Raw genomic sequence first — 57671 nt, forward strand, 5'->3', positions numbered from 1 at the left:
GCGACTAATGAAAATATATTTGCTTTTCACAAAGTCACACTAGGGTACTCTATACAATACTAAAGGCGCTAAATTTAGTGTATAAACACTAAATGTGTAATTTAGCGCCTTTACACTAGTTTCGGAAGCATATCATAGCTACAATTCTGACGGCTCCTCCTAAAGTCATCACTTACTTTAGCAGTGTAGATAGTTAATTGTTATAAAATTCACAGGCAATTGGCGGTATTCCGCAAAGTTTTGGAAATTTTTAACTTTACGATTTGTGTAAATGATAATGTCATTAAAATTTAGGAGAAAGACAAAACTGTGTCTCAACCGCGCAATCGTTGGATAGTTCAAGTCGTCTTGGCGCTGGCAATTCTTGCTTTTGTGGGTGTTTCGGTGATTCCCATAATTGGAGCATTTAATAATACGCCACCCTCAAGCCAGAATGCAGCTAGCAGCAGAGGCACTTTGCCCTCCGCTGACCAAAAATCAAAACTGGAAGACGAAGTCCGGGGTTATGAACAGGTTTTGCAAAGGGAACCAGAAAATCAGACTGCGCTTAAGGGGTTATTGCAGGCGCGGCTACAACTACTGAGTCAAAAAGAAAAAAGTGAGGTTAAACCAGCTGATATCCAAGTTGTCATTGAACCTTTAGAAAAGCTAGCCAAGCTGAATCCCGAACAGTCAGAATATTCAGTGCTACTGGCTCAAGCCAAACAGCAAATTGGCGATCGCGAAGGAGCCGCTCAAGCTTATCGCTCGGTTTTGTCCACGAAACCAGGCGATTTGAAGGCTTTGCAAGGAATGGTAGCTCTGTTGATCAGTCAGCAACGCCCAGAAGCGGCTATTGGTTTGCTGCAAGAAACCCTCTCTAACGCAGCCCAAGCAAATACAATTCAGTCTGGAAGTGTAGATACAGTAGCCGTACAAGTACTGTTAGGTTCTGTTCACGCTTCCCAGAAACGCTACGCTCAAGCTAGCTCTGTATATGACCAAGCAATTAAGAAAGATCCCAAGGATTTTCGCCCCGTTGTGGCAAAAGCGATGCTCCTAAAACAACAGGGCAAAGACGCAGATGCAAAACTTTTGTTTAATAGTGCCGCAGCTTTAGCACCTGCTCAGTACAAAGATGAAATTAAAAACGCCGCAACGGCTTCCCCTATCCCAAATCCTGCTGCATCTCCCGCACCATCATTGGAGAGTACTCCCAAGTAATGGGCAATTCAATTTTGGATAATGGAATTGATGATAGCGCAGCGTAAAGCCTGCGGCATGGCTTCGCTTAGAGCGAGTCCGCGTTCGCGCAGCGTCTCGTAAGAGAGCGTCTTTTAGATTAAATTTCAATTACTTTAATCCAAAATCGTTCGACTGAGCGACTTGCCTTGAGCGTACTCCTACGGGGAAGCAAGCTACGCGTAGCGTCTCTAAGAGTTGCCGAAAGGAGCCGAATTCTAAAATCTAAAATTCTTACTCCCCAGTCCCCTTGTCCCCCTCATCCCCTCACGCTCCTTCAATGGCAGCAACAACACCAAAGACCAAAAACAGGCATCCGCCAATCAGGGTGAGTTGACGCTCAGAAATGCGTCCGGCAATCATTTTTCCGCCGATAACTGCGATCACAGCACAAATGGCATGTCCTAAAATTGCACCTATTGTCACTCCAATTGGATTATTTCCGGCTGCTAGGGCAATGGTGGCAATTTGGGTGCGATCGCCCCACTCTGCCATAAATGTCAATATAAAGGCTTCTATTACAATTGCCAAGGAAGTCTTTTGCTTTGGTCGCTGCAAGTCTGCTTTTTTCACCGCAGCTTCGGCCTCTTGTACAACTTCTGTATCACAAGCCGCTGCGGACATCTTACTAGCGTCGTATAACAGTTTGATACCAAAGGCAATAAACAAAGCTATTTCGGCGTAATGAATATAATTTTTTGGTAACAAAGATACCACTTGTCCAAATAGCACCGAAAGGATTGTCATCGCGGCTAAAGCAGCTGTTACACCTGTAAATACTAGTCGCCGCGAGTGGTGCATTGCCAAAATCACAGCAATAAAAAATGTTTTATCGCCTAATTCTGAAACTGTAATTAGTAATAAAGCTGCGGTAAAAGCTGTTAACACTCTCTCAAGCTCCTGAAGAATCGTTTACCGATGTGAAGCTTGATGAGAACCAAAAGACCTCACCAAGTTTACACTTTTCGGTGTGAACTTAGTGAAGGTCTCGCTTTCAAATATTTATTACTTGCCACCTGAACCAGGCTCATCGCCAGTATGTTGATTCAGATGTACTGGCTTTAAAGTTTTTTTGCCAGCAGCTACTCCCCTTCTATGCAATTTTAATTATACATCTGTTACAGATAGAAGTCAAGATTAGGGAATGGAGAGTAAAGCGGCACAATACAGCCCGATTCAGTGCTTACTGAGGTAAAAACTCATCATCTTTTTATTCCTGTTAGCACTAATACCAACTTTTTTCAAAATTGTATTGACTGTATAGCGTAATTTAAATAAAACTATCAATAAAGTCAGAGGTGACCTAGAATCACCTCAACCATTCGTTACCTACACGCATAGTAATGCCAAGTCCTATGCCATCATGCAAGTCCAACCAACTTGGCGCTTAGTTGCCACATGCGATCGCCTTTGTCGTCATCGCGGGCTTGAGGAGAAACCTTTTGAACAAAGGACTTCCCATCTTCCTTCTGGCGATTTCCCCAACTCCAATAAGCACCAGATTGATTGTACTCAGGATCGGCAACCACCGCCGCAACCCTTTCTCCCGCCAACTCCTGAGACACATATCCCCCAGTGATGTACTTCTGGAATAATGGGAAGATTTTCTGAAACAGGGGATAGTGGTTTCGGAATAGCGGCGTTTCTGCAACACATCCCGGATAGAGCGAATTGAAGACGATACCAGTTGACTCGTGATAGCGCTGATGCAGTTCCCGCATAGTCAGCACGTTGCAAACCTTGCTGTCCTTGTAAGCTTTGACTGGTTCAAATTTCTTGCCGTCAATCATCGAGATTGGCTCTTTAAATCCTTCTGCAAAGCCTTGCAAATCGCCCAAGTCTGGACGCGGCGGAATTTTCCCACCCAGTTCGTCAGGATTGTGGGTGACAGTTCCTAAAATTACCAGCCTTGGCTCTGAAGATGATGACTTCTTCAGATCCTCTAGCATTAGGTTGCACAAAAGGAAATGTCCGAGGTGATTTGTAGCAACACTTAATTCAAATCCTTCTGGGCTTCGCAGTGGCTCCTTTAACAAAGGCATATAAATTGCGGCGTTGCATACCAAAGCGTCCAGGGAGTTGCCGCTTGCTCGGAAGTTCTTCACAAATTGGCGAACACTATCCATTGAGCCAAGGTCGATATGCATGATAGTGTAGCTGCCCTGGTAGGGGATTCCCACAGATTGGGCTGCAAGTTGAGCTTTCGCTATATCCCTACAGGCCATCACTACGTACCATCCCCTTTGAGCAAGAGCCTTGGCAGCGGACAAACCGACCCCTGAAGAGGCACCTGTGATTACAACTGTTGACTTCCTATCCTGTACCATTCTATTCAGACTCTGTTAATCACCTTTTACTATCTTCAGGATTTTACATCACTGAGTTACCACCTCTGATTGTTCGAGGTGTTGCGTTTGTTGAGATCCCGGCTGAAATCGCCACAGTTCGGCCAATGCGTGTACTGAAAGACACATTTGCCGATGGAGTGCATCTTCGCAACGACCTGTTCTCCTACCAGAGAGAAGTTGAGGATGAAGGCGAGAACAAACTTTACTTTTTTTAGCTTTCCCTGATTGTTTCCTGAGTCCTTTTAATGGATTTTTAATTAGAAGCACTAGGGAGCAGGTTGGCTGTCCCTCTGCTTCATAGAAGGAAGCCGCGTTCATACCATTTGAGTGGTTTCTACACTTTCGCTGCTTAACTATCGGAAGTATGACGAAATACATGCAAAATTACCCACATTGTAAAGTTTTATAACAGAGATTCTCAAAACCCTTTATTTTCTGAGATTTCAACGTTCAGCTTCAGTATTATCTTCAGACTAAAACATTCCCAAAAAAACTGTTTATGGGCAAGTTTGATGAACTGACAAGGGAGAAAAGTCGATTCTACGATACTGAATTTGAAAATCTTTTGTATCATTTTTGGGCAAGTTAGTAAATCGAGAAAGTGTTTAATGTAATTCTTCTTTACAATGTGTACTATTTTGCACTTACTTCGTCACGCCTCCTATCCTGTGTGGGTTTGAAAAATTGCTACGTCAAAATCAAAAAAGCCGTTATTTACAATACCCCATTAGTTAAAATCGGTCTATTAGTTTTTGGAACTCAAAGTCATAGTTTGGCAACCCGGAACAACGTTGAACAATGCTCGATATATCATTAAATGAATATCAGGAGATGGTGGCTTTGGAATCACTTACTTAGCTACAGATACACGCAATTACAATAAAGATGTTGCTATTAAAACTTTGAAAGATGAGTTTAAAAATAGTCCTGATTTTCTGAAATTACAAGACAATTTTCAGAAAGAGGCAGAACGGCTAAAGGGGTGTACTCACCCTCATATTGTAAAAATATATGATTTGTTTTTAGAAGAAAATTTATGGTCTATCATCTCTTTAGGAATCATTCGGAGAAATTTAAAATTATGCATGGTCATGGAATATGTCTCCGGAGAAGATTTAGACAGTGTTATAAGTAGGCGAGGTACTTTGCCAGAAGCTGAAGCATTAAAATATATTCAGCAAGTTGGTAATGCATTAAAAACTGTTCATGAACAAGGCTTGCTACATAGAGATATCAAACCGAAGAATATAATGTTACGAGAAGATAAATCTGCTATTTTGATTGATTTTGGAATTGCTCATGAATTTATACATGACAGAACATTGACACATACAGTGATGTTTACTCCATTCTATGCACCACCTGAGCAGCTTAATCCAAAAGCAAAACGAGGCACTTATACAGATATTTATGCTTTAGCAGCAACACTATACGTTTTGTTGATAGGCGGAGTACCTAAAGATTGGACTTATGGTGGTAAGTTAGAACCTCCGAAATATTTTAACTCTAATATTAGTGATAGAGTAAATCAAGCAGTCGTAAAAGGTCTGAAATGCAAACCAGAAGACCGACCTCAATCGGTGCAAGAATGGTTGCAAATGCTGGTTCCTAAACTCCAAGTGAAACCAACAGACGTGAATCCCTAGGTATGTTTGCAAGTATATTTTGTTTTTTGGCTAGCTACAAGCTCGGTGTATACGAGTTTACTTTTAATTAGTAACAATGTACTACCGTTTTTTGGTGCTGACACTGTAAGGGAAGGTTATTCTACTCTAGTTTACTTGGCTTTTATATGTGCAGTCTTTTCACCTTCTTCTAACATTAAGAATAATTTTATAAGATCACCAATAATTTTCGGTTTTTTCGGAATAATCGAAGGATTAGTAACTTCTATCTCCAACAATTTTAATGATATTTGGTTTCTAACTTTGAGGCATACAATTTCAACTTGTTTTGAAGGTCTTATTGTATTAGGAGTATCGTTTGCAATTTCAGGCAGTGCCAAAACAGGTTTGCAAATACATTTCAACGGATTTATGATATTTATCATTGTGATGGGAGTTTCTCTGTTAGGTATAGTATCTAGTTGGATAATCCATGTTTGGAGTTAAAGCTATATCTGAGGGAATTATCCGGAATCGATCCTAAATATTGCTGCATCAGTAACCCTGATTCGCTAGTAAGACATAATTGTTAAGTCGTCTTATTATTGCGGTAACGTCTTACTCAGAACTGGGTGATTGCCCTTCCCTAATTTCATAATGAGTATTTTAACTGGTTGACAAAAGTGCAATTATCTTAACCTCTCACGGATGGCATCAACCTACGTAGAGACGCGAAATTCGCGTCTAAAATTTTCACTGATAATTCCTAACTGACGACAGTTGAAAGATAAATAAGGGTATAAACAAGTTGTTAAGTTGCTTATACCCTCAGATAAACATGTTAGATGTTTTGTAGTAACGTATTAGTCTAAGTTAGTGCCGGAGCAACTACTGCCGAAAGTGACTCGTTTGCTGCTTGCTTCAACAATTCGGCTTTATCGGTCTGTTCCCAAGGCAAGTCTAAATCAGCCCGCCCAAAGTGACCGTAAGCCGCGACGTCCTGATAAAAACGTCCGCCTCGTTCACTTGGTAAGTTGCGTAAGTTGAAGGTATGGATAATTCCTGCTGGACGCAGTTCAAAGTGTTGGTTGATTAATTCCAGTAAGGTTTCTTCATCTACTTTGCCAGTGCCAAAGGTATCCACCAGAATGCTTGTTGGTCGTGCTACGCCAATAGCATAGGATAGCTGGATTTCAACTTTGTCTGCTAACCCAGCGGCAACAATATTTTTCGCCACATAGCGAGCCGCATAGGCAGCAGAGCGGTCTACCTTGGTGGGGTCTTTACCGGAAAAAGCGCCGCCACCATGCCGTGAATAACCACCGTAGGTGTCAACGATTATTTTCCGTCCTGTCAAACCAGAGTCTCCCTGAGGGCCACCAACGACAAATTTGCCAGTGGGGTTAACTAAAAAACGTGTTTCCTGATTAGGCTTAATGTCAATGTCGCCAAAAACAGGTTCGACCACTGCTGACCAGAGGTCTTGTTTAATCTTGGCTTGTACCGCCGCCTCATCTGTAATTTCCCCAATAGTGGCTGTATGCTGGGTGGAAATCAGGATAGTATCAATGCCTACAGGGCGCCCGTCTTCGTAAGCCACAGTTACTTGGGTTTTGCCGTCAGGACGCAGGTATGGTAGTTCACCCGTTTTCCGGACTGCTGCTAATCGGCGAGCAATGCGGTGGGCAAGACTGATGGGTAAGGGCATCAGTTCTGGTGTTTCGTTGCTGGCAAAACCGAACATTATACCTTGATCGCCCGCGCCAATTTTGTCGAATTGTTCATCACTATCTTGCTGGCGGGTTTCTTGGGCGGTGTTAACGCCTTGGGCAATGTCAGGTGATTGTTCGTCTAAAGCTACCAGAACGCTGGTGCTGTTAGCAGAAAAGCCATTATCGGCATTGGTATAGCCAATCTCGGCAATTTTTTTGCGGGCAAGATTGACGAAATTTACATTGGCTTTGGTGGTTATTTCACCAGTGATTAGCACCAAACCAGTATTAACTACTACTTCAGCAGCGACACGGCTGCTGGGGTCTTGTGTCAGTAGTGCATCCAGAATGGTATCAGAAATCTGATCGCAGATTTTATCGGGATGACCTTCGGTGACTGACTCGGAAGTAAATAGATATCGACGAGACAAAGGAAATTCCTCCTTTATTGAGTTTTTTTCGCTGACTAAATGTGGGTATTTAGTTCAACTATCTAATTTATGAAATCATAACAATATTTATACTTCAGTAGTTAGTATCTTCTGAATATTGATAAAAACCACTAGCTATAAAGTAAGTATCTGTAAATAAGATAAATTTATGCTAATTATTTTGTGGATAAAATGTATTTAATAACACAAAAAAACGGGGACACCCAGAAGCGCCCCCACAAACTTTGACACAAACACTGCTGCTTTTAAACCTGAACCGCTAACTTTGCTTCCTTAGCTGTCAACCGCTCATAGGCAGCACGCATTTTCAAACCTGTAAGTACTTGGAAGAAACCAGTACCATTATTGGAACCTGGATACTCACGATGCTGGAGTAACAAATGAGTCAATTCACCCTGATATTTTGTGGATGTATTGCTGAGATGGGTTTCGATATAAATTACTTCTTCCAAGTTGTCAAATTGACCATCCACCTCTAGTACTGAGACATAGCGGCCGTAGTAAACATCTGAACCATAGTACAGTTGCATACCAGGGTAGGAACAGGTCAGCTTGCGTCCACAGGGAGTCCAATTAATTGTTGACCCTTCATCAAACAGGTAGGTTGGATCAAAGCCTTCCTTACCTTCCCGCTGGAGCATACGTACCCTTAAGACTCTGCGCTCGGTGTCGTTTTTGATCAAGTTCGTGGGTAATACCTGAAGAACTACATCGGCAAATTCTCTTTGTGGTTCGATAAACTTATCAAAGTCAGGTTTGCGAGAATTGATTTGCGCTAACACATCTTCGTAACGATGACCACGTTCAGCCATATCTCGCTGAATTTTCCAGGCAATTTTGACTTCATCGCTAATGTCAAAATAAACACTAAAGTCGATTAGCGATCGCACCCGCTCATCATATAAAGGATGCAGTCCTTCAACAACTATAATGCGATTCGGCTCGATCCGCTCTGGCGGATCAAGCAAGCCGGTTTCATGGTTGTAAATCGGCTTATCAATCCCTTGACCATTTTTGAGCGCTTTAATTTGCTCATACATCAGGTCAAAATTGTTCGCCCTGGGGTCTAGTGCAGTTATCCCAGTTTCTTTACGCTGTTTGCGATCCAGGGAGTGATAGTCATCCAAGCAGATGACTGTCATTAAATCTTCACCAAACAAATCTATCAAACGACGCAAAAACGTAGATTTCCCACACCCAGAGTCTCCGGCTACTCCAATCAGTACCACGCGTTCCGACTTACTTGTCATAAATTTCCTCTAAAATACTAAAGTTGTGTCAATAATTTTTCACACAGCAGATTCTGAAGCCAGGAGTTTACCCTTTTGGTTTATCCTGCGTTCTTGCTACCTAGCACATCTATAAGACACCAAGCGGGTAGGCAACAAAGTAATTAAGTTGCTACTCGTCGGACTAGCCTGAATGTTGGTGCCGGTAAGTATTTAATCCTAGTGGTGTATTCGATTTTAACAGAAGGGGGTATTCCATACAAGATTGCTATCTAGAAGAATTAGCGTGGTTCATCAATCATTTTGTTAATTTAGCTGTTAATTTAAAAATGGGGATCAGCACCGCCCATCAGTGTTGTACCTCTGTCAAGCTGCTACTTGTGATATATAATCAAGTCTATAAGGTATAATTTATTATTGCCACGAATTTGTTGATCTTCTTAAATTGTAATTCCGGCTCGACAATGCCTAAGATATTCAAAGCAAAAATCTATCCAACGAATGAGCAAAAAAATTGCATTAGTCAAATTATTGGCTGTAAACTACCTACACTGACCAGACTTGGGGCAAAATCCCTTGTTAAAGGTAGGCAAACTGACGCCACAATGTACTAGTCATCTAATTGTTTATAGACAGGTGATGAATATAGCTAACAACATTCCGGGAAAGTAGTAGATTTAAACAAGTAAAACTAATCGGAAGAAAACCTTCCTCTCCTTGGCGTTCTCCGATTTAAACTCTTGGAGTAGGCAAGCACAACGGCAATTTTTGGAGGTAAACCGAGTGGTAACTTCCACCAATCAAAGCAGCCCTCCGACAATATCTGCCATTGGAAGTTACTCGTTAGGTAGTAAGGTAAAAAGCTATCTCCCTGATGGGGGTGGTAGTTAACGAAAAAAAGATTAAATTGACTCATTATTAACATTCTCCACAAGACTTATCCTTTACCTTAGAAGGTGAACAGGTGTGTTTTTTGCTATGCCTGCATGTCTTTGGTGAGTATACTTAGCAAGGCATTAATTTAATGATGCCGTTTTTCCTTCTTTCTCCAGTTTTGTGAAACGAAAATCCGCTAAACTAAAGCTGGCATGGGATGGGAATAGTTTTTTTTTGAAAAACGGTTAAGTAAATTATCGGAGTGGTAGAGCGAATGTACAATCAAGGTGCTGTTGAGGGTGCTGCCAACACAGAATTAGGTAGCCGCGTCTTCGTATATGAAGTAGTGGGTTTGCGTCAGAGGGAAGAAACTGATCAAACTAACTACCCAATTCGTAAAAGTGGCAGTGTGTTCATCAGAGTGCCTTACAACCGCATGAATCAAGAAATGCGACGTATCACTCGTCTAGGCGGCACAATTGTTAGCATCCAGCCCATAACTGCTCTAGAGCAAGTTAATGGTAAAGCCTCACTTGGGAATGCTAACAGCGAAGTCAGCGAGTTAGCTACAACTGGGGAAACTGCTAACAGTGAAGGGAATGGTAAAGCCACACCTGTAAATGCTGATAGTGAAGCTAAAGACTTAGCTAAACCACCAGCACAAGAACAGCTCAAGAACAAGGACAAGAAAGGCAACACCATGACTCAAGCGAAAGCCAAAAAAGACCAAGGTGACATTCCTGTCAACACTTACCGTCCCAATGCTCCATTTATTGGCAAGGTAATATCTAATGAACCGCTAGTCAAAGAAGGTGGGATTGGTATTGTTCAACACCTCAAATTTGACATTTCTGCCGGGGATTTGAAGTATATAGAAGGTCAAAGTATTGGGATTATTCCACCAGGATTAGACAAGAACGGCAAGCCGGAAAAACTTAGACTATATTCCATCGCCTCAACTCGTCATGGCGATGATGTCGATGATAAGACAGTCTCACTGTGCGTCCGTCAGTTGGAGTACAAGCACCCAGAAACTGGCGAAACAGTCTACGGTGTTTGCTCTACACACCTGTGTTTCCTGGAACCAGGGGCAGATGTAAAAATTACAGGGCCTGTGGGTAAGGAAATGTTGTTACCCAATGACCTTGATGCTAATGTGATCATGTTGGCAACCGGAACAGGTATTGCCCCGATGCGGGCTTATCTGTGGCGTCAGTTTAAAGATGCCGAAAGAGCTGCTAACCCAGAATACGAATTTAAAGGATTCTCTTGGTTAATATTTGGTGTGCCGACAACTCCAAACCTCTTATATAAGGAAGAACTGGAAGAAATTCAACAAAAATATCCTGATAACTTCCGCCTCACTGGTGCCATTAGCCGCGAACAGAAAAATCCCCAAGGCGGTAGAATGTACATCCAAGACCGCGTAGCGGAACATGCTGATGAATTGTGGCAGTTGATTAAAAATGAAAAAACTCAAACCTACATCTGCGGTTTGCGGGGTATGGAAGAAGGTATTGATGCAGCCTTAACTACTGCTGCTGCTAAGGAAGGCGTAACCTGGAGTGATTACCAGAAGGAACTCAAAAAAGCTCATCGCTGGCACGTAGAAACCTACTAAGTGCTGAGTTCCATTAGCGGATAGCTATGGTTTAGCCCGTTCTTAGTTACGAATGAGTAGGGTGGGCAATGCTCACCCTACAATTGTTTTGTTATGAATATTATAAATAGTTGAGGAAAGAGTTCTCGGTTCTGAGTGGTAAAGTACTAAATACTTCTAACTACTTGGTACTTAGCACTCAGCACTCAGTACTTAAAAAATAAATTGGGTGCAAAATTTGTGGGTGTGAAACTAGGAATACTGGGATTAGGCACCGTGGGAACGGGGACAGTGCAGTTGTTGCAAGATAAGGCTGGGCGTCACCCGTTGTTGCAAGAGATAGAAATCTATCGGGTGGGAGTCCGATCGCTAGATAAACCCCGGGCAGTAGAATTGTCTACGGAAGTTTTAACTATAGATATAGAAGCTATTGTCAACGATCCAGCGGTAGATATAGTTGTCGAGGTGATGGGCGGACTAGAACCGGCGCGATCGCTGATCCTCAAAGCCTTAAGTAATGGTAAGCACGTAGTCACCGCCAACAAAGCAGCGATCGCCCGCTTTGGAGCGGAAATTTTCACAACTGCCAATCAAGCTGGCGTATACGTCATGCTAGAAGCCGCTGTGGGTGGTGGTATTCCTGTGATTCAACCCCTAAAGCAGTCTTTAAGTGTTAACCGCATTCATACTGTAACAGGCATCGTTAACGGTACAACTAACTACATCCTGACGCGGATGCAAACAGAAGGCAGCAACTTCAACGATGTTTTGGCTGATGCCCAACGTCTGGGTTATGCTGAGGCTGACCCCACAGCTGATATCGATGGCTTAGACGCAGCAGATAAAATTGCTATCCTGGCATCATTAGGCTTTGGTGGACGCATCAACTTAGAAGATGTTTATACTGAGGGGATTCGGCAAGTCAGCAAAACAGATATTGCCTACGCCGAAAAATTGGGATTTGTGATTAAATTGTTAGCGATCGCCAAACGTAATCCTCCCTCATCCGCTCTCTCTGTCAGAGTTCATCCTACCTTAGTGCCTCAAGCCCACCCTTTGGCTAGCATCAACGGCGTTTACAATGCCATTCTTGTTGAAGGAGAACCCATCGGGCAAGTTATGTTTTTCGGCCCCGGTGCTGGTGCTGGTGCAACCGCCAGTGCTGTCACATCAGATATCTTAAATCTAGTTGCTGTCCTCAAAACCAATACAGCAGTACCAAATCCATTATTAGCTTGTGGGCATCAGGAATACTGCCAAATTGCGCCGATGGCAGAACTGATAACTCGGTTTTACGCCCGTTTTCTCACGAATGACCAACCTGGAGTTATCGGGAAATTGGGGACTTGCTTTGGTAATTACGGCGTTAGCTTAGAGTCAATTGTCCAAACTGGCTTTCAAGGGGAACTTGCAGAGATTGTGGTTGTTACCCATGATGTGCGAGAAGGCAACTTTCGGCAAGCTTTGGCAGAAATTCGGAATTTGTCAGCGATCGAAAGCATTCCCAGTTTACTACGTGTACTTTGAGATTATCGTTTAGCGATCGGTCTTGAACCAGAAGCCTAGCTCAAGAGCAAAGTCTTGGCAGCCTTAGCCTAATGGCAAGCTAAACTAAAAAACAACCCTTACTCCTGCAAAGGTAGTCTTATGACCTCTGCAACCGACCCATCCACCGCCCTCACTCCTTTCCCTGACCATACGCAGCTACCAGAGTCCGACGGCACATTTGTGAAAAATTGGCAAGAGCATCCCCAAAGCATCTTACTCACTGACTCGATTACACCTGTTCTCAAACAATTACATCCTGAAGGTCAATATTGTATAGGTCAGGACTTAGGTATTTACTGGCGCTTGACAGACCCCCTAGAAAAAGGCGCAGAAGCACCAGATTGGTTTTATGTAGGAAATGTACCGCCCTTACTCGATGGACAAACGCGGAGGTCTTATGTACTGTGGCGAGAATTTATTGCCCCCTTGATTGCCTTAGAATTTGTTTCTGGGGATGGTAGTGAAGAACGAGATAAAACCCCTTGGCAAGGCAAATTTTGGATTTATGAGCAAGTAATTCATCCGGCTTATTATGGCATTTATGAAGTGAATAAAGCCAGTGTAGAAGTTTATGAATTAATTGGTGGACAATATCAGTTATTAACAGCAAATGAGCGCGGACATTATCTGATTACACCCTTGGGTGTTGAGTTAGGTATTTGGCAAGGAGAATATCAAAATGCCCAATTGCCCTGGTTGCGTTGGTGGGATTTGCAGGGTAATTTGTTGTTGACTGGTGAGGAAAGAACTGAACAGGAATCTCAACGGGCTGAACAGGAAAAACAAAGAGCCGATCGCTTAACTGCCCAATTGCGATCGCTTGGTGTTGAACCAGAAGCGTAGATTTTGGATGAAGGGCTATGGCAAGAGTTACTGACACAAGATGCCAATCGCTTAAACAAGTTAGTCCGAGCTTTGCCGCTTAACATTTTCCGGTGGTCCCACATTTGCAATTTCATAGCCAGTGGGATAGCTGGGGATAGAAGAGTCAAGATGAAAACTAGGGTGATTCCGAGGTGGGAATAACCGGATTAATCTGGCTCGGATTTTTAGTAGACTTACCATAGCTGATCGCAGCAATGGCGAGGCATGGGGAAAACCAAAGGCATCGAGCATTGTCTCATCCAGTAAAGCGTAGATACCAGGTTTGATGAAAGAACGCATCCACGAAGGAAACCAACTCAAAAATAAATCGCGTGTAGCTTCCCCAACTCGACAATTTGTATCTGAATAGCGAAAGTTTTGGTGTTCGTAGGCAAGGTTATAGCGCTCCAATTCTTCGTAGGTTTCAGGGATATTCTGAATCTGCATTTGCTTACCTACTTCTCGCCAGAAGTAAAAAGCCGCTAATTTTTCTTGTTCGCACATCAGCCGCCAACCAAACCGCACATTCCAGCGGATGGGATCGAAAATGAAAGTTGAAAGTACATACAGGAAATCGTCGTTGTCAATCTTGAAGCGTCCGTGGATTGCATTCATGCGTTGCAGGGCTTGTTTGCCGCGATCGCTATCATAACCCCACTGAATCATCTCTCCAACAATTATTGACGTATCATCGTAGCGTTTTTGCGGACGATGGGTAAATTCTCCGGTCTGATTCAGCAATTTAGAAATACTAGGAACGCAATAAGTTCGCATCAAAGCAATTTCGAGCGATCGCGTCATATCCCAAGGAAACTCATAGCCATTCATCAAGTAATAAATCCGGCAATGATCTTGCACTGGGTCAAGTTGCTGAATTAGATGAAGATTTTTATAACGATTGAGAAGCATCTGAAATTTCTCTGTATTCAATTCAGTTATTTATTAACATCCAACAACCGCGAAGTTTGTAACCGATCCATCCACTTCTCTAAATAAACTCGATTACCTTTTTCCTCATTTGGATCTTTAGTATCCAAAGGATAAGGCATCAGTCCCAAAATCGTTGCTGTCGTCACGCAAAACATCGATTTTTGGAAACTTATGCAAATTTGTACCCGCAAATCATCTTCACCTCGGAGACTGCGACGATAAATTTCGTGTAAATACTCTGGAAGATAATGACGCATATCCTGCATCAACATGGTGGGAGGAATACCGGCACCGCCGATGGGCAAAGGATCGGCATACAATGCGCCATATTGAAATCGGGTTTGATCTGGGGGAATTTGAGATCCTTGGGCGTTGTATGAAACTGTACCGTGGAAAGGAGTTCCCCGGAAGAATACTGCTTCTACATAAGGTATTGCTGTATCTGCTAAGAAGGTCAAACCAACGCTTTTGGGAATGATTTCATAGACTTCATTCCGAATTTTGACGGCGTAGGTAATTGGGTTTGATGCATTTGCCACTAAGGCTGTTTTAATGTGGTCTACAACTTGGGGAATCGATTTGATTTCACCTTGGTCGTAGCGGTCTGATAATTTGAGGAACATATCAGCCATTACTCGCCAGAATTGACCTAAACCAGTGTAGTAAGCAGAGACGCGCAAGTATTCTGTTAAAAAATCTGGAAACAGTTGGTTAATAACCGAAACTAAGGGATTATTTTTAAATTTTGCGGCGATAACGGCTTGCGCTCTTTCTTTAAATTCTATTGTATCTAAATATGTATCTAGTCCGCCCCCACCGTGCCACATCATGCCTTTCATGCAATACTCGGCATATTCAAAATTAATCCGGTCATGCCACCAGTGACGGAATAATTTCTGAAAAGAAATCTCTCCATTAAAATATTTAAAAAATGGGAAAAAGACTAAAAACTGATGCTCGGCAATATAGTTAAGATTTTTTGAGTAGGCATCTAAAACTACGCCATAGCTTTTAAGAATACCAACAACTTCCAGCACATTCTCTGGGCTATCGGGGAGTAATGCTTGTCCTTTTTGCAGACGTTCAATATACTCAGCTAAGGGATTGTGAGTCGCTTTCTTTTTAATAGTTACCATTGCCATCTCTCCAAAAAGTATAAGGATTAGGGATTTGGTACTGGGGATTGGACATTGAAAAGAGGCAGAGGGGCAAGGGGCAGAGGGGAAAACTCTTTCTTCTCCCTTGCTCTCTGCTCCCTGCTCCCCTGCTTCTTCCCCAGTCCCTAATCCTCAGCCCTCATTGCTTTATCCAAGGACACTGTTGCTACTACGTTTTGGGTATTTACCATTGCTGTAATTGTTGGTTCAGTCCAGCGCACTAACCAACCAGGTTGAATGCCGAAAATCACAATCAGCACAGCTAAAATTGCAGCTGGGGCGCGATCGCTCCAATACACCCGTGGTAAGTTGATAACTTGTGCAGACAGGCGTCCAAAAAAGGCGCGGTTGAGAAGTATTAGAAAGTAAACCGCAGTTAAACCTGTACCAATCATGCATAGCAAGGTTTGCACTGGAAAAACTGGGAAACTCCCCCGAAAAACGATGAATTCAGAAATAAACCCGACCATTCCCGGTATACCAGCGCTGGCCATGACTCCCACAACAATCAAGCTACCAATTACGGGCATACCCCGTTCTGGGTTCAGTAGTCCTTGCAAGACTTCTAAATCCCGGCTTCCGGCTTTTTTATACACAACCCCTACCAATAAAAACAGCATGGCAGAAATCAAGCCGTGGCTAATCATCTGCATAACAGCACCCAACACGCTTAATGGTGTAGCCGCAGCCGCCGCTAAAAGTATGTAGCCCATGTGTCCAATAGAACTGTATGCTACCATTTTTTTCATATCGGTTTGGGCGATCGCGCAGGATGCACCATACAGTACACTCACTACTGCCCAAGTCGCTAACCAAGGAGCCACATAAGCCCAAGCTTCTGGTAACAAATTCATGCCAAATCGCAGTAAGCCGTAAGTTCCCAACTTCAACAACACCCCAGCCAACAGCACAGAAATTGGTGTGGAAGCTTCAACGTGAGCATCTGGCAACCAAGTATGGAAGGGTACTAGGGGAATTTTAATCCCGAAACCTACCAAAATCCCTGCTAGCAGCAAAAGCTGTGTTGCTAGAGGTAAAGTCGTAGTGTTCAAGGTTGCTAGTGCAAAGTTAGAGGAACCACTCAGCCAAACCATGCCGAGGAAACTTGCCAAAATCAAGATTCCAGAAACGGCGGTATAAATGAGAAATTTTGTTGCCGCATAACCCCGCTTGGCTCCACCCCAAATAGCTATCAACAGATATAGCGGGATTAGTTCCAATTCGTAAAACAGGAAAAATAGCAGTAAATCCTGTGCCAGAAAGGCTCCAGTCACCCCAGCGCTTAATAATAGGATCAAAGAGTAATAAAATTTAGGACGCTGTAAAGATTCATCGCTGCTATAGATGGCAATGCAAGTTAACAATCCATTCAAAACCAGCAACGGCAAAGATAAACCATCTATCCCAAGATTATAGTTCAAGCCTAAAACATCTACCCAAGGAAGAGACTCGGCAAACTGTTGAGTTATTTCCCCTGGATGGAACTGAATTGCTAGTACGATTGTCCACAAGAAAGCAATACTGGCAAAGACCAAAGCCACCCCACGGGCAAATTTCCCACTGATACCAGAGGGCGAGAAACCAATTAAACCTGCACCGATTAACGGCACTAGAATTAAAACACTAAGCATAGAATTCAGATAAGGGGAGCAGGGGAAAGGGGGAGCAGAGGAGAATAAGTAACTTTTAACTCCTAACTCCTGTACAGACGCGATTAATCGCGTCTCAGTTAAAAAGGCAATTTATCTAGTAAACCCGATGACCAGCTGATGAAAAAACCCAGGACGCTGACAACTGCTAGGATGGTCAACATATAGCCCTGAGATTGCCCAGAAATACTGTATTTTAAAGTTTGTCCGCCGAGAATTGTCGCAAACCCAACCAAGTTTACTAGACCATCGACTAAATAGCGATCGCTCCAAGCAGAAATTTTAGATAGCAGTGCTACTGCACTCACCACCGTTACACGATAAACTCGATCAATATAAAAATCATAACCTAACAAGTCTTGCAGAAATCTCCATGCCAAGATTGTGGATCTTGACCAAGCTTTGTGCAGATAAACTGTACACCCTACACCTATTCCCACCGCAGTAGAAGTAAACAACGCTAATGCCACATACCAATTAATACTTTCCCAACCTGGTAGTAAGTACCATTGCTGTAGCATCAAAGGCAAAAGCAGAGTCAGCACTGTGAGAATAACCATTGGCAAGGCCATCTGCCAACCAACTTCTGGGGTGCGACGGGTCTTTTGTTGCGGTTTCCCCCAGAAGACTAATCTGAAAACTCTGGTCAAGTTCAATGCTGTCAAGCCATTGACCAATAATAAAACCCCAATCACCCAAGGGCTAATATTCACGAAACCGTCAGCCCATGCTAGCATTGCCCAGAAGCCTCCCAATGGTAGCAGTGTTACCATCCCCGCAGAACCGACAATAAAGGCAGTGGTGGTTGCTGGCATCCGTGACCACAGACCCCCCATTTCTGTTAAGTCTTGGCTTTGGGTAGTCAAAATTACTGAACCAGAACTCATGAATAATAATGCTTTAGCGATCGCATGAGTTAATAGCAACATCAAGGCCACACCCCCTTGCTGCAACCCCACCGCCAAAAACACTAAGCCCATGTATGCACTAGTGGAATGAGACAGCGATCGCTTAATGTCAATTTGAGCTATGGATACTAATGTTGCTCCAATCGCTGTCACCGTGCCCATGACTACCAATACATTCAAGGCAACTGGTGACAGGGCTAACAATGGTTGCAGTTTATACAGTAGATAAGCACCACCAGCTACTACCAGCGAGTTTCGCATTACCGAGGCGGGATTGGGCCCTTCCATTGCCTCATCTAACCACAGGTGCAGTGGAAATTGGGCACATTTACCAGCAGGCCCAGCAATTAACGCCAACCCCAGCAATGCTGATGTCATTGGGCTTAAATTAGCTGTTTGCGCCCACTCATATAAATCCGAAAAGTTCAAACTGCCGGCTAAGGTAGAAAGCGTCACCACACCCATCAGCAGCAACAAATCTCCCACCCGTTTGGTTAAAAACGCATCCCGCGCCGCTGTCACTACTAGCGGTTGAGCATACCAGAACCCCACCAACAAGTAAGTCGAAAGTGTTAGGACTTCCAATAGAGCATAGCTAAGAAACAAAGAATCACTGATTGCTAGACCACTCAGCGCTGCTTCAAAAAATCCCAGCAGCCCAAAAAAACGCGCTAACGACCAGTCTTTTTCCATGTAACCCAGAGCGTAAACTTGTGCCAGTAAGCTTAACCCTGTAATTAAAACTGTTGCCCCAATGCTGACTGCTGAGAGTTCCAAGGCAAAAGATAAGTCTAAATCCGCAGCTTTCAACCAGGGCACCAGTAACTTTTCTGGTTCTCTATCCCATATATTTTTAAATACAAACAGGCTATGGCCAAAAGCCAAAACCGTCGTCAACAAGTTTATGTATGCCGCAGGTCTTGGCCCTGTTCGCTGAATTATTCCTATTCCCCACGGCAACGTCAAAATTGCGCCCAATAAGCTATATAAAGGCACAAACCAACTTGTTGAAAATAAAAATTGATTCATTTCAATTTACCTTGACGACTCGCCCTTGATTTTAAAAAAGCTTTCAGACAATTATTTATTTTAAAAAATTAATTTAGTAAAATATCAATGTTTTTTACTATTGTTTAAACTAAATTATCAGAAGTATTTTTACTTTACTTTACCCTATTAAACTTTCATAAAATATAACTTTACATACGCAAAAGCATTTACTTGCCTTAACCTCACCTCTGTTTTTACATTTGTATTTCTACTTTGGGCAAAGTAGTTTATACGATATATTTGAAAAAATTATATATTTTTCACCTAGTCCTTGTACATATAGCTAAAATTGGCAGAAGATAGAAACAGCATAAGATACAGCCGCTTATCGCCACTCGCCAGATAAAATTACCCTTGGTTATGAATGTCGTTTTGTAAATGTGATAAAGAAATTATAAAGCATAAGTGGCTGCGCTAGGAATCAGTAAACTTTAATTGCTCAGAAGCGCAGATAAATTTATGTTAAGTTTTTTAAAACTTTCTTATCATAAACTATTATAGTAATTTATATTGCCAGGAACGCAAAGCTTTCCTATGCTTAATTTGGAAGTGTTTTCTTAGCTCTAAGATAAAGCTCTCCCCGTCAAAAATTTCAAGCGACAGTACTGATTAGATTCATTTTGTAGGAGTTCTGCGATGCCAATTGCAGTTGGAATGATTGAAACGAAGGGCTTTCCAGCAGTCGTAGAAGCTGCTGATGCGATGGTGAAAGCCGCCCGTGTAACTTTAGTAGGGTATGAAAAAATTGGTAGCGCTCGCGTCACCGTAATAGTTAGGGGAGATGTATCTGAAGTGCAAGCTTCCGTAGCTGCCGGGGTTGAAGCGGCGAAAAGAGTAAATGGTGGTGAAGTCTTATCCACTCACATCATTGCTCGTCCTCATGAAAACCTGGAATACGTCTTGCCGATTCGTTACACAGAAGCTGTGGAACAGTTCCGTACCTAAAAGCTGTTTAAACAAACTTAATTAATGCTCTTTACCTTTTTGAGCATCGCTTTTGTCCAAGGCTAAAAACTTTAAATAGGGATTAAAACTAATGTCAATTGCAGTGGGAATGGTTGAAACGCTAGGCTTTCCAGCGGTAGTGGAAGCTGCTGATGCGATGGTGAAGGCTGCCCGTGTTACTCTAGTCGGCTATGAAAAAATCGGCAGTGGTCGAGTTACAGTGATTGTCCGGGGTGACGTGTCGGAAGTGCAAGCTTCTGTGGCCGCAGGTGTTGAATCAGTGAAGCGAGTCAACGGCGGACAAGTGTTATCTACTCACATCATTGCTCGTCCTCATGAGAACTTGGAATACGTGCTACCAATTCGTTATACAGAAGACGTAGAGCAGTTCCGGGAAAATGTGAATGCAATTCGTCCTTTCGGTAGAAGACCGTAATTTGTAATGCAAGTCGCTAAAGTTCGCGGCACAGTAGTTAGCACCCAAAAAGATCCAAGTCTTAGAGGTGTGAAACTACTGTTGTTACAATTAGTAGATGAAGACGGAAACATTCTGCCACAATATGAGGTAGCAGCAGATAGTGTGGGAGCAGGAGTAGATGAGTGGGTAATTGTCAGTCGTGGCAGTGCTGCTCGTCAAGTTGTTGGCAATGAACAGCGACCATTGGATGCAGTGGTAGTGGCGATCATAGATACCATTTACGTTGAAGATCGCCTGATCTACAGCAAAAAAGATCAATATCGATAGTCAACAGTTAGAGAAGTGAGGAGTGAAAAGTTTAAACTCATAACTCCTAACTCATAACTCCTAATTTAATACAGGAGGAGTCTCGAAATGGCAGTCCGCAACACGGCGGCACCCCCAACCCCGTGGTCGAGGAATTTAGCTGAAGCCCAAATCCATGAAACTGCCTTTGTACATCCGTTCTCCAATGTGATTGGAGATGTACGGTTAGGTGCAAATGTAATCGTTGCCCCGGGGACTACGATTAGAGCGGATGAAGGTACACCTTTTTATATTGGTGAAAACACTAATATTCAAGATGGGGTTGTGATTCATGGTTTGGAGCAAGGTCGAGTAGTTGGCGATGACCAAAATAAATACTCGGTGTGGGTTGGCAAAAATGCTTGCATTACCCATATGGCTCTAATTCACGGACCAGCTTATGTCGGGGATAATTCCTTCATTGGCTTTCGCTCTACGGTGTTTAATGCCAGGGTGGGTGCAGGTTGCATCGTGATGATGCACGCTTTAATTCAAGACGTAGAAATTCCGCCAGGGAAATATGTACCTTCGGGAGCGATAATTACTAGCCAGCAGCAAGCTGACCGCTTGCCAGATGTGCAAGATCAGGATAAGGAATTTGCTCATCATGTGGTTGGGATTAATCAGGCATTACGATCTGGTTATCTCTGTGCTGCGGATAGCAAATGTATAGCACCCATTCGGGATGAGAACGCTAAATCTTATACAGGTAATGGTATTACTGTCTTAGAGTTGGAAAGGAGTAGTGAAGTGTCGAGCAATAGCTTGGGTGCAGAAACAATAGAGCAGTTACGCTATCTATTGGAGCAAGGGTATAAGATTGGTACAGAACACGTAGACCAAAGACGGTTCCGCACGGGTTCTTGGACTAGTTGCCAACCAATTGAAACCAGATCCATTGGTGAAGCGATCGCAGCATTAGAAAGCTGTGTAAGAAACCATAGCGGCGAGTATGTTCGACTGTTTGGCATTGACAAAGGTAGACGACGTGTGTTAGAAAACATCATCCAACGCCCAGATGGTGATGTTAAACCAGCTACCAACTTTAAAGCTCCTGCTAATCGTGGCAATAGCAGTTACAGCAGCAGTAATGGTAACAGTAACGGCTCTAGCAGTGGCAAAATCAATGACGAAACTTTAGAGCAAATCCGCCAACTTTTGGCAGGTGGTTACAAAATTGGCATGGAACACGTAGATGAGCGCCGCTTCCGAACTGGTTCCTGGACTAGTTGCAAGCCAATTGAAGCAACTTCCATAAATCAAGTAATCTCCGGCTTGGAAGAATGTATAGAAAGCCATCAAGGCGAGTATGTGCGTTTAATCGGCATTGATACCAAAGCCAAACGGCGGGTATTAGAGACCATTATCCAACGTCCAAATGGTCAAGTAGCCTCCTCTGGCAGTCAAAAATCATTTACTAGCAGTGCACCCTCCGGAATGGGAACAGCTACCAGTACTCGCTTAAGTACTGAAGTAGTAGACCAACTCCGGCAATTATTGGCTGGCGGCAATAAAATTAGCATCGAACACGTAGATGAGCGCCGCTTCCGGACTGGTTCCTGGACTAGTACTGGTCAAATTCAAGCCTCTTCAGAAAGAGAAGCGATCGCAGCCGTAGAAGGACACCTTGGCCAATACCAAGGAGAATATGTGCGCTTAATTGGTATTGACCCTAAAGCCAAACGGCGGGTATTAGAGACCATTATCCAACGTCCAAATGGTCAAGTAGCCTCCTCTGGCACTCAGAAATCATTTACTAGCAGTGGGGTTTCTGCTACTCCTAAGGCAACAGCTACCAGTACGCGCTTGAGTACTGAAGTAGTAGACCAACTCCGGCAATTATTGGCTAGCGGCTCTAAAATTAGCATTGAACATGTAGACCAACGGCGGTTCCGGACTGGTTCCTGGACTAGTACCGGTCAAATTCAAGCCTCCTCAGAAAGAGAAGCGATCGCAGCCGTAGAAAGACACCTTGGCGAATACCAAGGAGAATATGTACGCTTAATTGGTATTGACCCCAAAGCCAAGCGTCGGGTATTGGAAACGATTATCCAACGACCTTAAGGAATTAGGAGTTAGGAATTAGGAGTTAGGAATAAGCTTTGAATCAAAACTCTAATCTTAAAAATTCCCACACTTCTAACTCATAACTTCTAACGCCCAACTTTTTATGAACTCCTAACTCTCTATTTTCTTCCGGCTTCTGAGGTTAAAATTTCCATGTCTGTGCTGTCACTGCGCCTCAGCAATAACTTTGATTCTTACATTAGTGGTGACGTGACCATTCATCCAAGCGCAGTACTTGCACCTGGGGTGATCCTCGAAGCGGCTGTAAACAGCAAGATCATCATTGGGCCAGGGGTCTGTATTGGTATGGGATCAATTCTCCAAGTCCATGAAGGAACCTTAGAGGTAGAAGCAGGCGCAAACCTGGGAGCCGGTTTTTTGATGGTTGGCAAGGGCAAAATTGGAGCAAATGCTTGCATTGGTACAGCGACAACAGTTTTTAACTATTCGATTGAACCTGGACAAGTAGTTCCACCTGGTTCAATTTTGGGAGACACCAGTCGGAAGATTGCCCAAGCAAAGCAACCGGAACCATCTACAAATAACCCCACGGCAACAACTGCGCCACCGCAGAAGGAAGAGGAAAATGGCTCAGGTGGAGATAAGGAAAAGGTAATTTCTTCAACTAACTTTTCAGCTTCGGCTTTTTTGGATTTCAAACAAAACAAGTCGATTTCTTACTTTAAATCTACCGCCACTCCAGAAAGCCAGTCTCCTCCCGTGGAGGAACCAGCCAATGATTCTGACTCCACCTTGCAAGAAGTCGCTCAAGAGTTTACAAAACATGACTCAGACGCCAATCCGCTAACCACAGAATCCCCTAACGGTTTCGGAACTCAAATTTATGGGCAAGGGAGCATACACAGACTGTTGACCACATTGTTTCCTCATAGACAATCCTTGAGCAACTCAAACTCTGACGATTAGTCCGAGTAAGTGTTAATTGTAAGTTGTCGGCTTTTTCCCTATTTTGGAGAATTCACATGGAAACATATAATCAACGGTCTATTCGTACCATCCAAGGAGCGAGTAGTCAAGAAACCTATCAAGATACTGCTTTGGGTTTAGTTTCTACCCGCAGCTTTCCGGCGATAGTTGGGACAGCGGATATGATGCTGAAATCGGCGGGAGTTCATCTAATTGGGTATGAAAAAACTGGTAGTGGTCATTGTACTGCGATCGTGCGGGGTGGAATTGCTGATGTGCGTCTTGCCGTAGAATCCGGTGTCCAAACGGCTGAACAGTTTGGTCAGTTGATTTCTAGCTTGGTGATTCCCCGACCTTATCCCAACTTAGATATAGTACTTCCCATCACAACCCGTTTCACTAAATTGATGGAGGAGGGCAATTATAGCCGTCTGAGTAATCAAGCAATTGGTTTAGTAGAAACGCGAGGATTTCCAGCGATGGTAGGAGCGTGTGATGCGATGCTCAAAGCTGCTGATGTTCATTTAGCAGCCTATGAAAAAATTGGTGCGGGTTTGTGTACAGCCATTATTCGTGGTTCCGTAGCAAATGTAGCGGTAGCAGTGGAAGCCGGAATGTTTGAGGCAGAACGCATTGGGGAATTGAATGCAGTGATGGTAATTCCCCGACCTCTAGACGAAATGGAGCAAACCTTGCCATTAGCAAGTTGCTGGATAGAAGAACGCCAACCGTTAAACTTACCAGTGAATATTAAAGAACAAGTTGCTGAAATTGAAGTACTAAGATTACCAGATTTAACCAAGCTACCTACAAAAATTACAGAAGAATTATGGAATGATGAATGATGATAGCTGAATTTTGGAAAATCCTTATTCATCATTCAACATTCATCGTTTAGAGGGAAAGCATCTTACGATGAATGCTGTTCCGATAATGGCTTCTTAAATCCATAAATAGAATACCTGTATTTTAATAGAAAGAATAGAGTTTTGTCTATGAATAAAACTCGTAACTTTCTGTGAGCATTACTATATCATTTGCCAGCGTTCAGCAATACTAGTTTTATATCTATTAATCGCTATATAGGAGAATCACCCTTGAAGCAAGCGACGCTGCACCAGTTAAAGGTATTCGAGGCGGCGGCACGGCACAGTAGCTTTACTCGCGCTGCGGAGGAATTGTTTCTCACCCAACCTACCGTTTCTATGCAGATCAAGCAACTCACAAAATCGGTAGGGTTGCCATTATTTGAGCAGGTAGGCAAGCGGTTGTATCTCACCGAGGCAGGACGGGAATTATTTGCCACTTGTCGGCAGATTTTTGAAAATATAGCCCAGTTTGAAATGAAGGTAGCAGATTTAAAAGGGCTAAAACAGGGACAATTACGCTTGGCAGTGATTACAACAGCAAAATATTTTATCCCACGTTTGTTAGGGTCGTTTTGCGAACTTTATCCAGGGATTGATATCTCGCTGCAAGTAACGAATCACGAACAAATTTTGGAAAGGATGAGTAATAATCTGGATGACTTATATATTATGAGTCAAATTCCAGACAATATAGATGTGAATTGCGAAGCATTTTTAGAAAACCCTTTGATAGTCTTTGCACCAGTTAATCATCCGTTATCCAAGGAAAAAAATATTCCGATACAACGCCTATCTAACGAACCTTTTATTATGCGCGAACCTGGTTCAGGAACTCGTCGCGCCGTCCAAAGCCTATTTGAAGAACATGGAGTGACAGTAAAAGTCAAGCTGGAATTGGGAAGTAATGAAGCAATTAAACAAGCGATCGTAGGTGGTTTAGGAATTTCGGTTTTATCCCGTCATACCTTACTATTAGACGCCTCAGAGTTTAGCATTTTAGATGTACAACACTTTCCCATTCAGCGAAATTGGTACATGGTTTACCCAGGTGGCAAGCAGCTATCTATCGTCGCTCGTGCCTATTATGAGTATCTACTGGCTGCGGCAAAGAATTTTGTAGAGCAAAAGGCTGCGACTACTTCTAGTACACTTGAACCAATTCGCCGATAAACTAAGGGATTTCAATAAATAAATAAATTATCCAATCTTGTCGGGTGGGCATCTTGTCCGCCTTTGGCTAAAGGTGGGTGAGAAGCCATTGGTGTCAACTTAAGCTCAAACACTCAATTTCGCGTCCTTTTAGATCCCCCAACCCCCTTAAAAAGCGAGCCAGCGCCTGCCGTAGGATACCCCTACCACAACTCTACCAGACGCTCCGCGAACGTGGAAGCAAGCTACGCGTAGCGTCTCCTGTCTTGAGAAGGGCTGTAGGGAGAAGACTGCATTGGCTCCCCACGACTAGCGTGGGTTAGGGGGGATCGAAAATCTAGGTGGTAAATCGAAAAATTTTCACTCTTTTATCAGGCTGGGCTTTCACGTTAACTTGACACCAATGGCGAGACGCCCACCCCATAATAAGTAGTAGGATGTTTTTTTATTTGGATTCCCTAAAGGGGTTGACGGTTAGACCGGGAAACATTGACAATTAACCAGCAGAATCAATTAAAAATGGGGGAAAACTGGCAGTGGTTAACCCGGAAATACCGTCTTGGCGGAAAACAGTACAAAGCGAGATTGTAGCTGTTACAGTGTATGCTGATAGAGCATTGGTTACACGGCGGGGTGTAGTCTCTTTAACAGGAATTGAACAGCAATTAGTAATTACCCCAGTGCCAGAGACTCTAGAAACTGAGTCTGTCAGGGTTAGCGGTACAGGCACAGTAGGGGTGCGAATGCTTGGAGTGAGTTGCGATCGCATTTACACCACTGAACCTATAGCAGAACGAGTAGCACATTTGACAAGGCAAATTCAGCAGTTAGAAGCAGAAAAACGTCACCTGCAAGCCCAAGTCGATGCTTTAGCATTGCAGTCTAGTTTTATCGCCGGCTTACGTGAAAAAACAGAGGAACCTTTTGCACAGAGTTTATCCCGAAAAAATCTCAGCCTTAGCGAAACTTTGGATTTTTTGAACTTTCTCGGAAGCCAGTATAGTGAGTATGCGATCGCATCTGGGGAGTGCAAAACCCAACAGCAGGAATTAGACAAACAACTGCAAGCACTTCTCACCTCATTGCAAAAAATCCAAACACCCCATCCCAAAGAAAATTTTAGCTTAGTTGTGGCAATTGAAGTTGCGGGTGAAGGCGAATTTGAATTAGAGCTATCATACTTAGTGAATCGCGCTAGTTGGACTCCGCTTTTTGACTTGCGCTTTAGCACTACCAGCGATATTGTGCATCTGAGCTACCTTGCAGAAATCACTCAAAGTAGTGGCGAAGATTGGATTGGTGCAAATCTCACCCTTTCTACCGCTAAACCGGGATTAGGTACACTCCCACCCAAACTTGAACCTTGGTATATTGATACCCCACGTCCCCAAAGAGTGCGACAACGATTTGCTGCCCAGCCCCCACTGCTGCCTAGCATAGCAGATCCGCCTGCTTCTACTGCCAGAGCGGATTGGCAAGGAGAAGATGGAGTTGCAGAGGATAGTCTTATCCCAGCAGAAACTGTTGCAGCAGAAGTATCCAAAGAAGGGAGTGTAGTTACCTTTAAACTGAATGGTGGTGGTAACATTCCCAGTGATGGCGCACCCCATAAAACTACGATTTTCAACGATGATTATTCTTGTAGCTTTGATTATGTAGCAATGCCGCGCTTGGTAAGTTTTGCTTATCTGCAAGCTAATGTGAAAAATAGTCCCAACGGTGCGACTTTGTTACCAGGTAAAGCGAATATTTTCCGCGACAATGTTTTTGTTGGGACAACTCAGCTAGAGAATATTGCACCAGGGCAAGAGTTCAAACTGAATTTAGGGATTGACGAAGGTTTAAAAATTGAGCGCGACTTAGTTGAACGTCTGGTAGACAAAAGATTAATTAGCAACCAGCGCCGGATTACTTATAGTTATCGGTTGATAATTACTAACTTACTAGACAAAGAAGTAAATCTGAAAATAACTGAACAGTTGCCAGTTAGCCGCAACGAGCAAATTAAAGTGCGCCTCAGCCGCAGCAACCCGCAAATTCAACTTGGTGAAATGGGTATTTTAGAATGGCAGTTAACTTTTCCACCACAGGAGCGACGAGAGATATATTACCAGTTTAATGTTGAACATCCACCTGAATTAACTGTGGTTGGGTTAGATATTTAAACAACATCACTAACAATGATTTTCATTTAACAGAGTATAGTAACCTTAACTTGATAAACATAAATCTATACTTGCTGTTTACTGGGAACTGAACGTAAACCCCGTAAAAGCTGGGTTGTCTGGGAAGAAGATGGCAAATATCCCAATCTAATTATAGAAATTCTGTATCGGCTCAATAAGTAGGGGTAGCAGGGGAGCAACGCGATTTTGTGACATCGGGTTTGAATTCTCAGAAACCCATAGCTAGATTCTCAATAAAAATAGCTATCTCACTAGGATCGCAGTATTAAATAGGTGATTTATACCCCTAATTTTTAGCACCTCACTTTGGAGCGTCACTCCCTTGCTAACTTGGCGCTAACTTGCCGATGATTTGTTATTCCACTGTGTCTGACGGTAAAGGGAGGATTTCGTCTGGGTTTTCCTCTACATAATCAGGTTCAAACTCAGCGAGTACTTTGTTATCTATTTCCTCTAGCCCCTGTACAGTAAGAGGTATACCTTGAGCTAGCTTCTCATCGGTAAGTTCGGTTGAGCGCACTTTCATCAGCTCATCTGGGTTAGACATTAAATTCTCCTATTGTGGTAACTTATACTCTCTAATCATCAGATAAGTAAGTAGACACAATTAAATGTAAGATGTCATTGCGAGTGGAACGAAGTGAAGCGTAGCAATCTCAGTCTTTGCGATTGCAACTCTACCAGACGCTACCGCGAACACTTCGTACCCTACGGGAAGGCTGCACCAATGCAATGACGAACTATCTTATAATTGTAAGCGATCGCCTTTCCAAAATTTTCTCATCGAGGGCGATGAAAATTAGGCAAATTTGAATAGAGACAAAGGTGAACTCTTAAACGACAGTACCTTGGTGGTAGACAATTTTCCAACTTAGTTCGCTTTTTCGGCAAATTGTCGAGCGACGAGTCATTCGCTCTCCCTGAATCAGTGTGTATGTCAGAAGATAGTTTTCGGGCGCGATTTCAAGGCAGTGAAAGTCTTTAGTTTCCCAAATCTCCTCAGTTGGATTTTCATACCGCTTTTCTAGCGTATCTAGTATGTACTCCCGACTGTAACGGCACCCAGAAGCTCCGACTTCCCAAAAGTTAGAGTCAGTCATGTTCTCGAAGTCTCCTCTGGTTATCCCGAACTCAGGTCTATGAAAGATGGGTTCTCGTCGCATGAGTTCGTTCAGCACAGGCACAAGTTTTGGATCAGTGACTAAGTGTGGTTCGATTTCCTTTCAACTAGGGGTTGTGTCAGTTTTTCCAGATACTCATTGAGTAGGGCATTAAACTCGACGCCGGAAGAAGTTGCACAACAGGCTGAACAAGAAAAGCAACGCAGCGATCGCTTGGCGGCAAAACTGCGAGAATTAAATATAGATCCAGATACTATTTAACCTCCACGCCGTCTTGCCTGTGCCTGTTGGCGCCAATACTATGGATATTCAGGAAAAACCCATTTTGGCGGTTCCGTCATTTTTTTCCGCAGACGTTCTTGTGCCAACTCCAACATTTTGTCTAAGGGAGTCTCTTCAATAAATTTTGCAGCGGCCTCTCTAAACTCGATATTGGGGCATTTTTCCTCTAAAACACAGCCGTTAACACAGGCTTGGACGCAGTTAATTTTTTGCTCCACAGTAAATTCCTCTCTCTAAAAGTTATGAGTTATAAGTTGTGAGTTATGATTTTCACCCCTAACTTTTCACTCTTTACTATCAGGCATTACCATCCAGGTAAATTTTACCTTGCCAGTTGCCATCTAATTAGTCTAAATACCTACCATTTAGAAAGTTATGAGTTATGAGTTATGAGTTATGAGTTATGATTTTTACTCCTAACAGACGTGATTAATCGCGTCTCTCCTCACTCCTGTACAGACGCGATTAATCGCGTCTCTCCTCACTCCTCACTCTCATAAAGGGCACTCATGTCAGAAGTTTTTGCCACTACTGGAACCATCGCTGCGATCGCTACAGCTGTTGTCCCCCAACAGGGTAGTGTTGGTATTGTGCGGGTATCCGGTTCCCAAGCAATGGCTCTAGCCCAAACTCTCTTTCATTCACCAGGAGGGCAAGTTTGGCAAACTCACCGGATTCTCTACGGTTACATTCGCCATCCCCAGACGCAACAACTGGTGGATGAAGCCTTATTGCTGATTATGAAAGCACCCCGTTCTTACACCCGTGAAGATGTGGTGGAATTCCATTGCCACGGCGGAATAATGGCAGTGCAGCAGGTGTTGCAACTGTGTTTGGAAAATGGCGCTAGACTAGCCCAACCGGGAGAATTTACTCTCCGCGCCTTTTTGAATGGACGATTGGATCTGACGCAAGCCGAAGGTATTGCTGACTTAGTGGGGGCGCGATCGCCTCAAGCTGCCCAAACTGCCTTAGCTGGTTTACAGGGAAAATTAGCTCATCCGATCCGGCAGTTACGCGCTAACTGTTTGGATATTTTGGCAGAAATTGAAGCTCGAATCGATTTTGAAGAAGACCTGACTCCGCTGGATGATAAAGTAATAATATCAGAAATCGAGAAAATTGCCGCAGAAATAACTAGATTATTGGAAACCAAAGACAAAGGTGAGTTGCTACGCACAGGTTTAAAAGTGGCAATTGTTGGGCGTCCAAATGTGGGTAAGTCCAGCTTATTGAATGCTTGGAGCCAGAGCGATCGCGCGATCGTCACTGATCTACCCGGTACAACCCGTGATGTTGTCGAATCTCAGTTAGTTGTCGGAGGAATTCCCGTACAAGTGCTAGATACAGCGGGGATTCGGGAAACAACAGACCAAGTAGAAAAAATTGGTGTCGAGCGATCGCGTCGTGCCGCCAATGCAGCTGATTTAGTCTTGTTGACTATCGACGCTTCAGCAGGTTGGACAGAAGGCGATCGAGAAATTTACGAACAGGTACAACACCGTCCGTTGATTCTAGTTATTAACAAAATCGATTTAGTAGAAGAAAGCGAAAGAGAAACTCTTCAATCCAAAATCCAAGTTGCGCTGTCAGCGCACCAAAGGTGCGACCTAAAATCTAAAATTGTCACAGCGGCAGCCCAAAATCAAGGTATTGATGTTTTAGAAACAGCAATTTTAGAGATAGTTAAAGCTGGAAAAGTACAAGCGGCTGATATGGATTTAGCCATTAATCAAAGGCAAGCAGCAGCCTTAACTCAAGCTAAAATTTCCTTGGAACAAGTACAAGCAACAATTGCCCAGCAGTTCCCTCTTGATTTCTGGACAATTGACTTGCGTGGTGCGATTCAAGCACTAGGAGAAATTACTGGTGAAGAAGTTACAGAATCAGTTTTGGATAGGATTTTTAGCAAGTTTTGTATTGGCAAATAAACTCTAAAAATGCCACAGATAAAAACAACTAAAAAACCGGATTATTTATGTCTAATTTTTAATTTTTATAATATGGAAATATAATGCTTGATAAGATTCCAGTTCAAGTTCTTGGTTGTCTTAGACCAGGTATAATCAAAGTCATAGCCTTTGCGGGTGTAGGGATGGTAGATGGTGGGTTGCCAATGGAGTTACCAACCGAAATGATTCCGGCAGAGTTACGAATGCCAAATAGCGAATTTATAGTAGTTTGTAATAGGCAAAGTGGAGAGTTTACACAGGTGTTGTCAAAAGAATCATCCAAATAATATCCAGTATTAAGTTAAATTGCACATTTATAATCTAGTAGGTTGGGTTAAGTAAAGCGCAACCCAACACTTATAAAAATTCTTGTTGGATTTTACTGTCGTTCAACTCAACCTACAATTAATAACTAAATACAATATGTCTTTTATCGATGAAATTAATCCTGTCAACGCATTGATAGTGGGAGCCAACCGAGGTATTGGTTTGGGTTTTGTAAAAAAATTGCTAGAAGATAACAGAATAACCAAAGTTTATGCAACTTATCGTCAACCGGAATCAGCCTCCGATTTAATAGCTCTTGCAGGCGAACATTCTCAGCGATTAATTTGTCTGGAGATGGATATTACTGACGAGTTACAGATTGTTGAAGCTGTTCAAAAAATACATACTCAAGTTGACAAACTGCATTTGGTAGTCAACTGTGTAGGACTGCTGCATGAAGATAATTTGCAACCTGAAAAAAGCTTAAGACAGATCAATTCAGAAAATTTGCTGCGCTACTTTCAGATAAATAGTATTGGTGCTGTCTTGTTAGCTAAACATCTATTGCCTGTATTTCGTCATGGAGAACGCAGTGTGTTAGCCACTATTTCTGCTAAATTGGGCAGTATTGGCGATAACCAACTTGGTGGATGGTATGGCTATCGGGCTTCTAAAGCAGCACTCAATATGTTGATGCGAACTGCGGCAATTGAGTATAAAAGAAGTTGTCCTAAAGCATTAATAGTGACATTGCATCCTGGTACAACTGATACGCGTCTTTCCCGTCCTTTCCAGAAAAATGTACCTGCGGAACAATTATTTTCAGTGGAGCGTACCGTTACCCAATTATTGGCTGTGATCGAACAGCTTCAAGAAGGGGATAGTGGACAGTTTTTCTCATGGAATGGGAGCAGATTGCCTTGGTAACTGCGTTACGCTGGTGCTAGTGAAATTCACGTTACTTGTAACCTCAGCCTATGAAGTTTTTTGTGCCAGCAGCTAAGGATGATATTAAAGCAGAGCAGGTATATAGTGCGATCGCTCAGTCTGTCAAAGCATCAATAACCGAAAAACGCATTTGGAAGTTACAGTGGCGTGACAACGAAATTGATATGGAATGCGAGGTAGGAAAACCTTTACCATCTTCTTACCAAACAGGGAAAGAGCTAGTTTTGGCAATCTTTGAGTGTGAAAACCTTTATAAGATTTGTACTCTTACCCGTGGAGGAGTAAAGGGAGAGCCTATTTTGGTTGAAAATAATTCTCAATCCTCAACAACATATTTTTCGAATAACAATACCTTGGTCAATTTACAAGGATTGACATAGAGCAAACCTGGATGATGCACACCTTTTTTTGCCTGATCGCAAAAATTACTCCTATTTCCAAAAATATTTCCAACAAATGAATCTATTGTAGGGGCGCAAGGCCTTGCGCCCCTATAATGGGATATTTTTAACTGGAAGTCCCTAAAGTGATGACAACTTGTCTAACAGCCAAGCACACACCTGTCTTAGGCTGTTTCGGCAAAAAGTTAGACACACCTTTTTGGCAAAGGTATTGCAGATAATGTAAATAATTGACTCTACATAATATGCGATCGCCTGTTTGATAGAACTAGATGCGATCGCTCTACTAAAGATTTCATTCGCTATGTGTATGAAGGAATTGTAGCGGTTGATCCAACAACACTGTAATTGTTATTTTTCAATCTGCAACGTCGAGTTGAGTTTCTCAAAGAAAGCGCACAAGGAAAGAGATTATTAATATCTGCTTATTTCCTCTGCCATAGCTGCCGCAACGACTGAAAAATATTTACAAGTCTTTCTTCTAGCCAGAGCATAACATAATCAACCCATTCTAGAAGTTGTTCTAAGGGGTGCTTCTCATAGCCTGTTGAAGTTGCTTTGGTTTCTATCCAGTCTGGCTGTGCCTCAACTTGACTGCTTTGGTGAAATTGCTGTTGCAAAATTTCCCCTTTACGACTCTCGCTTTTAGTTTGGGAAATGCGGGTTTCGGTTTGTGTTGCAGAGGTGACTTTTTTAGATGTTTTTCGACTTGCAGCAAGAATACTAGTTGGTTGTTTCCTTCGCACCAAGCCAGATCCGACTTTAGGTTGTTTTACACTCAAATTATTTTGTGGAAAATGCCCTATTGATAAATTTGGGGCTAAAGCAGGATTTGTCTTTTGAGAAAGTGTAACTGGCTTGTCAGCAACTATTTCGGTATCACCAAATAAATCATTCCACGTTAACCAAGGATCATCTGTTAAATCCTGTTTTTCCAACTGACGGCTTTTAGACAAGGCCTTTTTAAAGCGTGATGGTAATATTTTACCTGGCAATCTTTCATGATTAATTGTTGACTCAAGTGTTTTTCTAGTACCAACACCAAAAAAGTAATTAAGTGCCCCTTCAATCAAAGCATGAATATTCAATGTATGAGTTTCCAAAGCATCAGGATTAGGTGCAACTTCTCCCCTACCCGTTAATTGCTCTTTGCCATAAAGAAATGTATTTAACTGATTTTGGGCAACTTGGACAATTTCCTGGCTACGTTCTTGCACAGGTACTAAAGCATTTGACTCTAACTTAGCAACGGCTATATCTAGAAATGCTAATAATCTATCTGTATTAACTAACTCCTTTGGTATCCCCTCAGCTAAAACTGGAATATTGCCTGTATTTCCATCAGTGAGTTTTGCTAATAAATGGTCAATTTGTGGTAGTAACTCCGTTTCTTTTTTAGCTTCGATCAACCGCCTTTCCTTCTCTACGAGAGACTGCCAGTAATTAGCAACTCCGTTAATAATTCTGTCTTCTAATTTTGCCTGCTGTTGAGGTGTTAAAATGTCTAGAATTTCATTATCAACAGTAACAAGTACTAAATTCCGATTTATCAAATCTGTAGCAATTCCGCGCACTACTGAAAGATGCTGCTTGAGAGCATTCTCTCGTTGTGAAGGGTTCATAATTAGGGCTTGATTCTCTGTAATATTTAATGATTGAGTAAGATTAGCGTTATTTATCGAGTTATTATCAATGAATTTCAGCCGAAAAACTCCCAATAAAGCTAAGGGATTGAAAGGTTCAACAGTTTTTACAGCAGTAGAGGCGGGTTGATCATGTGATAGATAATGGACAGTTTCTAGTACATGTTGAATAGGGCTATCGACATTTGGCATTTCGGGCTGCAAATCGGTATCATTTGGTTGTAACTTTAGTCTAGTTTGGGGTTCTCTGGTATGTAGTGTTTTCCCAGATGATTCAGATGAATGAAACAGTAGATACACTGGGTAAAGTAGTATTTCCACACCCCACTTAGTGGCAACTTGCAAATGCCGGAAGGTGTGTTCCCACTGTTCTGTCACCCGCCGAGATTGCTTGTGGACAAAGTTAAATAGTTTGCTTTGATAACGACCAGAGGAACCAGAAGACATAGTAGTAATTTTTTAGTTCAAGTCTTGTTAAGTTGTGAGACTCGCGCCAAACAATAAAAACGACCAACACCTCATCTTAGCGAAAATATGACCCCGAATGTCTCTGAATCTCATACCAAAATAATCTCACAAGCAATTGAGCAACTGCGCTCTTTTTGTCAAGTTAATCTTCAGTCTACTTGGCTATATCAGGAATCTAACCTGATTATTACTAATGTTGTAGCTGCTGATTTGTCTCATTGGCAACCTGTTCAGTTGAATGCTCAAGAACATATCGCTTGGACAGGCGGAAAAAAAGTGCTATGGCTAGTGCAAAGATTGGTAGTGCCCCAAGATTTACAGGGCTATCCCTTAGCTGGGTTATCTTTGCGACTGGCGCTGGTTTGGTGGGCAGATTCTGCTGAGATTTATGTGAATGGGGAGTTAGTGCTGGAGGGTGATTTATTTGATTGTTCGCCTAGAGTGCTTATCAGTCAAGGGGTGACGCCAGGGGAAGAGTTTATTGTAGCTTTGCGGTTAGTGAGTCCGGGACATAGTGATGGTGCTTTAGTGCGATCGCTCCTAGTTTATGAGTCTATTGATGATAATAATCCTGATCCGGGTTTTGTGGCTGATGAGTTAGCTGTGGTGCAGCTTTATTTGGAAAGGTTTGCGCCACAGAAGTTGGATGTTTTGGCGGCGATGGTGGGGGAGGTTACGAACCACAGAGGCGCAGAGGACACGGAGGAAGAGAAGGGAGAGTTGGTAAAATCATTTTTGTGCTTACGCCAAAACCTAATTCAATCCAAAATCGTTCGACTGAGCGTACCCCTGCGGGGAAGCAAGCTACGCGTAGCGTCTGGTAGAGAAGCCGAAGTCCAAAATCGTTCGACTGAGCGACTTGTACTGAGCGAAGTCGAAGTAAGCCGAAGTCCAAAATTTAAAATTTTATTATTGGGTCATGCTCATTTAGATTTAGCATGGCTATGGCCTGTGAGTGAAACTTGGAATGTGGCGCAAAACACCTTTGAGTCGGTTCTGAAGTTGCAAGCAGATTTTCCTGAGTTAATTTTCTGTCATTCGACTCCCGCACTTTATGCTTGGATTGAGGAACATCGCCCGGATTTATTTGAGGCAATTCAAGCACAGGTAGCTGCTGGACGTTGGGAAGTTATCGGCGGAATGTGGGTGGAACCGGAACTCAACCTGATTGCTGGTGAATCAATAGTCCGTCAGCTATTATATGGTCAGCGTTACATCCAAGAAAAATTCGGTAAGCTTTCAACTATAGTTTGGGTTCCAGATAGTTTTGGTTTTTGTGCAACTTTACCGCAGTTTTTCGCTAATGCCGGAATTGAGTATTTTGTCACGCAGAAGTTGCGGTGGAATGATACTACTAAGTTTGATTATGGGGCTTTTTGGTGGCGATCGCCTGACGGAAGCGAAGTTTTTAGTTTGATGTCTGCACTTATCGGTGAAAGCATTAACCCAGTTAAAATGGCATCCTATGCTCTTGAATGGCAAGCTCAAACTGGTTTACCAGAATCCCTCTGGATTCCCGGTGTCGGCGACCACGGCGGCGGCCCCACTCGTGATATGTTAGAAACCGCCCAACGATGGCAAAAGTCACCTTTGTTCCCAGACTTAGAATTTACGACGGCTGAAAAGTATTTACAGCAAATCAGTAAAGGAGATGCAAGAACGCGGGAACGCAGCAACACTTCCTCCTTATTCCCCACTTGGAATGACGAACTATACCTCGAATTCCATCGCGGTTGCTATACTACCCACGCAGATCAAAAACGCTGGAATCGTCGTTGTGAAAATTTATTGTATCAAGCTGAACTATTTGCTACCTTAGCAACCGTAAGCTGTGGTGTGACATATCCCAAAGCAGAAATCGAAGCAGCTTGGAAGTTGGTATTATTTCAACAGTTTCACGATATTTTACCTGGTTCTTCAATTACCCAAGTTTATCTGGATGCGCTGCCCCAGTGGCAACAAGTGGAACAAGTGGGAACGAAGATATTAGATAAATCACTTTTAGCGATCGCATCTCACATTACCCGATCAGAACCACCAAAATCTGATAGTTTGCCTATTTTCGTTTTCAATTCTCTCAATTGGCAGCGTTCTGAGGTAGTCTCTGTAGCCTTACCCACGCCAGCAACAGCTACCCAAGAATGGCAGATTTACGATGCTTCTGGAAAGCAACTCGTCTCCCAATTATCTGAACCATCAACGCTACTATTTCTCGCTACCGAAATTCCACCCGTTGGCTACCGCATATTTTGGCTTTCCCCCTCATCCCCCTCATCTCCCCCATCCCCCCCACGCCTTCCAGACTGGATTTTAGAAAATGAATTCCTGCGAGTTGTCATTGATCCTGACACCGGAGATTTATCAAGTGTTGTTGATAAAAGTTATCAACAAGAAGTTTTGAGTGGGGCGGGGAATCAACTACAAGCTTTTAAAGACAGTGGTCAATATTGGGATGCTTGGAATATAGACCCCAATTATGCCCAGCATCCCTTACCTTCAACAAATCTTCAATCTATTCAGTGGCTAGAACAAGGCCCAGTGCAAAGTCGTGTGCGCGTGGTGCGTCAGTTGGGCGAATCGGAATTTTGCCAAGACTATATTTTACAAGCTGGTTCGCCTGTGCTGAACATAGCTACTACTGTCAATTGGCAAGAAAATCATGTATTGGTAAAAGCTGCTTTTCCTTTGAGTGTTGAAGCAGACTTTGCTACCTATGAAATTCCCTGTGGCGCGATTCGCCGCCCAACTAAACCAAAAACCCCCGCAGAACAAGCAAAATGGGAAGTTCCCGCTTTGCGTTGGGCTGATTTAACAGGAGAAACACAGGAGGGTATTTACGGAGTTAGTTTACTGAATGATTGTAAATACGGTTACGACAGCAAACCAAATCAACTCCGCTTGACACTTCTACGCAGTCCTAATTGGCCGGACTCAGAGGCTGATAGAGGTTGGCATGAATTTACCTATGCCTTGTATCCTCATGTTGGTAGCTGGGAATCAGCCCATACGGTACGGCGTGGCTATGAATTGAATATACCGTTGCAAGTGCTATTGAATCCCGTTAATCAAAACCTACATAAAAATTCTCCCCTCTTTGCTAGCAAAGAGGGGTTGGGGGTGAAGTTTCTAGATTTATCAGCTGAAAATTTAATCTTAATGGCCTTAAAGCCATCTGAGGATGATCTACAGCAGTTAATTCTGCGGTGTTATGAATGTCACGGAGAAACAGCCGAGTTATCTTTGCAAAGTGATTTAGGGTTGAATCTAGAAGATACAGTAGATTTGTTAGAGCGTTCCTCTACTACTGAATTCTCATCTCAGCAACAAATCTTGACGATACAGCCTTGGAAAATCGCCAGTTTCAAGGTGATACCAGCGATTAATCCCAGGCTTGAATGAGTCACGAGTACATTGGGGCGGAAGTTTGCCTACCTTTAACAGGTTGCTCAGAGCAACTTGTCTTGTTAAGCTGGATTTTTGCCAAGCTTTACTAGCGTTGACTCCTAACTCTTTTAATCTTCGTGGTCATCAAACGGATCGTTCAATTGCTTGCTAGGAGGGCCAAAGGAGGTATAAATCGACAGTCCGGTGATGATAACCACCACGGCAGCCACAGAAATACTAAGAACTATTGCGGGTTCCATAATTGAGGGATAGATTATGAGTGCTATTCTTATAGAATATTACAGAAGATTAAAAAAAGCTTTGGCAAGTAATCTTAGGTGAACTATGGCACAAAGGACTAGGTTGGGAGATATCCTGAAACCACTGAACTCTGAGTATGGGAAAGTGGCTCCAGGTTGGGGTACTACCCCTGTGATGGCTGTTTTTATGGCGCTATTTTTAGTGTTTCTGCTGATTATTCTGCAACTTTACAATAAATCACTGTTGGTTCAGGATGTAGTTGTCGATTGGCGGAGTTTAGGACGTTAACGGATACATAGCTATCAAGTTTGGATAACAAGTTAAGTTACACCCGGTTCCTCCGGGTTTTTTTGTCAACGTTCAGTTCACACTAACTATTGAGTAGGTGTAGGTTGGGTTGAGGAACGAAACCCAACATTCTCAAGAGTTCGTTGGGTTTAACTTCCCTACGGGACGCTGTTCGTGTTAGTTCAACCCAACCTACATTTATTTTTTCTCCTCAGAGTGACACAAGCGGGGTAGAAGCGAAACATCTGCCAAAAGAAAAAATGTCGTACTACAATATCACTAAGTATTACTTATAAAAGTTAATGTAGCTTTTAAATACGAACTGCAAATATTGAGCAAAAAATAAAACTTTTAGAGGTGTAAATGAGCAAAATTCCTCTCTGTAGCATAGTGATTTCATCCCAACTGCCCCCAGATGAAATAGAGTCTTTAGAAACATTGCTGGGGATGAGTTCAATCAAGGTGCAAAAGTCACCAAGTCGCATAGTAGGTGCAGATGACATAGTTTTTGTGGCTACAGTAGTTGGAGGGATAGCAGCAACAGCCAATTTGATAGAGTACAGTATCAAAGTCGCTAAGGCGATTAATAATTGGCGGCGAAAATTGCGATAAAAAGGGATAGAACCAAAAGGTACGTTACAACACCCAGTTCGTCCCTCTCTTGACTTAAGCACCGCTACTGATGAAGAAATAGAAGAATGGCTGTCTCAAAAGTAGCTGAAAAAGTTCCGCTTAGTCCAGGGGTAGAAAAAGTTACTAAACAAGATAATTCGTTCAGTAATCAAATTCTCATCTTGTTTTCAGCACCTCTGCTGACTGAAGAATTATCGCCAGTAGAGAATTTATCGCTCCAGGAAGAAATTGATGCTATTGCTTCGGTGTTAGAAGATATATCTCACCCTATAGCAGTGGAAATAGTAGTTAAAGTAGCCACCTCACAGACTCTACAAGATGTGTTGTCTCATCGTGTCAAACCACTGATTATTCATTTTATTGGTCATGGAATGAGAGATCGGGATAGTACAGCTTTGGTGTTAGAAGATGAAGTGGGAATTACTCGTTCTTTTAGTGAAGAAGAACTGGCGATCGCCATATCAAATCAAAACCAGCCACCCTGTCAATTAGCATTATTGAATGCCTGTCATTCAGAAAAGTTAGCTCAAGCTTTTATAAGAGCAGGAGTGTCTCATATAATTGCGGTTAACGCTGAAGATAAAATTCTAGATGTTGCAGCCCGATGTTTTTCTCGACGACTTTATCAGGCATTATTCAATCATGATTCAGTTACGAATAGTTTTTTGTTGAGTCGTAATGCAGTTAAACTTGATGATAAATTAATAAAACTGTTTAACTCTCAGACTCTTCAGCAAGGAGTTAATTTCGATGAAGCCTTCAAACTTCAATTACTACCCCAAACTGACCATAATCAATCGCTGATTATCGAACCAGCCGATTCTCACCAGCTGATCTATCCCCAGTGGTTAAATACTAATATTCCCCGTAATGATCCAAACTTTGTCGGACGCAGGCAAGAAATACATCAGGTAATTAAAGAACTGGTAGAGTCGGATAAACGTTGTATTGCCCTTCATGGTATGGGAGGAATAGGTAAAACTGCCTTAGCTTATGCCATTGCTCAGTGGTTACATGAGCGGAATCGTTATAAGGATGGAGTTTGGTTTATTAGTTTGCGCGATAGTGATTCTGTAGGAACGCTAATTACCAAAGTTCAACAGAGTCTTGAATTAAGGAGTTTTGCTTTAGAGAGGGAGTTAAGGAATAGTCGATTGTTTTTGATTCTCGATGATTTGGATAAATTGATTGCGAAAGAATCCAATGAACTAATTAAACTTTTGAACTCGCTTTTAGAACAGTGTCCTAATTTAAGACTGTTGTTAACTTGTCGTGATTCTTTAGTAAGGGATATTGATTGCCGTCAACAAGAAGTTTACAGCATGGGAGCTTCAGTAACGAGACAGATATTTAAAAAGTATGCACCATTAGAAGCACAATGGGGAGATAATGATGATTTGGCGTCAGATTTTAATCTTTTAGTAAAGTTTCTTGATGGCTATCCATTACCCATCAAACTAGCAGCATCTTATATGGCAGAAACTCAATGCACCCTCAAGATGCTGTGTGAAGATTTGGATATTGAACCACTAACCGTTCTTGATTCTTATTCTCCTGAAGAAAGAAAAGAAAGAAGTCTGCGGATAACTTTAGAGCGCTCCTTTGAAATGTTGTCGGTAGAAGGGCAAGATATATTTCCTTTATTGGCTTTCTTTCCTAGTGGGTTGAGTCGGAATTTAGCTATGGGTATTCAGGGCAGAAGTGGAAATAAGGCTTTGATGGAATTGATCAAGTTTTCTATGGCAGAAAAGTCTTCTACTGCATCTGATTGGAGAGTAACTTTACCCGAACCTGCCCGTACTTACGCAGAAAGTAAATTGCAGAAAGGTAGAGGAATTGACTATCTTGCTCCTCAAGTTTTAGATTTTTATTATAGTAATTTGTGTGACACAGTTCTCAAGCTTTTTAGCAATGGAGATGAGAAGAAAGGCCAGAAGTTGCTTCTGCAAGAAAACTCAAACTTAATCTTGTTTATTGAATGGGGTTATGAGCATGAAATGAGTTCAGATAAAATCTGTCGCAGTGCTAGGATAACAGCTTCATTAAGTCCTTATTGGCGTTGGATTGAAGCGAATCAAGACCCTTTGGTTAGATTGGATTTGGCTTTAGCAGCAGCCCAAAGAAATCAGGATCGAGTGGGAGAAGATTTAGTCAACAATGCGATCGCTACTTTTTCTTCTAGGGAAGAATTTAAAGATGTTCAATCGTTGGGACGAGAAAGTGACGATCTAGAGTCCTTTGAGTTTGAAAGAATCACCGTCAACCATCGCGGCGAAATCATCGAACGAGAAACAAAACAAGCCCAATACTTCACTGAAAATCTACAAAGCCCCTCTCCGAGTGGGATACTGGGCATCACCCTCGATATAGTTGCCATTTCTGGTGGTACATTCATGATGGGTTTACCCGAAGGCGAAGGACATAGCTCTGAAAAACCTCAACATGAAGTAAAGGTTCAACCCTTTTTTATGGGCAAGTACCCAGTCACCCAAGCACAATGGCAAGCAGTCACATCTCTCCCCCAAGTAAACCGTGAACTGAAGCCTGATCCATCGTGTTTTAAAGGAGAAAATCGACCAGTTGAGAGAGTGTCTTGGTTTGAAGCGGTGGAATTTTGCGATCGCCTCTCCCACCATACAGCCAAAAGCTACCGTCTTCCCAGTGAAGCAGAATGGGAATATGCCTGTAGAGCCGGAACAACAACACCATTCCATTTTGGCGAAACAATCACATCAGAGTTAGCCAACTACGATGCTAACTATACTTACGGTGCTGGTGTGAAAGGAACATATCGATTGCAAACAACAGAAGTGGGCAGTTTTGAAGTAGCTAACGCTTTTGGACTATACGATATGCACGGAAACGTATTGGAATGGTGTCTTGACGATTGGCACAATAACTATGAAGGTGCGCCGACAGATGGCAGTGCGTGGTTTGATAATAATAAACTTTCTCAAAAACAAAAAAATGCTGTGCTGCAGGGCGGTTCCTGGATCAACTATCCTGAGGACTGCCGTTCCGCGTCTCGCGTCAACTACCTTAGGGCGGAGCGCGACATCTTCGACAACGTTATTGGTTTTCGTGTTGTCTGCGGGGTTGGGAGGATTCTTCAGTAGCCCTTTATACTTCTCCTCTTTTGCCCTCTGCTCTTGTTCTTTTTTCCTTTTTTGTCGCCTTATGGCGACTCGAATTTTTTGGCAGAAATATTAAGATTTTTTAATTTCAATGAAAGAATTATCGTTTATTCAAAAGACTTATGTTATATACCACAACCAAACAGTTACTCAACTCTACAGAAGAAATATATTAAGGCAGACCTAAAATTTTTGGCGGTGCATTGCACTGTGCGATAAGTAGCTGGGCGAAATTAAATATAAAATGTCATCGCGTTGGCGTAAGCCTTCCCGTAGGGTACGTAACGCAGTGGAGTGAAGCAATCTCAGTCTTTGCGATTGCAACTCTTGGAGACGCTACCGCGAACACTTCTTACCCTTCTCTACGAAAGGCTGCGCCAACGGGAACGCCAAAGGCGAACGCAATGACGAACTATCTTATATTTATTTAAATTCATCTACTTAACGCACCTACATTTAAATTTCTTAAGATAGCTGGAAATATTAGCGCTGACTTACTTAAGCCATTACTCGCTCGTGGGGCGATCATCGCTTTCTATAATAAGGGATTATTGAGTAGACTACATAAATATGTGAGTCTATGTAGTGGTTCTATAGTTTACAGGAGACAAAAATGAATATATTTGGTATCGGTCTGCCGGAAATGGCTGTAATTATGGTAGTGGCGCTGTTAATCTTTGGCCCAAAGAAGCTGCCAGAAATTGGTCGGAGTGTCGGCAAAACAATTCGTAGTTTCCAAGAAGCTTCCAAGGATTTTCAAAACGAGTTTCAAAAAGAAGCAGAACAGTTAGAAGAAACTGTAAAGACTACTGCTGAATTGGAACCTAAGCAAATCCACCCTGCTAAATCTGAGCAGGATACCGCTAGTTCTTCCCAACCTAGCTAGGATGCTGGATATCAATTGACTGTAGCCAAAATGACAGAAGCTGTTACGCAACCAGCTTTGGTGATTCCCCAGCTAATTGTCGGGCTGGGGAATCCAGAAGCTAAATACGACCAAACACGCCATAATATCGGCTTTGCTGCTCTAGAAACTCTCTCCCGTTCTTGGCGCATTCCCTTAGCAGAAAACCGCAAGTTTCAGGGTGAGTATGGCGAAGGTATGGCCCCAGGTGGAGGTAAGATTCGCTTGCTAAAGCCGTTAACTTATATGAATCGCTCAGGACAGTCAATACAAGCGGTAACAAGTTGGTATAAATTGCCGCCTGAGTTAGTGCTAGTGATTTATGACGATATGGATTTGCCTTTGGGGAAAACTCGCCTGCGGTTGTCTGGTTCAGCTGGGGGACATAACGGCATGAAAAGTGCGATCGCACATCTTAGTACCCAAAACTTTCCCCGTTTGCGAATCGGTATTGGTAAACCGAAAGGTGCAGCTAATAACGATGATTCTGATGCTATCTCTCATGTGCTGGGGCGATTTTCCGCAGCCGAAAATCAGCAGATGTCTCTTGTACTTCAGTTCGTGGTTGAGTGTATTGAACTAAGCCTCAAGCAGGGAGTAGAAAAGGCGATGAATCTTTGTAATAGCCGCACCATTAATAATTCTGAGTCTTAGAGGTAGATGAATACTGCCTTTCGTAGGGGCACAGAAAAAGCTCATTGGTGTCAACTTAAGCTTAAACTCCTTTAAAACCTCGTTAAGAGCCTCTGGCTGGAAATAGACCTCATAGCGGTGCCACAAGTCTTGAGACGGCAGCCCCCCCATTACTCATTCCCAGTCAGAGACTCTTGAGGAGACAATCTCTAAAAGCTGGTTCTATAGCGATTCTCATTTGAATGAAATACACGGGTAGGGACACGCCATTGCCATGTTCTACCTTGTATCTGTCTGTTATATGTGGTTAATCATTTTTTCTGTACCTTACCCATGCAGGAACCGCTGTATACCATTTCTTTGTGAGCCTGCACTAAATTTTCTTGACTTCTTATTTCTTTCTTTGTATCCTTTGTGAGAGCAGTCGCTCCAACTTTGGGAAAGTTCACAACGCGCTGCCTCCCCTTTGCGGTTCTTTCCTCATATATGGTGCATCTTCATACAGAATTGGTATTAGCTACTAATAAACATGAGAAGATAGATTATATTTACAGATTTTAAAAGTTGATTCTGCCCTCATTCAATAATTTATATCCGGCTGCTAATGTGGCGAAAGCAATTATGAAATTCCATAAGCTAGTTGGCTTTAAAATAACTCCACCGCTTAAAAAAACTAGTACTATGCCAATGCCTAGAAAAATCCATCCTAAGTTACCAGTTTCTCTACGAAAAAAAACTAATGCAAATACACCTGTCATAGTTGTCAAAACTGAAGCTGTAGCAGGTAATCTTCCGTAAAAATATGAATAGTAACTGCTAACAAATATGATATTTTGACCAAAAAAGTATAAGCCGATGAAAAGTAGGATTAAACCTATAAGTTTGATTAACAACCTGCCCATAATATTTTTACATTTTTAATGACTGAAGCCAATTTAAATCCGATTATAGTGGAGTTTTTAAAATTATCATAAATTTTACATTGAATTAGATAATATTGCATGAATATACTGAAAGACTTTCCGGCTGTCTGAAGATATCAGTACAAATAATGTTGATTAGATAAACTAGTCCTTGCCAGGGTGTGATCAAGGTGCTTTAATAGCGATCGCATTCTGCGAAACTCTCGTACTTACAGAATATGTATAAGCCTTGCAGCGACTCGACATCAGACATCGCTGCTAGTATTGATAAAATTACAGACTCAAAACATGAAACTCAAAGATATGACAAGCTAGTAGCATATCCTTGACACTAAATTCTCCCAAAAGCTGAATAGGAGTATATATGGAGCCAATCATTTTTATAGTTTTAGTGCTTATAGGTTATGCCTTAGGTTCTGCAAAACTGATTAATCAAGGTAATGAAGCCCTAGTCGAACGCCTGGGGCGGTATCATCGGAAACTTAAACCTGGGCTGAACTTTATTGTTCCCTTGGTCGATCAGGTTGTGATGGAAGATACTACACGAGAGCAGTTTTTAGACATCAAACCTCAGAATGTGATCACCCAAGATAATATTTACGTGGAAGTGGACGCTATTGTGTACTGGCGCATTAGAGATATTGAGAAAAGCTTTTATGCTATTGAGGATCTGCAAGGGGCACTGACACAGGTAACCACAACTACGCTGCGGGAAATCATTGCCCAGAACACCCTAGAGCAGACCAATGTCTCCAGGGCGGAGATGGACACAGCCCTCTTAGACCAGTTGAATAATATAACGGTAGATTGGGGAATTGATATTCTCCGGTTAGACCTTCAGAGTATTACACTACCTGAGAGTGTACGAAAGTCGAGGGAAGAAGAGCAAGCCGCTGTAATCAAAAAACGGGCGCTGATTACTGAAGCAGAAGGGGAAAAGGAAGCTGCCATTAAAAAAGCAGAAGGAACTATGGCTTCAGTGCAAATCATTTCTCAAGCTCTCCGTTCCAATCCAGATAGTAGGGACATTTTGCGGTATCTTGTGGCTCAAGATTACGTAGATGCTAGCCAAAAACTTGGTGAGAGCAATAATGCCAAAATTGTCTTTGTAGATCCAGCCAACTCAAGTGAAATGTTTCATGAGTTGATCGGCGAGTCAGTAACTCAAGAAGGTAACGGCAAAAAACACGAAAACGGTAATACCTAACAGTCACGCTGTGCGGCTTGTCTCAATAGGGCATCGGCTACTAATGAAACCTCGCGCATTTCTTGAACATCATGAACTCGCAGAATATCAGCGCCATTAAAAATAGCAGCACAACAAGCTGCTGCCGTTCCCCAAACTCGGGCTTTTGGATCTGGTTGATTTAAAATGCGACCAATGAAACTTTTGCGAGATGCTCCTACCAAGATAGGACAGTTGAGTGGTGCGAGCGATCGCAAGCGGCGAAAAATTTCTAAATTTTGCTCATAGTTCTTAGCAAAGCCAATACCAGGATCAATAATAATTTTATCCCGCTCAATGCCCGCAGCAGTTGCTACCCTAATTTGCCGAGCCAAAAAACTATAAATCTCTGCCAGCAAATCTTGATAATCAGTCTGTTGTTGCATTGTCTGTGGTCTTCCCCGGATGTGCATTAAAATTATCGGCACACCTAACTCTGCCACTGTTGGCAACATTTCTGAGTCAAAAGTGCCGCCAGAAATATCATTAATAATATCCGCTCCAGCTTCTACAGATGCCCTGGCTACAGCAGCACGAGTTGTATCTACAGAAATCGGGACTGAAATTTCTGGTCTTAGCACCTGTAACACTGACAGTACTCGGTCAAGTTCCTCTGCCAGAGTTATTTGCTTTGCCCCCGGTCGAGTTGATTGACCGCCCACATCGATAATGTCAGCACCAGCAGCTACCAGTGCTTGCGCCTGTACTAAAGCAGCAGAGGTAGTGTTAAACTCACCCCCATCGCTAAAGCTATCAGGCGTCACATTCAAAATGCCCATCAAATAAGTCCGCTGTCCCCACTCAAAACAGCGTCCTCGAATTATCAAGTTGCTTGGCATAAATCTACATTAGGCATTCCCATGCTCTGCATGGGAACGAGAAGAAGGCACATTACACTGACTGAAAATTCACAATCCGAGCGAAACTCTCAGGTTCTAGACTTGATCCTCCCACTAAAACACCATCAATTTCTGGTTGAGCCATGATTTCATCAATATTATTTGGCTTGACTGAGCCGCCATATTGAATTGATACATTCGGATTACTCAACTTGCTCCGAATTAAGCCAATTATCCGATTCGCCTCCGTTACTTCACAAGTATCACCAGTACCGATCGCCCAAATAGGTTCGTAGGCAATCACCAAATTTTCCTGATCAATATCTACCAAGCCTTTGTCGAGTTGGAGAGTAATCACTGATTCAGCTTCTCCCGCATCTCGTTGTTGTTTAGTTTCGCCAACACATAAAATTGGGGTCAAACCAAACCTTTGAGCAGCTCGGAGGCGCAGATTAACGGTTGCATCCGTTTCGCCAAAGTATTGCCTTCGTTCACTATGACCGACAATCACAAAGCGCACACCAATTTCTGTGAGCATTGGGCCAGAAATCTCGCCTGTATAGGCTGCATATTCTTCCCAATGAACATTTTGTGCCCCCAGGTGGATGAGGCTACCGTGCAAACTCTGGGACAAAAGGCTTAGATCAGTGAACGGAGGGCACAATATCACTTCTCGCTCTTCGGGGCTTTCCTCTAAGTGGGGCAGAAATCCTTGTAAAAACTCCTGGGTCTCTGCCTGGGTTTTGAACATTTTCCAGTTGCCGGCAATAACGATTTTCCGCACAGGTAATTTAGTCAAGATCCTAACGAGTTATTTAGATGCATTTTTCAGTTTATGACTTTTTGTTAGCCATTAGTCCACTAGTACCGCAAGGCGGAAGTCGAAAGTCAAAAGTTAAGGCTTCGGCTTCTCTACGAGACGCTACGCGAACGCTCAACCTTGACCCTGAGCGCAGTCGTTGGCGCAGCCTCTCTAAGAGTTAGGTCAAAAGTCAAAAGTATTATGGAATTAAGCTCTTTAGTGGTTTTCAATGGTCTGCTTATTTACGCCGTGCTGTACTAGTTGGACATTGGGAATAGGGGATGAGTCTTTAATACTCGCTGACGAGTCTTTGATACTCGTGAATGAGTCTTTGATACTCGCCAACGAGTCTTTGATACTCGTGAATGAGTCTTTGATACTCGCCAACGAGTCTTTGATACTCGCCAACGAGTCTTTGAACTCCGTTAATGAGTCTTTAACTTCCACTCTTGTGTCCCACTGCTCCCCCTGCTCCCTTATCTCCACAAACCCCTGTTAAAAATAACTAGGATAAGAGACAGGGCTAATTTAAAAATCCCAAATTTCAAATCTCAAATTGATATGACTTCGACATTGCCCGTGCCTGAACCTGATCAAAGCGATTCTGCCAACACTGACGCAAATTCTCTCAGCTGGGAGGAAGAACTGGATAATGCCATTTTCAGTTTTGAAGATATTCAGACGGAACTGAATTATAAACAAGCACAAACGGCACTGCGAAACTTGGTAGCCAATCTCGACCTCACTCCCCAAGAAAAAACCGGATTGGAGACGGAAATTGCTGATTTGGAAACCATGCTAGGGAAGTTAGACCGCATGGTGGTGCAGATTGCGGCTTTTGGGATGGTGGGACGTGGTAAGTCTTCGCTACTCAATGCTTTGGTTGGGCAAACAGTATTTAAAACTGGGCCGCTGCACGGTGTCACCCGGGCTGCACAAACAGTTCATTGGAGTATTAATGAGGAAGCGATTGGGGAAACTGACCGAGCTTTGCGAGTCACTCTCCCTGGTGTAGGTCAATCGCAGGTGGAATTAATTGACACTCCTGGGTTAGACGAAGTAGATGGTGCAACCCGGGCCGCATTAGCTGAACAGATTGCCAAACAAGCGGATCTGATTCTGTTTGTGATATCTGGCGACATGACAAAGCTAGAATACGTTGCCCTTTCTCAGTTGCGGGAAGCAGGTAAACCGATCATTCTGGTGTTCAACAAAGTAGACCAGTATCCAGAAGCAGACCGGATGGCAATTTATCACAAAATCCGGGATGAAAGGGTGCGGGAATTACTCACACCTCTAGAAATTGTTATGGCTGCGGCATCGCCATTGGTGAAGACGGCGATTCGTCGTTCTGATGGTACCAGGGGCATACAGTTGCGTACAGGTAATGCCAAAGTAGAGGAACTCAAGCTGAAAATCTTGGAGATTTTGCATCGTGAGGGTAAAGCTTTGGTTGCCCTCAATACTATGCTTTATGCCGACATTGTAAATGAGCAGTTGGTAGAGCGAAAACTGATGATTCGGGAACAGAATGCCAATCAGTTGATTTGGAAGGCTGTGATGACTAAGGCATTAGCGATCGCACTCAATCCCTTAACTGTGGTAGATATTCTCAGTAGTGTGGTTATTGATATTGCTCTGATTTTGGGTTTATCTAAACTCTATGGCTTCTCGATGACCGAAGCAGGGGCTGTACAACTGCTACAAAAAATCGCCCTGAGTATGGGCGGAATTGGTGCTAGTGAACTGTTGGCAAATTTGGGCTTGAGTGGATTAAAAACTTTACTTGGGATCTCTGCAACAGCTACAGGTGGCATTGCGCTAGGCCCTTATATATCGGTGGCACTCACGCAAGGGGGAGTAGCTGGTGTTTCTTCTTACGGTATTGGACAAGTGACCAAAGTTTATTTAGCCAATGGTGCGACTTGGGGACCTGATGGACCGAAAGCAGTGATTAATCGGATTTTGGCAAACCTGGATGAGACTTCAATTCTCAACCGCATTAAAGATGAATTACTCCACAAGGTAAAACTCAAAAAGTAAGCAGGTCAAAACACTATTTCAGAGCGCAGAACCATCAAAGGCAGTCTTGTAAGCATCAGCAGCTTCTATCCCAAAACCTCCAGCTTCGACATGACGAACTAGGGATTGAATGATTGGTGTAGCAATACTAATACTAAATAAAGCATTGAAGCCTGCGACAACCACTGGTGCTGACAAAATGACTGTCAATTCTGGAAATAAAGCTAATACAGCCACTAAAACTAAAAAAACAATTGGTGTAGCAATACCTGCTGCCTTTGCTGCTTCAAAAATTAGATTTTTATACTCTTCAACAGTAATCTCGCCCCGATAAAGATCCAAAGAGTAGGAAATCGCCGTTACTACAACTTGGGTGAGAATAGCTGTTCCTGTGGCAGTAATGCCAAGTCTAGCGATTGTTCCAGAATTGCTAACAATAGAATCTACCGCATTATAAATCCGAATATAAAACTGTTCGCCAACAGTCATTACTTTCGCACCTCGACGGAGATTGTCAACACCTACTTCCCAAAGGATATTATCAGCAGCATTCGATCCACCTTGGGAACGTGGATTGATGTGGCTACCGTGCTTATCTCTAAGAAATTGCCGAATTGTATATTCTTTGGCTTCAAGCTTTGATGTGCCAGGAATTTTCTCAAAAAGCTTCATAACATCCGCATCAGAGCGAGGTAAGTCTCCCACTCGAACACCAGCACGATATCTCAGCCTATTTGCAATCTTTGGCATCTCTTGGGCTAATTCAGCAGCTGTCTTTGGTAAATTTTGCAAAGCATCAGCCATTACCATACTAGATGCAGCAACTCCAACAGCAGTTTGTTCAAATGTTTTACTAACATTTTGAAGAGTTTGAAAACCTGACTGTGCTGCTATGGTTGACAAACTTTGTAAATCATTAACTGCATGGATACTTGAAGTAGTCATCTCGGTAGTAGCGTTTTTGATCCCATCAACTACCTCATCTATTCCATTTATGGCATTGTTGGCTACTTCTTGAGCTTTATCTCTAACCGTATCTGCCAAATTCTGTGCTTGATTGATAAAATCCATGTTTTAGTAACCTTTCATTTCTGCTGTGAAGTATTTGCTCCAGTTTCTCTTTCTAAAACTAAGAACCACCTCAGCATTAATGACGAATTTATTCCCAAAATTGTTAAAGAGATAGTAATCAATTTATATCGGTTGTGTATATTACTTTAAAAAATTGAACTATCCGACTATTGGTCTGTCAAACCTATTTTGACGGTTAGAGAGACGCGATAAATCGCCGTATCTACAGAAAATCTATTCGTCAATTATTTCTTGATAGACTACTAGTTTGACTCCTTCAGAGGATGTTTTAAAAGTAATATTGTAATTTTAAAGCGAGCGCTGATTATTACCAAAGTTAAAAATTTGGGTAGGTAGCTCCCTTCTATGAGCCTACTCTGCTGCAAGATAGAACTTTCCTGGATGCGATCTTAGTTAACGGCACTAAAAATACCCTTTGAAAATTTATTAATTTAATTTTTTCAAGTTACAAAAATATTGTGAATACTCGATTGCGCGACTTTTAACCCGGAACTTCGACCTTTGAACTCGCAACTTCGACCTTTAAACTCGGAACTTCAACTTTTGAACTCGGAACTTGAGCTTCAGAACTCGAAACTTCGACCTCTGAACCCGAAACTTCGACCTCTGAACCCGAAACTTCGACCTCTGAACCCGGAACTTCGACCTCTGAACCCGGAACTTCAACTTTTGAACTCGGAACTTGAGCTTTAGAACTCGAAACGTCAAATTCTACACTCAAACTCCGAGCTTCTAAACTCTAACTTTCAACCTTTTAGGCACAATTGCCGATATATTTTATCCACTATTGATGCTTAGGGCTACACTTTCCTTTCTTTACAGACGAAATTGCGCCTTCATCAACTTTTAGTTTCTACCTTTGAAAGAGTTTAGCCATTCTTGAACTTGTTCGCGGGCAATATCGCGCCCCCCAAGACCAAAGGCTAGAGCAATAGCAACAGCGATCGCACCTAGTAAAAGTCCAAAGGCTAAATTCACAATATCACTGGCAACTCCAATCTGTTGCAGTGCCATTGCCGAGACTAAGGCAATGATCGCAATCCGCGCCACTTGACCCAAAATCTGTGCCTGGCGATCGCCGGAACTGGTAATGATGTTAAAAGCCAGATTTGCCAGGAATAAGCCAATGGCAAATATTACTAATCCTGCCAAAATTCGCCCGAATATGATCACAATTCCAGACACTAATGCAGTCAGGGCTGGAATATTCAGGATATTCACCGCCGCCACCGTTGCAAACAGCATGATCCCTACTAAGGCAACAATACCTGCAATTTCCGATGGCGTGCGGCTTGGAATCGAGGGAGTTGTTGGTTCTGTTGAAATTACAATTCGTCTGCTGGGTGTTGTCAAACCCAGTATGCTGAAAATGTTATTAAAGCCTAAATTGGTGAGGATACTTGTAACCAAATCCGCTACAAACCGCCCGATAAAATAGGCAACAATCCAAATTGCCACGGCTGTAAAGATGGCAGGTAGAGCGTTGAGAACCTGTTGCAGCATTGCGATCGCCGGGACAGATATCGCATCAATTCGCAAGGCATTCAGCGCTGCGATCGCTACAGGAATTAAAATCAAAACATAGACAATTGTGCCGATAATACTCGATAAAGGTTGCACCCCCGCAGCCGAAGATAATCCCAACCGACTACCTAAACGGTCGATGCCAGTTGTCACCAGCAAGTTCGTCACAATCCGCCGCACCACATTAGCGATGAACCAGCCAACTACAGCAATTAATATCGCCGCTAAAATGTTCGGCAGAATTAGCAGAACTTCTGTAATTAGAGCTTGTACTGGTTGTAGAGCCTGCTGTAGTCCGAGAGTATCCAAAACTGGGGCGAGAAACAGTAAAAATATAAACCAATACAGAGCGTTGCCAATCGTCTCACTTAGAGACATCTGATTGAGGCTAAATGGCCTGTCTTCTGGTTCTGGATTCAAACGCTCATCCAGGTTAAATGCCTGTAATGAGCGCACAGTGATAATCTTCACAATGGTCGCCAAAAACCAGGCAGTTACCAAAATGATTCCCGCACCAACCAACTTTGGCAAAAAGCCAATAAGTTGATTGAGAAAATTATTTAGGGGTCGAGACGCTATCTCCAGATCCAATGTCTGTAAAACAGCTACCGCCGTCAACAAGATAATGCTCCAAAAGACTAAGCTGGAGATTAATTTCTCCACTTGGGGAACATCTTGACGACCCGTTATCCCTGCGGCAATGCGGTTATCTATGTTTGTGCGATTGAGGATTCCTCGCGTCACTGCCGCTGCAATCGCTGCAATTAGCCAACCTACTAACAAAATTGCCACTGCCCCCAGCAGACGGGGTATAAACAGAATCAACTGTTGAACAATACCTTGCACATCAGCGATTCCTTGATTCACTGCTGGTTGCGCCAGTTGCAGGTTGGGCGATTGTGCCAAAAATTCCTGCACCCCCGTGGACAAAGCAACTCCTATCACCTGGGTTATTCCTTGCCAAGTTGTATTCATGGTTTTCGGGAATTAAGCTTAAGTATTCGCCGCAAACACTAAGTCAGTGTTTTGCCTATCAATTTACCAGTAAAAACGTACATCTATGGCATTGATATCAAGAGTAATTTTTGACTTTGTTACTAATATTTGATTTAATCTACTGTCAGTGCTGAATTTTGCGTTACTCTAATTGCAGCAACAGCACCAAAGATGTGGAATGTCCCAAGTTTTGGAACAATCGATTCAAATTAATGCTACAGCTACGGTGGTGGATCGCTGTATTAGCGATTTAACCCTCATGCACCGCTGGCTTAACCCCGTCCTCCGTTGCGAACCTGTGGGTGAAGCTTGGAGTACCGATGTCGGCAGTGAAAGTCGTTTTATTATTCAAATTCCTCTACTAAAACCCACGTTGAATAGCGTAGTTGTGGAACGACAACCGGGTTTAGTAGTTTGGGAGTTTCAGGGATTTTTTCAAGGGCGCGATCGCTGGGAATGTCAGCCAACAGAAAAAGGAACGCTTCTACTCAACCGCTTTGAGTACGATATCCCTAACCCCTTAATTAGTTGGGGTTTCAACACCTTTGCTGCGTCTTGGACAAAAGAAGATATGCAATCCCAGCTGCGCCGCCTCAAACGAGTCGCAGAAGAACAAGAATAATTCGATCATTAGGCATTTGGTATTGAGTTTTCCCAGTATTCCTGCCAAAAGCTGTCGGTGCTAACTACTGCAAGAAGGCAGAAGGCAGGGGTAGCAGAGAAAGCAGGGGGAGCAGGGGAAGAACAATAACTCTTGACCGTGCCAATTTTAGATTTTAGATTTAGGACTTACGCAAAAAACCTCTCAAACTCTTATTTCTCCGTGTCGCACCAGTTGCTTCTCCTAAGGGAGACGCTGCGCGTAGCTTGCTTCCCCGGAGGGGTACAAGTCGGGGAACCGCAAGGGCGTACTGGCTTCTCTGCGTCTTCTGTGGTTCGATTTTCCTTGCTTGTGCGTAAGTTTTAAAATTAAAAAATTGAAGAATTAAAAATTATTGGGGAGACACCAAGGGCGAACGGTAACTCAGCACTTTTTCAACTGGATAGTTATTTTTGCCAAGCTGTACTAGTTGGTCTCCTAACTATAGGACTCCGATTTTAGTTCTGAAAATATACTGAGACTGAAAAGCCCGTTTTATCAGGATTTGATCTGAAATCTTGTTCAAAAATCAGATATGAGTCCTATAGCTATGAACTTTGGTTCATGGCCAATAGTCCAATTCGTTCAAAAGGGACTGAAATCCTCTTTCAATCTTCTTTAAAAGACTTTTGCTATTACTCTGAGAATTCATTCTGAAGTAGTTGTTGAGAATACTGCTTCATCATTACCTTAAGTATAAACACAGATTTCAATCTTCTTTAAAAGACTTTTGCTATTACTCTGAGAATTCATTCTGAAGTAGTTGTTGAGAATACTGCTTCATCATTACCTTAAATATAAACACAGATTATAAGCTCTAGCAGATGTTCTTAAAAGCCTTATAAATTAAGTGTTTTTACGTTTTTCTTGCACATTATTAGCTTTGTTTATCAGTGAATTCTCTATAAAGTAGGTTAAAAAAGGTTTTCAATCATTAGAAACACGTATTAGTATCAAAAGCAGTGAAGGCAAACAGAAAGATTCGTTTATAAGGAAAATAAGACAATGACTGCTACAAGTATTTTGAAAAAGTTATCAATAGCTATCGGTACAGCATTTATAACTCTAGCGACTATTAGTACAGCACGCTTCTCTCATCGGTATCTTAGGCTTAGGTGCTTTCGGCATTACCTCTGTTCGCAAGCGCAAACAACAGCAAGCCGCAGTTAAGGCATAAGCATAAATTTTTATTTAAGCCATTTAATTTAACTAACCACTGCTGTATCAATGTTGCTGACACAGCATTTTTGATTTTGATACTTAAGTTGCAATCAAAGCTATTGTATCTTTCTCACCCAGTCCCTTTTACTTGATTCAACCATCCTTACCCAATTCGGTAAGTAGCCGCCGAATCATAGATGCATCCTCGGCATCAGGAACTTTTGCTAAATAATTTTGTAAGTCGTCTATGGCTTGAGGATAGTAACCGAGTTGATAGTATATCAGACCACGATCGCGCAATTCTAAAGTTAAATTAGGAAACAGCAACAACATTCGTTCAACTGCTGCTAGCGCTTTTTCTAACTCTTGCTGTTTCAGGTAAATAAATTTTAAATTTGTCAGCATCCGGGCCAAAAATTGTCGATGACTGACTACAGCTAAAAATTCTGGTTGTAGTGTCACGGGTTGCTGATAAAGTTGAGACAGCCGTTCCTCGCAATCTTGAGCAAATATTATTTCACCGCTACTGAAAGCATCCACAAAAATCTCTATATCTGGAACATCTGGGCGGATTAGGAAATGTCCTGGCATCCCCACACCCACCATCGGGAAATCAATCCGTCGGGCAACCTCCAGATAAACCAGTGCTAAGGTAATGGGAATCCCCAATCGGCGATCAATTACATCATTGAAAAAGCTGTTGCGCGGGTCGTAATAGTCAATTTTATTACCAGAAAACTTTAAATCATCGTAGAGATACTGATTAATACTTTGAACTATCCGCAAAGGATATCGTGAATCAGGCAGGCGTTCTTGAAGCTCCGATGCCATTGTATCAAGGGAATTAAGATATTCCTCTGGATCTAGGTTGGGATATTCTTCTTGTGCAATATATAAAGCTGCCTTTGCTAGGTCAATCTGCTCGTCAGACTGCTGAATCTCCTGATAAAAAAATTGTCGTGCTGACGAGAAATTCATAAGCTGTTACTCGGTGCAAGTATGAGGATGAAGCGGAAGTGGGTCTACCTTTATTTTAAGGAAATTCACGCCTAAATTATTCACCAAGATTGAAGTTTATAACTGCCGTGTTCGCTACAAGACACGGCAATTTTTTATTTTTATCAGCATTTGGGGACACCATACCGCAATTTTGTAGCATCAGGAACGCCGCCCCAAGTCTGGTTGTAGTATTTCCCAAACTTACGCAGCTTTGGATTTTTCGCTTGAATCAAACCCTATGGGTACAGGGGTAGTATAAAGCTGATATAAAAAAACATCCTAACTTTAACATTTTGTGTCTATGTATTTGCTAAAAAATATCTATTTAAGCCCGACGTTAACTCAGTTTTTACTACTATTTAATCAACTTCATAATTTAAAGTTTACGTATTTATACGCATATTTTATCCTCAATAAATAAATTAACCACTAAGGTATTTAAGAGGTACACAACAAGGAAATAAAGTGATTTGTATGACGACATCAACCGTTTTAAAACGTTTAAGCAAAATCAGTATAGCGATCGCAGCTTTTACTGCAATTGGAATTGCAACATCAGCTTCTGCTAGAGCTGCATCCATAGTTCTTCTAGAAGACAATTTTGACACCGAAAATGGCGGCACCGGGGTGTTAAACTATAACAAGTTTACCAATTGGAATGTTACAGATGGAACAGTTGACCTGATTGGTAGTAATAATTTTTATAACTACTTGCCAAACAACGGGCTATACGTAGATACAGATGGCTCATCATTAATGGCTGGCAAACTTGAATCTAAAGCAGCATTCACGTTTGATGTAGGTGACATCTTCAATCTAACTTTCCAGCTGGCTGGCGACCAAAGAAATAACGGTAACAACTCTGTGAACGTATCGTTGGGTAGCCTGTTTAACGAAAGATTTACGCTGCCATCGACCGATAACTTTACCACCTTTACTCGCAACATCACAGTCACCTCGGCTACAACCGCCAAATTGGCTTTCGATGGGGTTGGTGGAGATAATATTGGACTACTGCTGGATAACGTGAAATTGACTAAGACCACCTCTGTTCCTGAACCTACTTCCATACTCG

General features: G+C 42.5%; 50 protein-coding genes and 4 pseudogenes (1 of these 54 running past the window's edge). 33 read left to right on the forward strand and 21 right to left on the reverse strand.

Annotated elements, in window-relative coordinates; translation table 11 throughout:
* The first annotated feature begins 309 nt into the window (after positions 1 to 309).
* Positions 310 to 1203 carry a tetratricopeptide repeat protein gene (locus tag V7K49_RS16725; protein WP_334868959.1) on the forward strand — a complete coding sequence of 298 codons (894 nt, stop codon included), beginning with the start codon at positions 310 to 312 and terminating at the stop codon, positions 1201 to 1203.
* A 285-nt stretch (positions 1204 to 1488) separates the two neighbouring features.
* Here the strand turns inward: V7K49_RS16725 and V7K49_RS16730 are convergent, their stop codons facing one another.
* Both V7K49_RS16730 and V7K49_RS16735 read right to left on the reverse strand, forming a co-directional pair.
* The gene (locus V7K49_RS16730) at positions 1489 to 2109 is read right to left on the reverse strand and encodes a TMEM165/GDT1 family protein (RefSeq protein ID WP_334868957.1); all 621 of its coding nucleotides are present in this window, start codon (positions 2107 to 2109) and stop codon (positions 1489 to 1491) included.
* A 473-nt stretch (positions 2110 to 2582) separates the two neighbouring features.
* On the reverse strand, positions 2583 to 3548 hold the full coding sequence (locus tag V7K49_RS16735) for a protochlorophyllide reductase (RefSeq protein ID WP_335206494.1): 966 nt from the start codon (positions 3546 to 3548) through the stop codon (positions 2583 to 2585).
* Between V7K49_RS16735 and V7K49_RS16740 the strand changes: the two genes are divergently transcribed.
* The gene (locus V7K49_RS16740; protein WP_334868953.1) at positions 3527 to 3784 is read left to right on the forward strand and encodes a terpene synthase family protein; all 258 of its coding nucleotides are present in this window, start codon (positions 3527 to 3529) and stop codon (positions 3782 to 3784) included. The genes V7K49_RS16735 and V7K49_RS16740 overlap by 22 nt on opposite strands.
* Before the next feature lie 606 nt (positions 3785 to 4390).
* Positions 4391 to 5215 carry a serine/threonine protein kinase gene (locus V7K49_RS16745; protein WP_335206570.1) on the forward strand — a complete coding sequence of 275 codons (825 nt, stop codon included), beginning with the start codon at positions 4391 to 4393 and terminating at the stop codon, positions 5213 to 5215.
* Between the two features lie 131 nt (positions 5216 to 5346).
* On the opposite strand, the gene V7K49_RS16750 is transcribed toward V7K49_RS16745, so the two are convergent.
* From V7K49_RS16750 to V7K49_RS16760, 3 genes are all read right to left on the reverse strand, one after another.
* On the reverse strand, positions 5347 to 5574 hold the full coding sequence (locus V7K49_RS16750; protein WP_335206496.1) for a hypothetical protein: 228 nt from the start codon (positions 5572 to 5574) through the stop codon (positions 5347 to 5349).
* Positions 5575 to 6041: 467 nt separating this feature from the next.
* Positions 6042 to 7316, reverse strand: coding sequence for a methionine adenosyltransferase (gene metK / locus V7K49_RS16755; protein ID WP_334868951.1), 1275 nt, complete (start codon positions 7314 to 7316; stop codon positions 6042 to 6044).
* Between the two features lie 266 nt (positions 7317 to 7582).
* A complete protein-coding gene (locus V7K49_RS16760) occupies positions 7583 to 8587 on the reverse strand; it encodes a phosphoribulokinase (protein WP_334868949.1) in 1005 nt (334 codons plus the stop codon).
* Positions 8588 to 9030: 443 nt separating this feature from the next.
* Between V7K49_RS16760 and V7K49_RS34690 the strand changes: the two genes are divergently transcribed.
* The 4 genes from V7K49_RS34690 to V7K49_RS16775 all read left to right on the forward strand — a co-directional run bounded on the left by V7K49_RS34690 (position 9031) and on the right by V7K49_RS16775 (position 13433).
* Positions 9031 to 9180: a helix-turn-helix domain-containing protein gene (locus tag V7K49_RS34690; RefSeq protein WP_442948672.1), complete on the forward strand. Its 150-nt coding sequence runs from the start codon at positions 9031 to 9033 to the stop codon at positions 9178 to 9180.
* Positions 9181 to 9716: 536 nt separating this feature from the next.
* On the forward strand, positions 9717 to 11063 hold the full coding sequence (petH, locus tag V7K49_RS16765) for a ferredoxin--NADP reductase (RefSeq protein WP_334868981.1): 1347 nt from the start codon (positions 9717 to 9719) through the stop codon (positions 11061 to 11063).
* A 219-nt stretch (positions 11064 to 11282) separates the two neighbouring features.
* The gene (locus V7K49_RS16770) at positions 11283 to 12569 is read left to right on the forward strand and encodes a homoserine dehydrogenase (RefSeq protein WP_335206571.1); all 1287 of its coding nucleotides are present in this window, start codon (positions 11283 to 11285) and stop codon (positions 12567 to 12569) included.
* 120 nt (positions 12570 to 12689) lie between these two features.
* On the forward strand, positions 12690 to 13433 hold the full coding sequence (locus V7K49_RS16775; RefSeq protein ID WP_335206498.1) for a Uma2 family endonuclease: 744 nt from the start codon (positions 12690 to 12692) through the stop codon (positions 13431 to 13433).
* A 60-nt stretch (positions 13434 to 13493) separates the two neighbouring features.
* Here V7K49_RS16775 and V7K49_RS16780 read toward each other — a convergent pair whose 3' ends face one another.
* The 4 genes from V7K49_RS16780 to V7K49_RS16795 all read right to left on the reverse strand — a co-directional run bounded on the left by V7K49_RS16780 (position 13494) and on the right by V7K49_RS16795 (position 19127).
* Positions 13494 to 14363: an oxygenase MpaB family protein gene (locus tag V7K49_RS16780; RefSeq protein WP_335206500.1), complete on the reverse strand. Its 870-nt coding sequence runs from the start codon at positions 14361 to 14363 to the stop codon at positions 13494 to 13496.
* Between the two features lie 26 nt (positions 14364 to 14389).
* Complete coding sequence (locus V7K49_RS16785; RefSeq protein WP_334868929.1) at positions 14390 to 15520, reverse strand: CO2 hydration protein; 1131 nt, start codon at positions 15518 to 15520, stop codon at positions 14390 to 14392.
* 146 nt (positions 15521 to 15666) lie between these two features.
* Positions 15667 to 17172 (reverse strand): NADH-quinone oxidoreductase subunit M, encoded by a 1506-nt coding sequence (locus V7K49_RS16790; RefSeq protein WP_335206501.1) that lies wholly within the window; start codon positions 17170 to 17172, stop codon positions 15667 to 15669.
* Positions 17173 to 17270: 98 nt separating this feature from the next.
* A complete protein-coding gene (locus tag V7K49_RS16795) occupies positions 17271 to 19127 on the reverse strand; it encodes an NAD(P)H-quinone oxidoreductase subunit F (RefSeq protein ID WP_335206502.1) in 1857 nt (618 codons plus the stop codon).
* Between the two features lie 657 nt (positions 19128 to 19784).
* Between V7K49_RS16795 and V7K49_RS16800 the strand changes: the two genes are divergently transcribed.
* The 10 genes and pseudogenes from V7K49_RS16800 to V7K49_RS16840 all read left to right on the forward strand — a co-directional run.
* A complete protein-coding gene (locus tag V7K49_RS16800) occupies positions 19785 to 20093 on the forward strand; it encodes a carbon dioxide-concentrating mechanism protein CcmK (RefSeq protein WP_190891121.1) in 309 nt (102 codons plus the stop codon).
* Positions 20094 to 20184: 91 nt separating this feature from the next.
* Positions 20185 to 20529: a carbon dioxide-concentrating mechanism protein CcmK gene (locus V7K49_RS16805; protein WP_010995041.1), complete on the forward strand. Its 345-nt coding sequence runs from the start codon at positions 20185 to 20187 to the stop codon at positions 20527 to 20529.
* Positions 20530 to 20535: 6 nt separating this feature from the next.
* Complete coding sequence (locus tag V7K49_RS16810; protein ID WP_335068058.1) at positions 20536 to 20838, forward strand: EutN/CcmL family microcompartment protein; 303 nt, start codon at positions 20536 to 20538, stop codon at positions 20836 to 20838.
* 87 nt (positions 20839 to 20925) lie between these two features.
* A pseudogene (locus V7K49_RS16815) lies at positions 20926 to 22572 on the forward strand (ribulose bisphosphate carboxylase small subunit); the annotation flags it as partial.
* Positions 22573 to 22674: 102 nt separating this feature from the next.
* Positions 22675 to 22920 (forward strand): annotated as a pseudogene (locus V7K49_RS34695) (ribulose bisphosphate carboxylase small subunit); the annotation flags it as partial.
* Positions 22921 to 23076: 156 nt separating this feature from the next.
* Positions 23077 to 23850, forward strand: a complete 774-nt coding sequence (locus V7K49_RS16820) for a transferase (RefSeq protein ID WP_335206506.1) — start codon at positions 23077 to 23079, stop codon at positions 23848 to 23850.
* 56 nt (positions 23851 to 23906) lie between these two features.
* Positions 23907 to 24695, forward strand: a complete 789-nt coding sequence (locus tag V7K49_RS16825) for a BMC domain-containing protein (protein WP_334868917.1) — start codon at positions 23907 to 23909, stop codon at positions 24693 to 24695.
* Between the two features lie 252 nt (positions 24696 to 24947).
* On the forward strand, positions 24948 to 25889 hold the full coding sequence (locus V7K49_RS16830; RefSeq protein ID WP_334868915.1) for a LysR family transcriptional regulator: 942 nt from the start codon (positions 24948 to 24950) through the stop codon (positions 25887 to 25889).
* Between the two features lie 515 nt (positions 25890 to 26404).
* The gene (locus V7K49_RS16835) at positions 26405 to 28033 is read left to right on the forward strand and encodes a mucoidy inhibitor MuiA family protein (protein WP_334868912.1); all 1629 of its coding nucleotides are present in this window, start codon (positions 26405 to 26407) and stop codon (positions 28031 to 28033) included.
* 78 nt (positions 28034 to 28111) lie between these two features.
* Positions 28112 to 28198, forward strand: a pseudogene (locus V7K49_RS16840) (Uma2 family endonuclease); the annotation flags it as partial.
* A gap of 211 nt (positions 28199 to 28409) precedes the next feature.
* Here V7K49_RS16840 and V7K49_RS16845 read toward each other — a convergent pair.
* Entirely contained in the window at positions 28410 to 28601 is a 192-nt protein-coding gene (locus tag V7K49_RS16845) for a hypothetical protein (protein ID WP_273765912.1), read from the reverse strand.
* Positions 28602 to 28887: 286 nt separating this feature from the next.
* Entirely contained in the window at positions 28888 to 29154 is a 267-nt protein-coding gene (locus V7K49_RS16850; protein WP_335206507.1) for a hypothetical protein, read from the reverse strand.
* Between the two features lie 180 nt (positions 29155 to 29334).
* On the opposite strand from V7K49_RS16850, the pseudogene V7K49_RS16855 reads away from it, so the two are divergent.
* Positions 29335 to 29436: pseudogene (locus V7K49_RS16855) on the forward strand (Uma2 family endonuclease); the annotation flags it as partial.
* Between the two features lie 38 nt (positions 29437 to 29474).
* On the opposite strand, the gene V7K49_RS16860 reads toward V7K49_RS16855, so the two are convergent.
* The gene (locus tag V7K49_RS16860; RefSeq protein ID WP_335206508.1) at positions 29475 to 29675 is read right to left on the reverse strand and encodes a hypothetical protein; all 201 of its coding nucleotides are present in this window, start codon (positions 29673 to 29675) and stop codon (positions 29475 to 29477) included.
* A gap of 291 nt (positions 29676 to 29966) precedes the next feature.
* On the opposite strand from V7K49_RS16860, the gene mnmE reads away from it, so the two are divergent.
* The 4 genes from mnmE to V7K49_RS16880 all read left to right on the forward strand — a co-directional run bounded on the left by mnmE (position 29967) and on the right by V7K49_RS16880 (position 33004).
* Positions 29967 to 31388: a tRNA uridine-5-carboxymethylaminomethyl(34) synthesis GTPase MnmE gene (mnmE, locus tag V7K49_RS16865; RefSeq protein WP_335206509.1), complete on the forward strand. Its 1422-nt coding sequence runs from the start codon at positions 29967 to 29969 to the stop codon at positions 31386 to 31388.
* 83 nt (positions 31389 to 31471) lie between these two features.
* On the forward strand, positions 31472 to 31696 hold the full coding sequence (locus tag V7K49_RS16870; RefSeq protein WP_335206510.1) for a hypothetical protein: 225 nt from the start codon (positions 31472 to 31474) through the stop codon (positions 31694 to 31696).
* Positions 31697 to 31832: 136 nt separating this feature from the next.
* Complete coding sequence (locus tag V7K49_RS16875) at positions 31833 to 32603, forward strand: SDR family NAD(P)-dependent oxidoreductase (RefSeq protein ID WP_335206511.1); 771 nt, start codon at positions 31833 to 31835, stop codon at positions 32601 to 32603.
* Positions 32604 to 32653: 50 nt separating this feature from the next.
* Complete coding sequence (locus V7K49_RS16880) at positions 32654 to 33004, forward strand: hypothetical protein (RefSeq protein ID WP_335206512.1); 351 nt, start codon at positions 32654 to 32656, stop codon at positions 33002 to 33004.
* Positions 33005 to 33450: 446 nt separating this feature from the next.
* On the opposite strand, the gene V7K49_RS16885 is transcribed toward V7K49_RS16880, so the two are convergent.
* Positions 33451 to 35115 carry a hypothetical protein gene (locus V7K49_RS16885; protein WP_335206513.1) on the reverse strand — a complete coding sequence of 555 codons (1665 nt, stop codon included), beginning with the start codon at positions 35113 to 35115 and terminating at the stop codon, positions 33451 to 33453.
* A gap of 87 nt (positions 35116 to 35202) precedes the next feature.
* Here V7K49_RS16885 and V7K49_RS16890 point away from each other — a divergent pair, with 87 nt between their 5' ends.
* The gene (locus V7K49_RS16890; protein ID WP_335206514.1) at positions 35203 to 38535 is read left to right on the forward strand and encodes an alpha-mannosidase; all 3333 of its coding nucleotides are present in this window, start codon (positions 35203 to 35205) and stop codon (positions 38533 to 38535) included.
* A 113-nt stretch (positions 38536 to 38648) separates the two neighbouring features.
* Here V7K49_RS16890 and psbN read toward each other — a convergent pair whose 3' ends face one another.
* On the reverse strand, positions 38649 to 38780 hold the full coding sequence (psbN, locus tag V7K49_RS16895) for a photosystem II reaction center protein PsbN (protein ID WP_334868893.1): 132 nt from the start codon (positions 38778 to 38780) through the stop codon (positions 38649 to 38651).
* An 85-nt stretch (positions 38781 to 38865) separates the two neighbouring features.
* Here psbN and psbH point away from each other — a divergent pair, with 85 nt between their 5' ends.
* The 5 genes from psbH to pth all read left to right on the forward strand — a co-directional run bounded on the left by psbH (position 38866) and on the right by pth (position 44394).
* On the forward strand, positions 38866 to 39069 hold the full coding sequence (gene psbH, locus V7K49_RS16900; RefSeq protein ID WP_334725457.1) for a photosystem II reaction center phosphoprotein PsbH: 204 nt from the start codon (positions 38866 to 38868) through the stop codon (positions 39067 to 39069).
* A gap of 363 nt (positions 39070 to 39432) precedes the next feature.
* Positions 39433 to 39681 (forward strand): hypothetical protein, encoded by a 249-nt coding sequence (locus V7K49_RS16905; RefSeq protein WP_335206515.1) that lies wholly within the window; start codon positions 39433 to 39435, stop codon positions 39679 to 39681.
* An 86-nt stretch (positions 39682 to 39767) separates the two neighbouring features.
* Positions 39768 to 42818, forward strand: a complete 3051-nt coding sequence (locus tag V7K49_RS16910; RefSeq protein ID WP_335206516.1) for an SUMF1/EgtB/PvdO family nonheme iron enzyme — start codon at positions 39768 to 39770, stop codon at positions 42816 to 42818.
* 631 nt (positions 42819 to 43449) lie between these two features.
* A complete protein-coding gene (locus V7K49_RS16915; protein ID WP_335147401.1) occupies positions 43450 to 43722 on the forward strand; it encodes a TatA/E family twin arginine-targeting protein translocase in 273 nt (90 codons plus the stop codon).
* 30 nt (positions 43723 to 43752) lie between these two features.
* Positions 43753 to 44394, forward strand: a complete 642-nt coding sequence (gene pth / locus V7K49_RS16920) for an aminoacyl-tRNA hydrolase (protein WP_273765899.1) — start codon at positions 43753 to 43755, stop codon at positions 44392 to 44394.
* Positions 44395 to 44930: 536 nt separating this feature from the next.
* On the opposite strand, the gene V7K49_RS16925 is transcribed toward pth, so the two are convergent.
* Positions 44931 to 45275 carry a hypothetical protein gene (locus V7K49_RS16925; RefSeq protein WP_335206517.1) on the reverse strand — a complete coding sequence of 115 codons (345 nt, stop codon included), beginning with the start codon at positions 45273 to 45275 and terminating at the stop codon, positions 44931 to 44933.
* A 385-nt stretch (positions 45276 to 45660) separates the two neighbouring features.
* Between V7K49_RS16925 and V7K49_RS16930 the strand changes: the two genes are divergently transcribed.
* On the forward strand, positions 45661 to 46503 hold the full coding sequence (locus tag V7K49_RS16930; protein WP_273765897.1) for an SPFH domain-containing protein: 843 nt from the start codon (positions 45661 to 45663) through the stop codon (positions 46501 to 46503).
* Here V7K49_RS16930 and folP read toward each other — a convergent pair.
* Both folP and tpiA read right to left on the reverse strand, forming a co-directional pair.
* Complete coding sequence (gene folP, locus V7K49_RS16935) at positions 46500 to 47360, reverse strand: dihydropteroate synthase (protein ID WP_334868881.1); 861 nt, start codon at positions 47358 to 47360, stop codon at positions 46500 to 46502. The genes V7K49_RS16930 and folP overlap by 4 nt on opposite strands.
* 52 nt (positions 47361 to 47412) lie before the next feature.
* Positions 47413 to 48144, reverse strand: a complete 732-nt coding sequence (gene tpiA / locus V7K49_RS16940; RefSeq protein ID WP_334868879.1) for a triose-phosphate isomerase — start codon at positions 48142 to 48144, stop codon at positions 47413 to 47415.
* A gap of 35 nt (positions 48145 to 48179) precedes the next feature.
* On the opposite strand from tpiA, the gene V7K49_RS16945 reads away from it, so the two are divergent.
* Together V7K49_RS16945 and V7K49_RS16950 are read left to right on the forward strand one after the other, a co-directional pair.
* Positions 48180 to 48344 (forward strand): hypothetical protein, encoded by a 165-nt coding sequence (locus V7K49_RS16945; RefSeq protein WP_335206518.1) that lies wholly within the window; start codon positions 48180 to 48182, stop codon positions 48342 to 48344.
* Positions 48345 to 48723: 379 nt separating this feature from the next.
* Complete coding sequence (locus tag V7K49_RS16950) at positions 48724 to 50205, forward strand: GTP-binding protein (protein ID WP_335206519.1); 1482 nt, start codon at positions 48724 to 48726, stop codon at positions 50203 to 50205.
* An 18-nt stretch (positions 50206 to 50223) separates the two neighbouring features.
* Here V7K49_RS16950 and V7K49_RS16955 read toward each other — a convergent pair whose 3' ends face one another.
* From V7K49_RS16955 to V7K49_RS16965, 3 genes are all read right to left on the reverse strand, one after another.
* A complete protein-coding gene (locus V7K49_RS16955) occupies positions 50224 to 51255 on the reverse strand; it encodes an HNH endonuclease (RefSeq protein ID WP_335206520.1) in 1032 nt (343 codons plus the stop codon).
* Between the two features lie 502 nt (positions 51256 to 51757).
* Positions 51758 to 51997, reverse strand: a complete 240-nt coding sequence (locus tag V7K49_RS16960) for a hypothetical protein (protein ID WP_335206521.1) — start codon at positions 51995 to 51997, stop codon at positions 51758 to 51760.
* Between the two features lie 125 nt (positions 51998 to 52122).
* Positions 52123 to 53775 (reverse strand): mechanosensitive ion channel, encoded by a 1653-nt coding sequence (locus tag V7K49_RS16965; RefSeq protein ID WP_335206522.1) that lies wholly within the window; start codon positions 53773 to 53775, stop codon positions 52123 to 52125.
* 199 nt (positions 53776 to 53974) lie between these two features.
* Here V7K49_RS16965 and V7K49_RS16970 point away from each other — a divergent pair, with 199 nt between their 5' ends.
* On the forward strand, positions 53975 to 54418 hold the full coding sequence (locus V7K49_RS16970) for an SRPBCC family protein (protein ID WP_335206524.1): 444 nt from the start codon (positions 53975 to 53977) through the stop codon (positions 54416 to 54418).
* A 1332-nt stretch (positions 54419 to 55750) separates the two neighbouring features.
* Here V7K49_RS16970 and V7K49_RS16975 read toward each other — a convergent pair.
* Positions 55751 to 56575, reverse strand: a complete 825-nt coding sequence (locus V7K49_RS16975) for a SirB1 family protein (protein ID WP_335206526.1) — start codon at positions 56573 to 56575, stop codon at positions 55751 to 55753.
* Between the two features lie 495 nt (positions 56576 to 57070).
* Here V7K49_RS16975 and V7K49_RS16980 point away from each other — a divergent pair, with 495 nt between their 5' ends.
* Positions 57071 to 57671, forward strand: the 5' portion of a protein-coding gene (locus V7K49_RS16980) for a PEP-CTERM sorting domain-containing protein (protein WP_335206527.1). Its footprint extends 80 nt past the window's final position; the window shows 601 of its 681 coding nt (coding positions 1–601); it begins with the start codon at positions 57071 to 57073; the stop codon falls past the right edge of the window.

The organism is Nostoc sp. (genome assembly GCF_036919675.1).
Taxonomy (GTDB): domain Bacteria; phylum Cyanobacteriota; class Cyanobacteriia; order Cyanobacteriales; family Nostocaceae; genus Nostoc.

What these genes read in the sequence shown, in the direction of transcription:
- folP (WP_334868881.1), bottom strand. Translation starts at nt 47,360, where the DNA reads ATGCCAAGCAACTTGATAATTCGAGGACGCTGTTTTGAGTGGGGACAG.
- V7K49_RS16845 (WP_273765912.1), bottom strand. Translation starts at nt 28,601, where the DNA reads ATGTCTAACCCAGATGAGCTGATGAAAGTGCGCTCAACCGAACTTACC.
- V7K49_RS16905 (WP_335206515.1), top strand. Translation starts at nt 39,433, where the DNA reads ATGAGCAAAATTCCTCTCTGTAGCATAGTGATTTCATCCCAACTGCCC.
- V7K49_RS16970 (WP_335206524.1), top strand. Translation starts at nt 53,975, where the DNA reads ATGTCCCAAGTTTTGGAACAATCGATTCAAATTAATGCTACAGCTACG.
- V7K49_RS16975 (WP_335206526.1), bottom strand. Translation starts at nt 56,575, where the DNA reads ATGAATTTCTCGTCAGCACGACAATTTTTTTATCAGGAGATTCAGCAG.
- petH (WP_334868981.1), top strand. Translation starts at nt 9,717, where the DNA reads ATGTACAATCAAGGTGCTGTTGAGGGTGCTGCCAACACAGAATTAGGT.
- V7K49_RS16950 (WP_335206519.1), top strand. Translation starts at nt 48,724, where the DNA reads ATGACTTCGACATTGCCCGTGCCTGAACCTGATCAAAGCGATTCTGCC.
- psbH (WP_334725457.1), top strand. Translation starts at nt 38,866, where the DNA reads ATGGCACAAAGGACTAGGTTGGGAGATATCCTGAAACCACTGAACTCT.
- V7K49_RS16945 (WP_335206518.1), top strand. Translation starts at nt 48,180, where the DNA reads ATGCATTTTTCAGTTTATGACTTTTTGTTAGCCATTAGTCCACTAGTA.
- V7K49_RS16875 (WP_335206511.1), top strand. Translation starts at nt 31,833, where the DNA reads ATGTCTTTTATCGATGAAATTAATCCTGTCAACGCATTGATAGTGGGA.
- V7K49_RS16820 (WP_335206506.1), top strand. Translation starts at nt 23,077, where the DNA reads ATGTCTGTGCTGTCACTGCGCCTCAGCAATAACTTTGATTCTTACATT.
- V7K49_RS16805 (WP_010995041.1), top strand. Translation starts at nt 20,185, where the DNA reads ATGTCAATTGCAGTGGGAATGGTTGAAACGCTAGGCTTTCCAGCGGTA.
- V7K49_RS16880 (WP_335206512.1), top strand. Translation starts at nt 32,654, where the DNA reads ATGAAGTTTTTTGTGCCAGCAGCTAAGGATGATATTAAAGCAGAGCAG.
- V7K49_RS16890 (WP_335206514.1), top strand. Translation starts at nt 35,203, where the DNA reads ATGACCCCGAATGTCTCTGAATCTCATACCAAAATAATCTCACAAGCA.
- V7K49_RS16910 (WP_335206516.1), top strand. Translation starts at nt 39,768, where the DNA reads ATGGCTGTCTCAAAAGTAGCTGAAAAAGTTCCGCTTAGTCCAGGGGTA.
- V7K49_RS16825 (WP_334868917.1), top strand. Translation starts at nt 23,907, where the DNA reads ATGGAAACATATAATCAACGGTCTATTCGTACCATCCAAGGAGCGAGT.
- V7K49_RS16930 (WP_273765897.1), top strand. Translation starts at nt 45,661, where the DNA reads ATGGAGCCAATCATTTTTATAGTTTTAGTGCTTATAGGTTATGCCTTA.
- V7K49_RS16800 (WP_190891121.1), top strand. Translation starts at nt 19,785, where the DNA reads ATGCCAATTGCAGTTGGAATGATTGAAACGAAGGGCTTTCCAGCAGTC.
- psbN (WP_334868893.1), bottom strand. Translation starts at nt 38,780, where the DNA reads ATGGAACCCGCAATAGTTCTTAGTATTTCTGTGGCTGCCGTGGTGGTT.
- V7K49_RS16795 (WP_335206502.1), bottom strand. Translation starts at nt 19,127, where the DNA reads ATGAATCAATTTTTATTTTCAACAAGTTGGTTTGTGCCTTTATATAGC.
- mnmE (WP_335206509.1), top strand. Translation starts at nt 29,967, where the DNA reads ATGTCAGAAGTTTTTGCCACTACTGGAACCATCGCTGCGATCGCTACA.
- V7K49_RS16965 (WP_335206522.1), bottom strand. Translation starts at nt 53,775, where the DNA reads ATGAATACAACTTGGCAAGGAATAACCCAGGTGATAGGAGTTGCTTTG.
- V7K49_RS16885 (WP_335206513.1), bottom strand. Translation starts at nt 35,115, where the DNA reads ATGTCTTCTGGTTCCTCTGGTCGTTATCAAAGCAAACTATTTAACTTT.
- V7K49_RS16870 (WP_335206510.1), top strand. Translation starts at nt 31,472, where the DNA reads ATGCTTGATAAGATTCCAGTTCAAGTTCTTGGTTGTCTTAGACCAGGT.
- V7K49_RS16780 (WP_335206500.1), bottom strand. Translation starts at nt 14,363, where the DNA reads ATGCTTCTCAATCGTTATAAAAATCTTCATCTAATTCAGCAACTTGAC.
- V7K49_RS16760 (WP_334868949.1), bottom strand. Translation starts at nt 8,587, where the DNA reads ATGACAAGTAAGTCGGAACGCGTGGTACTGATTGGAGTAGCCGGAGAC.
- V7K49_RS16735 (WP_335206494.1), bottom strand. Translation starts at nt 3,548, where the DNA reads ATGGTACAGGATAGGAAGTCAACAGTTGTAATCACAGGTGCCTCTTCA.
- V7K49_RS16850 (WP_335206507.1), bottom strand. Translation starts at nt 29,154, where the DNA reads ATGACTGACTCTAACTTTTGGGAAGTCGGAGCTTCTGGGTGCCGTTAC.
- V7K49_RS16915 (WP_335147401.1), top strand. Translation starts at nt 43,450, where the DNA reads ATGAATATATTTGGTATCGGTCTGCCGGAAATGGCTGTAATTATGGTA.
- V7K49_RS16925 (WP_335206517.1), bottom strand. Translation starts at nt 45,275, where the DNA reads ATGGGCAGGTTGTTAATCAAACTTATAGGTTTAATCCTACTTTTCATC.
- V7K49_RS16810 (WP_335068058.1), top strand. Translation starts at nt 20,536, where the DNA reads ATGCAAGTCGCTAAAGTTCGCGGCACAGTAGTTAGCACCCAAAAAGAT.
- V7K49_RS16790 (WP_335206501.1), bottom strand. Translation starts at nt 17,172, where the DNA reads ATGCTTAGTGTTTTAATTCTAGTGCCGTTAATCGGTGCAGGTTTAATT.
- V7K49_RS34690 (WP_442948672.1), top strand. Translation starts at nt 9,031, where the DNA reads ATGCCTAAGATATTCAAAGCAAAAATCTATCCAACGAATGAGCAAAAA.
- V7K49_RS16955 (WP_335206520.1), bottom strand. Translation starts at nt 51,255, where the DNA reads ATGGATTTTATCAATCAAGCACAGAATTTGGCAGATACGGTTAGAGAT.
- pth (WP_273765899.1), top strand. Translation starts at nt 43,753, where the DNA reads ATGACAGAAGCTGTTACGCAACCAGCTTTGGTGATTCCCCAGCTAATT.
- V7K49_RS16775 (WP_335206498.1), top strand. Translation starts at nt 12,690, where the DNA reads ATGACCTCTGCAACCGACCCATCCACCGCCCTCACTCCTTTCCCTGAC.
- V7K49_RS16785 (WP_334868929.1), bottom strand. Translation starts at nt 15,520, where the DNA reads ATGGTAACTATTAAAAAGAAAGCGACTCACAATCCCTTAGCTGAGTAT.